The 54,678-nt window shown below is 37.8% G+C and carries 56 protein-coding genes and 3 tRNA genes; 54 read left to right on the top strand and 5 right to left on the bottom strand.

Features of this window, described 5'->3' with window-relative positions; translation table 11 throughout:
- Positions 1-164: 164 nt before the first annotated feature.
- From B3D94_RS05510 to rsmI, 11 genes are all read left to right on the top strand, one after another.
- Positions 165-605 carry an SRPBCC family protein gene (locus B3D94_RS05510; protein WP_291755547.1) on the top strand — a complete coding sequence of 147 codons (441 nt, stop codon included), beginning with the start codon at positions 165-167 and terminating at the stop codon, positions 603-605.
- Between the two features lie 186 nt (positions 606-791).
- Positions 792-2,225, top strand: coding sequence for an aminotransferase class I/II-fold pyridoxal phosphate-dependent enzyme (locus B3D94_RS05505; protein ID WP_069483073.1), 1,434 nt, complete (start codon positions 792-794; stop codon positions 2,223-2,225).
- An 18-nt stretch (positions 2,226-2,243) separates the two neighbouring features.
- Complete coding sequence (gene tmk, locus B3D94_RS05500) at positions 2,244-2,873, top strand: dTMP kinase (RefSeq protein WP_069483072.1); 630 nt, start codon at positions 2,244-2,246, stop codon at positions 2,871-2,873.
- A 146-nt stretch (positions 2,874-3,019) separates the two neighbouring features.
- The gene (locus B3D94_RS05495; RefSeq protein ID WP_004229230.1) at positions 3,020-3,349 is read left to right on the top strand and encodes a cyclic-di-AMP receptor; all 330 of its coding nucleotides are present in this window, start codon (positions 3,020-3,022) and stop codon (positions 3,347-3,349) included.
- A gap of 131 nt (positions 3,350-3,480) precedes the next feature.
- The gene (locus tag B3D94_RS05490) at positions 3,481-3,921 is read left to right on the top strand and encodes a YaaR family protein (RefSeq protein WP_008179711.1); all 441 of its coding nucleotides are present in this window, start codon (positions 3,481-3,483) and stop codon (positions 3,919-3,921) included.
- Positions 3,922-4,220: 299 nt separating this feature from the next.
- Entirely contained in the window at positions 4,221-5,225 is a 1,005-nt protein-coding gene (gene holB / locus B3D94_RS05485; protein WP_291755540.1) for a DNA polymerase III subunit delta', read from the top strand.
- Complete coding sequence (locus B3D94_RS05480; RefSeq protein ID WP_008179715.1) at positions 5,218-6,033, top strand: PSP1 domain-containing protein; 816 nt, start codon at positions 5,218-5,220, stop codon at positions 6,031-6,033. The genes holB and B3D94_RS05480 overlap by 8 nt, the downstream gene beginning before the upstream one ends.
- Positions 6,034-6,060: 27 nt before the next feature.
- Positions 6,061-6,417 carry a DNA replication initiation control protein YabA gene (yabA, locus tag B3D94_RS05475; protein ID WP_025116340.1) on the top strand — a complete coding sequence of 119 codons (357 nt, stop codon included), beginning with the start codon at positions 6,061-6,063 and terminating at the stop codon, positions 6,415-6,417.
- A 63-nt stretch (positions 6,418-6,480) separates the two neighbouring features.
- Positions 6,481-7,230: a tRNA1(Val) (adenine(37)-N6)-methyltransferase gene (locus B3D94_RS05470; protein ID WP_291755536.1), complete on the top strand. Its 750-nt coding sequence runs from the start codon at positions 6,481-6,483 to the stop codon at positions 7,228-7,230.
- Positions 7,214-7,477 (top strand): GIY-YIG nuclease family protein, encoded by a 264-nt coding sequence (locus B3D94_RS05465; protein ID WP_069483069.1) that lies wholly within the window; start codon positions 7,214-7,216, stop codon positions 7,475-7,477. The genes B3D94_RS05470 and B3D94_RS05465 overlap by 17 nt, the downstream gene beginning before the upstream one ends.
- Positions 7,474-8,349: a 16S rRNA (cytidine(1402)-2'-O)-methyltransferase gene (rsmI, locus tag B3D94_RS05460; protein ID WP_069483068.1), complete on the top strand. Its 876-nt coding sequence runs from the start codon at positions 7,474-7,476 to the stop codon at positions 8,347-8,349. The genes B3D94_RS05465 and rsmI overlap by 4 nt, the downstream gene beginning before the upstream one ends.
- 184 nt (positions 8,350-8,533) lie before the next feature.
- On the opposite strand, the gene B3D94_RS05455 is transcribed toward rsmI, so the two are convergent.
- Complete coding sequence (locus tag B3D94_RS05455; RefSeq protein ID WP_004229214.1) at positions 8,534-8,812, bottom strand: AbrB/MazE/SpoVT family DNA-binding domain-containing protein; 279 nt, start codon at positions 8,810-8,812, stop codon at positions 8,534-8,536.
- A 334-nt stretch (positions 8,813-9,146) separates the two neighbouring features.
- Between B3D94_RS05455 and metG the strand changes: the two genes are divergently transcribed.
- The 25 genes from metG to B3D94_RS05330 all read left to right on the top strand — a co-directional run bounded on the left by metG (position 9,147) and on the right by B3D94_RS05330 (position 33,258).
- Positions 9,147-11,138, top strand: a complete 1,992-nt coding sequence (gene metG, locus B3D94_RS05450; RefSeq protein WP_414673977.1) for a methionine--tRNA ligase — start codon at positions 9,147-9,149, stop codon at positions 11,136-11,138.
- 254 nt (positions 11,139-11,392) lie between these two features.
- A complete protein-coding gene (locus B3D94_RS05445; protein ID WP_069483066.1) occupies positions 11,393-12,163 on the top strand; it encodes a TatD family hydrolase in 771 nt (256 codons plus the stop codon).
- A 135-nt stretch (positions 12,164-12,298) separates the two neighbouring features.
- Positions 12,299-13,510, top strand: coding sequence for a G5 and 3D domain-containing protein (locus tag B3D94_RS05440; protein WP_069483065.1), 1,212 nt, complete (start codon positions 12,299-12,301; stop codon positions 13,508-13,510).
- 194 nt (positions 13,511-13,704) lie between these two features.
- Positions 13,705-14,271, top strand: a complete 567-nt coding sequence (gene rnmV, locus B3D94_RS05435) for a ribonuclease M5 (protein ID WP_069483064.1) — start codon at positions 13,705-13,707, stop codon at positions 14,269-14,271.
- Positions 14,264-15,145, top strand: coding sequence for a 16S rRNA (adenine(1518)-N(6)/adenine(1519)-N(6))-dimethyltransferase RsmA (gene rsmA / locus B3D94_RS05430; RefSeq protein ID WP_069483063.1), 882 nt, complete (start codon positions 14,264-14,266; stop codon positions 15,143-15,145). Before rnmV ends, rsmA begins: the two co-directional genes overlap by 8 nt.
- Positions 15,146-15,302: 157 nt before the next feature.
- A complete protein-coding gene (gene veg, locus B3D94_RS05425; RefSeq protein WP_004229199.1) occupies positions 15,303-15,563 on the top strand; it encodes a biofilm formation stimulator Veg in 261 nt (86 codons plus the stop codon).
- 115 nt (positions 15,564-15,678) lie between these two features.
- A complete protein-coding gene (locus tag B3D94_RS05420; protein ID WP_025116349.1) occupies positions 15,679-15,858 on the top strand; it encodes a small, acid-soluble spore protein, alpha/beta type in 180 nt (59 codons plus the stop codon).
- A gap of 220 nt (positions 15,859-16,078) precedes the next feature.
- Positions 16,079-16,945: a 4-(cytidine 5'-diphospho)-2-C-methyl-D-erythritol kinase gene (ispE, locus tag B3D94_RS05415; protein WP_069483062.1), complete on the top strand. Its 867-nt coding sequence runs from the start codon at positions 16,079-16,081 to the stop codon at positions 16,943-16,945.
- Between the two features lie 56 nt (positions 16,946-17,001).
- Positions 17,002-17,835: a pur operon repressor gene (gene purR, locus B3D94_RS05410; protein WP_069483061.1), complete on the top strand. Its 834-nt coding sequence runs from the start codon at positions 17,002-17,004 to the stop codon at positions 17,833-17,835.
- Complete coding sequence (locus tag B3D94_RS05405; protein ID WP_008181603.1) at positions 17,832-18,206, top strand: RidA family protein; 375 nt, start codon at positions 17,832-17,834, stop codon at positions 18,204-18,206. The genes purR and B3D94_RS05405 overlap by 4 nt, the downstream gene beginning before the upstream one ends.
- A 224-nt stretch (positions 18,207-18,430) precedes the next feature.
- On the top strand, positions 18,431-18,733 hold the full coding sequence (gene spoVG / locus B3D94_RS05400; protein WP_069483060.1) for a septation regulator SpoVG: 303 nt from the start codon (positions 18,431-18,433) through the stop codon (positions 18,731-18,733).
- 272 nt (positions 18,734-19,005) lie between these two features.
- Positions 19,006-20,376: a bifunctional UDP-N-acetylglucosamine diphosphorylase/glucosamine-1-phosphate N-acetyltransferase GlmU gene (gene glmU / locus B3D94_RS05395; RefSeq protein WP_069483059.1), complete on the top strand. Its 1,371-nt coding sequence runs from the start codon at positions 19,006-19,008 to the stop codon at positions 20,374-20,376.
- Between the two features lie 24 nt (positions 20,377-20,400).
- On the top strand, positions 20,401-21,360 hold the full coding sequence (locus tag B3D94_RS05390) for a ribose-phosphate diphosphokinase (protein WP_036122044.1): 960 nt from the start codon (positions 20,401-20,403) through the stop codon (positions 21,358-21,360).
- 265 nt (positions 21,361-21,625) lie between these two features.
- The gene (locus B3D94_RS05385; RefSeq protein WP_069483058.1) at positions 21,626-22,222 is read left to right on the top strand and encodes a 50S ribosomal protein L25/general stress protein Ctc; all 597 of its coding nucleotides are present in this window, start codon (positions 21,626-21,628) and stop codon (positions 22,220-22,222) included.
- A 155-nt stretch (positions 22,223-22,377) separates the two neighbouring features.
- Positions 22,378-22,938: an aminoacyl-tRNA hydrolase gene (pth, locus tag B3D94_RS05380; RefSeq protein ID WP_069483057.1), complete on the top strand. Its 561-nt coding sequence runs from the start codon at positions 22,378-22,380 to the stop codon at positions 22,936-22,938.
- A gap of 199 nt (positions 22,939-23,137) precedes the next feature.
- Positions 23,138-23,365 (top strand): anti-sigma-F factor Fin, encoded by a 228-nt coding sequence (locus tag B3D94_RS05375; protein WP_008180264.1) that lies wholly within the window; start codon positions 23,138-23,140, stop codon positions 23,363-23,365.
- Between the two features lie 139 nt (positions 23,366-23,504).
- The gene (mfd, locus tag B3D94_RS05370; protein WP_291755500.1) at positions 23,505-27,014 is read left to right on the top strand and encodes a transcription-repair coupling factor; all 3,510 of its coding nucleotides are present in this window, start codon (positions 23,505-23,507) and stop codon (positions 27,012-27,014) included.
- A gap of 247 nt (positions 27,015-27,261) precedes the next feature.
- Positions 27,262-27,798: a stage V sporulation protein T gene (spoVT, locus tag B3D94_RS05365; RefSeq protein WP_012291886.1), complete on the top strand. Its 537-nt coding sequence runs from the start codon at positions 27,262-27,264 to the stop codon at positions 27,796-27,798.
- Positions 27,799-27,957: 159 nt separating this feature from the next.
- Complete coding sequence (locus B3D94_RS05360) at positions 27,958-29,580, top strand: putative polysaccharide biosynthesis protein (RefSeq protein WP_069483055.1); 1,623 nt, start codon at positions 27,958-27,960, stop codon at positions 29,578-29,580.
- 9 nt (positions 29,581-29,589) lie between these two features.
- The gene (gene mazG, locus B3D94_RS05355; RefSeq protein WP_291755495.1) at positions 29,590-31,059 is read left to right on the top strand and encodes a nucleoside triphosphate pyrophosphohydrolase; all 1,470 of its coding nucleotides are present in this window, start codon (positions 29,590-29,592) and stop codon (positions 31,057-31,059) included.
- A complete protein-coding gene (locus B3D94_RS05350) occupies positions 31,056-31,346 on the top strand; it encodes an RNA-binding S4 domain-containing protein (RefSeq protein ID WP_008180273.1) in 291 nt (96 codons plus the stop codon). The genes mazG and B3D94_RS05350 overlap by 4 nt, the downstream gene beginning before the upstream one ends.
- Positions 31,347-31,485: 139 nt before the next feature.
- Positions 31,486-31,785, top strand: coding sequence for a sporulation protein YabP (yabP, locus tag B3D94_RS05345; RefSeq protein ID WP_004229167.1), 300 nt, complete (start codon positions 31,486-31,488; stop codon positions 31,783-31,785).
- Positions 31,782-32,273: a spore cortex biosynthesis protein YabQ gene (gene yabQ / locus B3D94_RS05340; RefSeq protein WP_069483053.1), complete on the top strand. Its 492-nt coding sequence runs from the start codon at positions 31,782-31,784 to the stop codon at positions 32,271-32,273. Before yabP ends, yabQ begins: the two co-directional genes overlap by 4 nt.
- Positions 32,274-32,290: 17 nt before the next feature.
- Entirely contained in the window at positions 32,291-32,695 is a 405-nt protein-coding gene (locus B3D94_RS05335) for an FtsB family cell division protein (protein ID WP_069483052.1), read from the top strand.
- A 134-nt stretch (positions 32,696-32,829) separates the two neighbouring features.
- Positions 32,830-33,258 carry a S1 domain-containing RNA-binding protein gene (locus B3D94_RS05330; RefSeq protein ID WP_036215142.1) on the top strand — a complete coding sequence of 143 codons (429 nt, stop codon included), beginning with the start codon at positions 32,830-32,832 and terminating at the stop codon, positions 33,256-33,258.
- Between the two features lie 90 nt (positions 33,259-33,348).
- Here the strand turns inward: B3D94_RS05330 and B3D94_RS05325 are convergent, their stop codons facing one another.
- From B3D94_RS05325 to B3D94_RS05310, 4 genes are all read right to left on the bottom strand, one after another.
- Complete coding sequence (locus tag B3D94_RS05325; RefSeq protein WP_069483051.1) at positions 33,349-33,600, bottom strand: hypothetical protein; 252 nt, start codon at positions 33,598-33,600, stop codon at positions 33,349-33,351.
- 144 nt (positions 33,601-33,744) lie between these two features.
- A tRNA-Glu gene (locus B3D94_RS05320) sits at positions 33,745-33,816 on the bottom strand.
- Positions 33,817-33,821: 5 nt separating this feature from the next.
- Positions 33,822-33,898, bottom strand: a tRNA-Met gene (locus tag B3D94_RS05315).
- Between the two features lie 10 nt (positions 33,899-33,908).
- Positions 33,909-33,983, bottom strand: a tRNA-Gly gene (locus tag B3D94_RS05310).
- A 446-nt stretch (positions 33,984-34,429) separates the two neighbouring features.
- On the opposite strand from B3D94_RS05310, the gene B3D94_RS05305 reads away from it, so the two are divergent.
- The 18 genes from B3D94_RS05305 (at position 34,430) to B3D94_RS05220 (ending at position 54,182) form a co-directional block, all read left to right on the top strand.
- Positions 34,430-36,814, top strand: coding sequence for a SpoIIE family protein phosphatase (locus B3D94_RS05305; RefSeq protein ID WP_291755439.1), 2,385 nt, complete (start codon positions 34,430-34,432; stop codon positions 36,812-36,814).
- A gap of 38 nt (positions 36,815-36,852) precedes the next feature.
- Entirely contained in the window at positions 36,853-38,259 is a 1,407-nt protein-coding gene (gene tilS, locus B3D94_RS05300) for a tRNA lysidine(34) synthetase TilS (protein ID WP_069483049.1), read from the top strand.
- Positions 38,260-38,326: 67 nt separating this feature from the next.
- On the top strand, positions 38,327-38,869 hold the full coding sequence (hpt, locus tag B3D94_RS05295) for a hypoxanthine phosphoribosyltransferase (RefSeq protein ID WP_069483048.1): 543 nt from the start codon (positions 38,327-38,329) through the stop codon (positions 38,867-38,869).
- A 281-nt stretch (positions 38,870-39,150) separates the two neighbouring features.
- Positions 39,151-41,181, top strand: coding sequence for an ATP-dependent zinc metalloprotease FtsH (gene ftsH / locus B3D94_RS05290; protein ID WP_069483047.1), 2,031 nt, complete (start codon positions 39,151-39,153; stop codon positions 41,179-41,181).
- 162 nt (positions 41,182-41,343) lie between these two features.
- Positions 41,344-42,177, top strand: coding sequence for an aldo/keto reductase (locus B3D94_RS05285; RefSeq protein WP_069483046.1), 834 nt, complete (start codon positions 41,344-41,346; stop codon positions 42,175-42,177).
- A gap of 179 nt (positions 42,178-42,356) precedes the next feature.
- Positions 42,357-43,124, top strand: a complete 768-nt coding sequence (locus B3D94_RS05280) for a type III pantothenate kinase (protein ID WP_069483045.1) — start codon at positions 42,357-42,359, stop codon at positions 43,122-43,124.
- 21 nt (positions 43,125-43,145) lie between these two features.
- Positions 43,146-44,027, top strand: coding sequence for an Hsp33 family molecular chaperone HslO (gene hslO / locus B3D94_RS05275; RefSeq protein WP_069483044.1), 882 nt, complete (start codon positions 43,146-43,148; stop codon positions 44,025-44,027).
- A complete protein-coding gene (locus tag B3D94_RS05270) occupies positions 44,011-44,982 on the top strand; it encodes a peptidyl-prolyl cis-trans isomerase (protein WP_069483043.1) in 972 nt (323 codons plus the stop codon). Before hslO ends, B3D94_RS05270 begins: the two co-directional genes overlap by 17 nt.
- A gap of 278 nt (positions 44,983-45,260) precedes the next feature.
- A complete protein-coding gene (gene cysK, locus B3D94_RS05265; protein WP_008180299.1) occupies positions 45,261-46,190 on the top strand; it encodes a cysteine synthase A in 930 nt (309 codons plus the stop codon).
- Positions 46,191-46,340: 150 nt separating this feature from the next.
- A complete protein-coding gene (locus tag B3D94_RS05260) occupies positions 46,341-47,750 on the top strand; it encodes an anthranilate synthase component I family protein (RefSeq protein WP_414673976.1) in 1,410 nt (469 codons plus the stop codon).
- Positions 47,747-48,328 carry an aminodeoxychorismate/anthranilate synthase component II gene (pabA, locus tag B3D94_RS05255; RefSeq protein ID WP_069483041.1) on the top strand — a complete coding sequence of 194 codons (582 nt, stop codon included), beginning with the start codon at positions 47,747-47,749 and terminating at the stop codon, positions 48,326-48,328. The genes B3D94_RS05260 and pabA overlap by 4 nt, the downstream gene beginning before the upstream one ends.
- Positions 48,329-49,168, top strand: coding sequence for an aminodeoxychorismate lyase (pabC, locus tag B3D94_RS05250; RefSeq protein WP_069483040.1), 840 nt, complete (start codon positions 48,329-48,331; stop codon positions 49,166-49,168).
- A gap of 13 nt (positions 49,169-49,181) precedes the next feature.
- Positions 49,182-50,036, top strand: coding sequence for a dihydropteroate synthase (folP, locus tag B3D94_RS05245; RefSeq protein WP_291755420.1), 855 nt, complete (start codon positions 49,182-49,184; stop codon positions 50,034-50,036).
- Positions 50,036-50,401, top strand: coding sequence for a dihydroneopterin aldolase (folB, locus tag B3D94_RS05240; protein WP_069483038.1), 366 nt, complete (start codon positions 50,036-50,038; stop codon positions 50,399-50,401). The genes folP and folB overlap by 1 nt, the downstream gene beginning before the upstream one ends.
- Complete coding sequence (folK, locus tag B3D94_RS05235; protein ID WP_291755416.1) at positions 50,401-50,913, top strand: 2-amino-4-hydroxy-6-hydroxymethyldihydropteridine diphosphokinase; 513 nt, start codon at positions 50,401-50,403, stop codon at positions 50,911-50,913. Before folB ends, folK begins: the two co-directional genes overlap by 1 nt.
- A 67-nt stretch (positions 50,914-50,980) precedes the next feature.
- Positions 50,981-52,021, top strand: coding sequence for a tRNA dihydrouridine synthase DusB (gene dusB, locus B3D94_RS05230; protein WP_291755413.1), 1,041 nt, complete (start codon positions 50,981-50,983; stop codon positions 52,019-52,021).
- A 177-nt stretch (positions 52,022-52,198) separates the two neighbouring features.
- Complete coding sequence (gene lysS / locus B3D94_RS05225) at positions 52,199-53,701, top strand: lysine--tRNA ligase (RefSeq protein ID WP_291755410.1); 1,503 nt, start codon at positions 52,199-52,201, stop codon at positions 53,699-53,701.
- Positions 53,702-53,900: 199 nt separating this feature from the next.
- Entirely contained in the window at positions 53,901-54,182 is a 282-nt protein-coding gene (locus B3D94_RS05220) for a hypothetical protein (protein ID WP_069483034.1), read from the top strand.
- Positions 54,183-54,678 lie beyond the last annotated feature (496 nt).

The raw sequence follows: 54,678 nt of genomic DNA, 5'->3' as shown, positions 1-54,678 counted from the left end.
CGCCGATGGTAGTTGGGGGCTTCCCCCTGTGAGAGTAGGACGTCGCTAGGCAATTGTAACCGCTGAGATATATTATCTCGGCGGTTTTTATTTTTGTCTGTCTTTGTAAGCATAAACAATGGTAAAATCAAATGGTAAAGATTGGGCAAAGGGGATGAAATAGAGTGGCAACAGGATTATATACTAGTGAAGCAATTTATATACAGAGAGAAAAGTTAGAGAGCTTTATTCAAAATAGAGAAAAGTGGGCTGTTTTAATACCAGGTTATTTGCATCATGAATTGCTAAATGAAAATAATATGATTTGGGTCTTTCAAGGTGACTTCGGCATCATTCAAAAGGCTGTGAAAGTCGAGCTTCAAATGAAATCTTCAGAACCGCATCAAGTCTTATTTGATTTAGTTGGCTTATCTGATCCGATAAATGGTGATGGCTCATTTGAAATTAAACAGCATCAAGATGAATCACTCCAACTTACAGGTAGCTTAACAATGAAGGCCAGTGGTTTTTTAGCAGGAATGATGAATCCCGTATTAGAAAAATTTGTTCCACAATTGGTGGAGCAACTCGTTAGAGAAATGGCTTTGACGGTAGCAAAAGAATAATAGTTTCATTTTTAAAGGGTGGAGAACCGATTATTGCAGAGGTGGCAATGGTCGGTTTTTATAATAGTAAGGCATTTTACCTGAAAAATTATAACTTTACCTGTAAATAAAGAGCACCTTGCTGAGAGATGACTTTTTTATCGCGTTATAATCTCGTATAATTAGGTGAGAATATAATGAAAATGGGTGTTTGTTTTGCAAAAGAAAAAGCCGATTATAGAGGGATTAGAAGGTTTTCGACAACAACAAAATATTTCTTTTCATGTCCCAGGCCATAAGCATGGCGAACTGTCTCACCTTCCGCAAGCATTTAAGGATGTTATGCGTTATGATGTAACTGAATTATCAGGACTGGATGATTTGCATTATCCTGAGGAAATGATCTTAGAAGCAGAGCATTTATTAGCTGATACATATGGAGCGATGAAAAGTTTCTTTTTGGTAGGTGGCTCTACCGTTGGGAATTTAGCAATGATTTATGCTACTTGTCAAAAAGGCGATACCATTATTGTTCAAAGGAATGCGCATAAATCTATTTTTCATGCCATCGAACTTGTTGGAGCCAAGCCTATTTTCGTGTCACCGATATGGGATGAACGAACATTAACCGCAACACATGTTACTTTTCAGGATTTAAAGGATGCTGTAGAAAATTATTCAGAGGCGAAAGCGGTTGTTTTAACATATCCTACTTATTATGGGGTGACCTCTAATGAAATACAGCAACAAATTGCTTATTGCCATGAAAAGGGGATCCCTGTATTGGTGGATGAAGCACATGGTGCTCACTTTGATGCATGTTCATTATTTCAACCATCAGCTTTGTCTCTTGGGGCAGATGTTGTCGTACAATCAGCGCATAAAACACTACCTGCGATGACGATGGCATCCTTTATGCATGTGAGATCGGAATTAATAGAAGCTGAAAAAATCCATCACTATTTACGTATGCTACAATCTAGTAGCCCATCTTATGTTTTATTAGCTTCACTAGATGATGCTCGTTATTATGTACAGACATATATGGAGAGTGATGGGGCATATATAATAGAAAAAAGGAATCAATGGGTTGAAGCATTACGATCGGTTGGCTCTTTGGAAGTTATTGAAGTAGATGACCCTCTCAAATTACTTTTACGTGTCAAAGGTTATAGTGGCTTTCAATTACAGAAGGCACTAGAGGCAGAGCATGTCTATGGGGAGCTAGCTGATAGGAATCAAGTTTTATTCATATTACCATTACTCAAGCAAGGACATACCTATCCATTTGCTGAAATAAGAGTCCGAATAAAGGAAGCCGTAACATTGCTATTAGAAACAGCAAAAACTGATAGCAGCCAGGCTTCTCAAGCAGCTTATAAGTTTATTCCGATAACAGAGCCTATTTATACCTTCAATGAGATTGCATCTTTAAATAAAGAATGGTTACCATATATGCGAACAATGGGACGGATATCAGCAAGTATGATTATTCCTTATCCACCTGGCATTCCATTTCTAGTGCCCGGAGAAAGAATAACAGTAGCAAAATTAAGTCAATTAGAAGAACTACTAGCAGCAGGTGCAACATTTCAAGGAAATCACCGTTTAACAGAAAAAATGATTCAGGTCATTAAATAGTTGGAGGCAATTAACAGCATGAAGAGCAATTTATTTATAACATTTGAAGGTCCAGAGGGAGCAGGGAAAACAACAGTCATTCAAAAGATCGCAGAGCGGTTAGCAGAAAAAAATATTGATGTTCTAGCAACAAGAGAACCTGGTGGAATTGAAATTGCAGAAAAAATAAGAACGATTATTTTAAATCCTGCACATACAGCAATGGATGAACGAACAGAAGCATTGTTATATGCTGCAGCAAGAAGCCAGCATTATTTTGAAAAGGTTCAACCTGCTTTAGATGCTGGGAAGTTGGTAATATGTGATCGTTTTATCGATTCATCTTTAGCCTATCAAGGTTATGCAAGAGGTATAGGTATTGATGAGGTGCTTTCCATTAATGAATTCGCTATCGGAAAGAAATTACCTGATATGACGATATTATTTGATATTGCACCAGAAGTAGGGTTAGCACGTATATATGCAACGGGAAATCGCGAAGTAAATCGTTTAGATGTTGAAAGTTTAACGTTTCATCAAAAGGTGCATGAAGGATATTTACTACTCGTTGAGCGTTATCCAGAACGTATACGTATTGTGAATGCTGACCAAGATATTGATAGTGTTGTTGAAGATGTATGGTCATTATTATTGGACGCAATACAGTAAATACATGAAGTTGTCTATAACAATGTGATATAATGATACTATCCATTATTTTATCTTCAATTAGATTATTAATAGTGGCAGTATTAAAAGTTTAGGAATAATATTGAAACCTATTTAGGTTAATTTTATAAAAGGGGTGAGTGCGAATGAAGTTAGTCGTAGCTGTAGTGCAGGATCAGGATAGCAGCCGCTTATCGAATGCTTTAACGAAAAATCAGTTTCGCGCAACTAAATTAGCGAGCACAGGAGGATTTTTACGTTCAGGAAATACGACGTTTCTTATAGGAACTGAAGACTCCCTCATACCCAAACTTTTAGATATTATTCGGGATAATTGTCGTGCTCGGGAGCAGATGGTTGCGCCCGTTTCTCCATTAGGGGGAAATGCTGATTCCTATATTCCTTATCCTGTGGAGGTTGAGGTAGGAGGAGCCACTGTCTTTGTTTTACCGATTGAACAATTCCATCATTTTTAAAAAAGAGCCTCCTCATAAACATTAGGGTTCACTGTTTGAAAGGCAGAATCATGATTAGGATTTGGCCTATTGTTATCCTAAAGCAATCATGCTGAGGAGAAATAGATAAAGATCGTGGGGGCGAAACAAGCTTGAAAATTAATCAAGATATACGCGTCGGGTTAAATACAAATCGTAAAGAGCCACTACAAAATAATAATCAAAATAACCGATTTGGGGATATGGTCGTCAAGCAAGGAACAAAGTTGCAAACTGAGCAATTGACAAGGTTGTTAGGGGATATATCTACTGCAGGTGACCGAGTTGCGAGATCGCGTAATTTACGAGAACTTGCTAGGTTTAAAATGCTAGTTAAACGATTTCTACAAGAGACAGTAGAACATGGTATGGAATTAAAGCAATCTCATACTTGGAATCGTTTTGGTGAAGGAAGACGTTTAAAAATCATTGATACGATTGATACACGTCTGGTTGAACTTGCGCAAGATCTTTTAGACGAAGAGAAAGAAGCGATTGACCTCCTTGATAAAATCGGTGAGATTAAAGGCTTACTAATTAACTTATATATGTAAAACCCGTGTCTCATTCTCCTATAGGCGCGGGCTTTTTTCGAATATTTACCTTCATTCAATAATAGTAGACCCATGATCAATTGAAAACCAATAGCGTTTAAATACTACTCATTTCACTTTGGAGTCAAGAATATCTGTTAATTAAGAACGCCGTGATTATCTTCCCGAATGTGAGGCGACGGTGGCAATTTTACGCAAAACGCAATCGCCAATAAAGAACTACTGCAATGTTTCTATCGAAAGTTAAGAGTGGGAACAGTCCCATCTTTACAATAGAAACAGGAAGGAATTTTAAATATATGGCCAAGAATGTTGAAGAGCTATTCGCGCTACAACTAGTTGTAATGAAGCAACTTCAAACGATTTTTGTCAAAAATAGATTAGCACATGCATACATTTTTGATGGTGAAAAAGGGACAGGCAAAGCAGATATTATGCATTTTTTTGTCAAACTAATGCTATGTGAGCACCCAAATGAAAATGTTCCATGTGAAACATGTCGAAATTGCAGACGTGTTGATTCAGGAAATCATCCAAATATTCATCAAATTTATCCAGAGGGTCAATTTATTAAGATTGATCAAATGCGTGAATTAATTGGTGAAATGAAAATGATGGGCGTGGAAGAGGGACGCAAAATCTATGTTCTTCATCATGCAGATCGTCTCAACACGGCCTCTGCCAACATGATACTTAAATTTTTAGAGGAGCCGGATGGTGAGGTTACTGCTATTTTATTAACAGAGCAAATGCAATCGATACTACCAACGATCCGCTCGCGTTGCCAACACATAAAATTTCAAAAAATGCCCCGTCATGTTTTATTACAGCATTTACAGGAAAATAATATTTCGCATTCGATGGCTTCAACCGTAAGTATGATGACGAACGAGCTCGAAATGGCGATATTTTTAGCAAGTGATGAGCAGTTTGCACTCGCTCGAAAAACAGTGTTAAAATTAGTAGAAGCTATTCGGCAAAATGTACATGAGGCCATGCTTATTGTGCACGAGGAGTGGCTACCACACTTTAAAGAAAAAAGCGAAATAGAGCAAGCATTGGATTTACTACTATTTGCTTACCGTGATATAGTGTCAATAAAAGCTAATCCCGAGGCAGCTTGTACTTATCCAGACATGTTACCATTATTCAAAGAAGTCGCGTTATATTCCACTTATGAGCAATTGTCTAAGCAAATGGAATCTATTTTACAGGCGCGTGCATCTTTACAGCGTAACATGAATAGGACGTTATTGATGGAGCAGTTAATGCTAAATCTGCAGGAGGGATATACATTTGTATAATGTAGTAGGAGTCCGCTTTAAAAAAGCGGGTAAAATATATTATTTTGATCCAGCATCATTTCTATTAGAAGATAGTCAATATGTTATTGTTGAGACAGCGCGTGGCGTCGAATATGGTAAAGTGGTTGTCCCTCAAAAAGTAGTAGGTGATAATGATGTCGTATTACCACTTAAACAAGTACTTCGACCAGCGGATGATCGTGATCGTATACAAGTAGAAGAAAACGCTGCTGAGTCAAAACGAGCATTTGAACTTGCAAGTACTAAAATTATAGAACATAATCTAGAAATGAAGCTTGTAGATGTTGAATATACATTTGACCGTAATAAAATCATTTTTTATTTTACAGCTGAAGGACGAGTTGACTTCAGGGATCTTGTAAAAGATTTAGCTTCGGTATTTAGAACACGTATCGAACTTCGCCAAATCGGTGTTCGTGATGAAGCAAAATTATTAGGAGGCATTGGGCCTTGTGGTCGTATGCTATGTTGCTCTACATTTTTAGGAGATTTTGAGCCAGTTTCTATAAAAATGGCTAAAGATCAAAACTTATCTTTAAATCCTTCAAAAATATCAGGACTTTGCGGACGTTTAATGTGTTGCTTAAAGTATGAGAATGATGAGTATGAAGAGGCAAAAGAAGGTATGCCAGATTTAGGTGAAGTAGCTATGACACCAGATGGCCGCGGTAAAGTTGTAGGTTTAAATGTGCTGGAAAGACTTATTCAAGTATATTTACAAGAGCAGGAGCGCACAGTTGAGTATACACTAGAAGAACTGCTAGCATGCGAAAAAAATCTTATTTAAGATAGAGAATTTAACGAGGTGGCTTGGGTGAAGGACCGTAATTTCTTAGATACCGTTATGGAGTTCGAACAACAGCTCGAAGCAATGCAGGAGCAATTTGGTGCATTGAAACAATTTGTAGCGTTAATGATGGAAGAGCATAAGGCACTTGAAACAGAAAATCATCATCTTCGCACACGTCTAGAAGAACTACTTTCAAATACACACTCCGTACAAGCTGCTGAAGTAAAGAAAGAGAGTCCGCTAGATATAGGTGAAGGCTATGATAACCTAGCTCGTCTATACCAGGAAGGTTTCCATGTTTGTCATGTTCATTTTGGAAGCTCTCGAAAAGGTGAAGATTGTCTGTTTTGTCTATCATTTTTAAATAAACAAAATGTATAATAGAAGGCTGATTCCCACCACGGTGGTATCAGTCTTTTCTTTTGTAGCATAGGAGGAATTAGCATGGAAAAATGGCTAAAAGGTGATGAACGTCTAGACTATTTATTGGCTGAGAATTTACGTATTATTCAAAGTCCATCTGTCTTTTCATTTTCATTGGATGCGGTATTGCTTTCAAAGTTTGTCAATATTCCCTATCATAAAGGAAATATTGTAGATTTATGCTCGGGAAATGGTGTAATCCCTCTCTTTTTAAGTGCACGAACGAAGGGGCAAATAACGGGAGTTGAGCTTCAGCCACGCCTGTTTGATATGGCAGAAAGAAGTATTCGCTATAATCAATTAGAAAATCAAATACAAATGATTCTTGGAGATGTAAAAGAAATACCGAAACAACTGGGCATTGAAAAATATGACGTTGTTACATGCAATCCCCCTTATTTTTTAGCACATGAAGCAAGTGATAAAAATCTTAGTGAACATCATGCCATTGCACGACATGAACTCTATTTAACATTAGAAGAGGCCATTCACTCAGCAAGTAAATTATTAAAGCAAGGTGGAAAAGCAGCATTTGTGCATCGACCAGGTCGATTATTAGATATAGTTACTGCAATGCGTGCGAATCGTTTAGAGCCAAAACGAATGCAGCTTATTTATCCGAAAGAAGGAAAAGAGGCCAATACATTATTAATAGAAGGAATAAAGGATGGGAAGCCTGATTTAAAAATATTACCACCATTATATATCTATAATGAAAATAATGAATACACAGCAGAAGTGAGAGAGATTCTTTATGGAAAAGAGCAATAGTCACTATTTTTACGTGCTAGAGTGTGCGGATCAATCACTTTACGCAGGCTATACAAATAATTTAGAAAAGCGTGTAGCTGTACATAATGCTGGTAAAGGGGCAAAATATACAAGAGCTAGAGTGCCAGTAAAGTGTATTTATAAGGAAGAATTTGAAACAAAGGAAGAGGCAATGCGCGCAGAATATGCTTTTAAGCAACTAACAAGAACTCAAAAAATAGTGCATATAAGGAGGGGTGAATCGTGAAATCACAAAAAAGTACAATACACGATCAGACAGGCTGTTTATATCTTGTAGGGACACCTATTGGAAATCTAGAGGATATTAGTGTGCGGGCGCTCCGTATTTTAAAAGAGGCGGATATTATTGCAGCAGAGGATACTAGAAATACAAAAAAATTATGTAACTATTTTGAAATTGACACACCTTTAATGAGCTACCATGAACATAATCTAGCTGTAGGTGGAGAAAAATTATTAACTTTTCTACAGGAAGGGAAGACCATCGCATTAGTGAGTGATGCAGGTTTACCTTGTATTTCTGATCCTGGTGCAGATATAGTTGAAAAAGCAATTGCTCAAAACTTTCCGGTTGTGCCTATACCAGGTCCAAATGCAGCAATAACTGCATTAATAGCTTCTGGATTAACACCCCAGCCATTTTTCTTTTATGGTTTTTTAAATCGTGGAAGAAAAGATCGTCGTCAGCAATTAGAACAATTAAAAAAACGACAAGAAACGATTTTATTATATGAAGCACCTCATCGCTTAAAGGAAACATTAAAAGATATGGAAGCTATTCTGGGAAATCGTCGTATTGTTTTAGCGCGAGAGCTGACTAAGAAATTTGAGGAATTTTTGCGTGGCACCCTAGCAGAAGCTATAGAATGGTCACAAACAGAAGAAATACGTGGTGAATTTTGTATAGTCCTTGAGGGGAATCAGGAAGTCGAAGTGGAAGATTCTGAAGAGGCTTATTGGCATACACTATCTATTATCGAACACGTGGATTATATCCTTCAACAAAACGATATAAGTTCTAAAGAAGCCATTAAAGAAGTAGCCAAGGAACGACAACTAGCGAAGAGAGATGTCTATAACGAATATCATAATCAATGACCATTAAGAGTTACCTTAGGGTAGCTCTTAATTTTTTGAATTGATAACAAATGTAAATAATAGTAACCTTACAGATAAAGGTCTGACAGGGACATTATAAGGGGTACAAAATTTGGGTATAGTAGAAAGTATACATTTATATTAAAAACACCTAAATCACTGTCTTGATTTAGGTGTGTAAGCATTATTTTTTTAAGTTTGATTGAATTTCTTTTACTAACATTTCAGCGCCTTCTGGACTTAAAATTAATTTGCCTCCAACTAGACGGAAGTTATCATCTGAAACTTCGCCAGTAACAGCACATGTCATATTAGGCATATATTTTTTTAAGATGATTTTATCATCATCCACATAGATTTCTAAAGCATCCTTTTCAGCAATACCTAGTGTACGACGTAATTCGATAGGTATAACTACACGACCTAACTCATCGACTTTACGAACAATTCCTGTTGATTTCATAATAGTTTTCCTCCTAATTTATAAAAGTTATATTGGCATTTCGTCAAATTTCGACATCTTTTCTTTGTCTGATAGTTATCATACCAAGTAATGCCATAAACGTCAATTAATTAATGCACTAATATTAAGGTTTTTTAAAAATTTTTTTGAGAAGAATGCTGTTATTTCTGTTATTTTAAAAGGTTTTTAATAAATATTTTTGATTATAGTAAAAAAGGTTCTTATTTAAGTCAGTAAATGGATTAAATATATTATTCGACAATTTTCGCGAATGGTAAACTTTCATTGAAACGAATTTCGTACTTCGTTAGAATAGAAAGTATATTGTAAAACAATGGAGGCAGTTCTTGTGAGTGAACAAAAGAAAACATTCTATATAACAACACCCATTTACTATCCAAGTGGGAAGTTTCATATTGGTACGGCATATACGACCGTTGCATCAGATGCGATAGCACGTTATAAACGTTTACGTGGTTATGATGTTCGTTTTTTAACAGGTATGGACGAGCATGGACAAAAAATTCAAGAGAAGGCAGCAGAGGCGGGCAAACATCCTCAAGATTATGTCAATGAAATTGCAGAGGCTGCGAAAAAGCTTTGGACGTTAATGGATATTTCTTACGATGATTTTATACAAACAACGCAAGAACGACATACAAAAGCTGTCGAAAAGATTTTCCAAAAGTTTTTGGATAATGGGGATATATATAAAGGTGAGTATGAAGGCTGGTATTGTACGCCTTGTGAATCATTCTTTACAGAGACTCAATTAGTTGATGGAAATTGTCCAGACTGTGGTCGCCCCGTCCACAAAGTAAAAGAGGAATCGTACTTCTTTAATATGAAGAAATACGCGGATCGTTTATTGTCTTATTATGAGAAAAACCTCGAATTTATTGAACCGGAGTCTCGAAAAAATGAAATGATCAATAACTTTATTAAACCGGGGTTAGAAGATTTATCAGTATCGAGAACATCCTTTGACTGGGGTATTAAAGTACCTGGGGATCCCAAACATGTTATCTATGTATGGGTAGATGCATTAACGAATTATATTACATCATTAGGATATCTTTCAGATGATGAAACATTGTTCAACAAATATTGGCCAGCAGATGTGCATGTTGTAGGGAAAGATATCGTTCGCTTCCATACGATTTATTGGCCAATTTTCTTAATGGCTTTAGATTTACCATTACCGAAAAAGATTTTTGCACATGGTTTTATTATGATGAAAGACGGGAAAATGTCTAAATCAAAAGGTAATGTCATTTATCCAGAAATGTTAATCGAACGTTATGGCCTTGATGCGACACGTTATTTCCTTTTACGTGAATTACCTTTCGGTTCTGATGGTGTATTCTCTCCAGAATCATTTATTGAACGAACAAACTTTGATCTTGCAAATGATTTAGGTAATTTATTAAACCGTACTATTTCTATGATTAACAAATATTACGATGGTATTATTCCTTCAGAGAATCTTCAATCGACAGAATTTGATGCAGCATTAAAAGAGCAGGCTGAGTCGGTACGTATTAAATATGAAGAAAGTATGGAAAAAATGCAGTTTAGTGTGGTATTGGCAGACTTATGGACATTAGTATCACGAACGAATAAGTATATAGATGAAACACAACCATGGGTATTAGCAAAAGAAGAAGCGGATAAACCAAAATTAGGTACAGTAATGCGAAATTTGGCAGAAAGCTTACACCAAATTGCTGTCATGTTACAACCATTTATGACAACAACACCTAAACGTATGATGGAACAGCTAGGTTTGGATGACAAATTCTTAGCATGGGATACAATTGAAACATTCGGCAATACTATTCCAGCAAACATTAAAGTGGTAGAAAAAGGGATACCTATTTTCCCTCGTTTGGAAAATGAAGTTGAAATAGCTTATATCCGTGAAGAAATGCGTGGTTCTGTAAAAACTTCACAAGAAGAAGAAGTTAAAAATGAGACAAAGAGTGATGGGAACCCAGAAATTCCTGAAATTACTATTGATGATTTCATGAAAATTGATTTGCGTGTTGCGACTGTAACTGCATGTGAAACTGTGCCAAAAGCTGATAAATTATTAAAGCTTCAAGTCGACCTAGGATACGAGCAACGTCAAGTAGTTTCAGGTATTGCGAAATTCTATTCTCCAGAAGAATTAGTTGGTCAAAAAGTGATTGTCGTAGCAAACTTAAAACCAGTTAAATTACGTGGCGAATTATCACAAGGTATGATCCTAGCTGGTGAAAAAGATGGGATTTTAAAATTAGCATCTGTAGATTCAAAACTTGAAAATGGTGCAAAAGTAAAGTAACAAACGAAGATTGGCCTGCTGAATAGATAGTATTCAGCAGGCTTTTCAAATCTGCCAGTAGAAATAGCCTTATTGTTATTTCGGAATAATTTATGTGTTATAAAAATAATGGTTTTTTAGGTATATAGAACCAACTCGAGCTTTGTCGATTAAGTGGAATGTCACAAACCCGAATCGTTTGTAACAAATTTGTAATGCTTACGAAAAATATGAAATAATAAATTTTAATAAAATCGATGTTAGGAGAATGAACGATGTTTATTGATACACATGTACATTTAAACGCAGATCAATACGAGGCAGACCTTCAAGATGTAATCAATAGAGCTTTAGAAGCTAAAGTAGAAAAAATGGTGGTTATAGGTTTTGATCGTAAAACCATTGAAAGAACTATGGAGCTGATAGAGCAATATGATTTTGTTTACGGTGTTATTGGATGGCATCCGGTAGACGCCATTGATTGCACTCAGGAAGATTTAGAGTGGATTGAGGAATTAGCAGCACATCCAAAAATAGTCGGTATTGGTGAAACTGGGTTGGACTACTATTGGGATAAATCACCAAAGGATGTTCAACAGGCACTTTTCCGCAAACAAATACAGTTAGCGCAAAAGATTGATTTACCAATTATCATTCATAATAGGGATGCAACAGGGGATGTTGTAAATATTTTACGTGAAGAAAATGCAGCATCTGTAGGGGGTGTTATGCACTGTTTTAGTGGGAGTGTAGAAACAGCACGTGAATGTATTGCTATGAATTTTATGATTAGTCTTGGGGGTCCCGTGACATTCAAAAATGCACGTTTGCCAAAAGAAGTGGCTTCGGACATCCCTCTTGAGCACTTGATGATTGAAACTGATGCTCCTTATTTAGCGCCACATCCTTATCGTGGAAAGCGCAATGAACCCGCTTTTGTGCCGTTAGTGGCGGAAGAAATTGCACGTTTGAAAGGGTTGACAATCGAGGAAATTGCACAAGCAACTACCGACAATGCGAAAAAATTTTTTGGGATTGACAGTTAATTAGCTAAGATGCCTCCAATACAGGGTTTATGGTTGGCAAAAACGAAGAAGTCAATTTTCAAAGAAATACTTTCGGGTTGACAGTGCCAAAACTAGTCCGTATAATCCAACCTTGTATTAAGGAGGCGTTTTTTCATGTCAAATAATTCCATGAAAAACTTGTTCTTAGGATCATTGAGGAGTAAGCAAACAGTGATAAGAATTATTTCACTTGTCCTGTTTGTATCTGTAATCTCTTTCGTGCTTTATCAAGGTACGAAAAAAGCCGTAAAGCTTGAAGCAAATGGAGAAACAATCGAATTATCCACACATGCCAAAACTGTAGAACAATTATTACAAGATCAAAATATAGATGTAGCAGCGCATGATAAAATATCACCCTCTCTGAACACCAAAATTGTTAATGGCTTAGCAATTCAATGGGAACAGGCAAAAGAAGTAACAATTTCAGTTGATGGAAATCAGTCAAAAGTATGGACAACTGAAACACTAGTGAAAGACATTTTGAAGGAAGCGAATATTGAAGTATCTGAACATGACTCTTTAGCACAAGGTCTAGATACTGAGCTAGGCGCAGAAAACAAAATCGATATTCAAAGAGCGTTTCAATTAACGCTTGTCGATGGCGTAAACAAAAGACAAGTATGGTCCACTTCGACTACGGTCGCTAACTTTTTAAAACAACAAGGAATTCAGTTAAATGAATTCGATCGTGTCGAAAATAACCTGGAGGACGTTCTTACTCCGGCGAGTAAAATCACAGTAGTTCGCGTAGAAAAGGTTATCGATGTAGTGGAAGACTCTTTAGATTTCGCAGTTGAAAAGAAGCAGGATGCTTCATTGCAAAAGGGGAAAGAAAAGGTAGTAGCAACGGGGCAGAAAGGTTCTGTTTCTCGTACGTATGAAGTTGTCAAAGAAAATGGGAAGGTTGTAGCAAAGAATCTACAATCTGAGGCAGTTTTACAAGAGCCGAAAAAGCAAGTAGTTGCAGTCGGAACTAAAACTGTAGTTGCAAGCGCGGCGACTGTATCGCGTGGTTCAGCAGAGCCGGCAAGCGGTAAAGAGTTCTATGTAACGGCAACAGCCTATACACCATATTGCAACGGTTGCTCAGGTACATCAGCAACTGGTATAAACTTGCGTTCAAATTCCAATTTGAAGGTGGTAGCAGTTGACCCTTCTGTTATTAAGCTTGGCTCAAAAGTTTGGGTTGAAGGGTATGGTACAGCTATTGCGGGAGATACTGGTGGCGCAATCAAGGGTAATAAGATCGATATACTTGTACAAACAGATGCCCAAGCACGTAACTGGGGACGTAAGAAAGTGCGTATTAAAGTATTAAATTAAAAAAATTGTAAAATAAATCAAAATGTTTTTCACTAAGGGCTTTCCTGTTTTGACTGGCGGGAAAGCTTCTTTTTTTATTTTTAGCGGCCAATCAATGTTATACGTATAGGTACCTGTGAGTCTTGTATTCCTGTACAAACAGTATCATGCAGTTGTAAAATGGTCAGAAGATAAGGTAGAAAAGAGGAGCCTTTTTGCAAATAAAAGAAATTATCGTGGTTGAAGGAAAAGATGATACGACAGCTATTAAGCGCGCCGTACAAGCAGATACTATAGAAACAAATGGATCTGCTATATCTGAAGAGACATTGAAACGGATTCAGCATGCACAGGAGAAACGTGGAGTTATTGTATTTACGGATCCTGATTATCCAGGACGTCGCATACGTGCCATTATTGAAGAGCGTGTTCAAGGGGTCAAGCATGCTTTTTTACCGAAAGCGAAAACAATTGCGAAGAATGGCAAGGGATTAGGAATTGAACATGCAGCAGACGTCGATATTCGGGAAGCGCTACGACTTGTCTATACCCCTAATCTGGATGTACCAAACGAAGATGATATAACACTAGAGGATTTAATGACAGCTCGTTTAATTGGACATCCGCAGGCAAAGCATCGTCGTGATCGTCTCGGTGAATTATTAAATATAGGTGCTACAAATGGTAAGCAGCTCCATAAAAGATTGAAGATGTTTCAAATTACAGAAAAACAATTTGGTGCCGCAGTTGCACAGCTAGATCAGGAGGAAAATGATGCATAAGGATATAGCAACACCAATTCGAACGCAGGAAATTTTAAGAAAATATGGATTCTCATTTAAAAAAAGTTTAGGACAGAACTTTTTAATTGATCCAAATATATTAAGAAATATAGTTAGCCATGCCAACTTAACAGAAAATAGTGGGGCAATTGAAGTTGGTCCAGGTATTGGGGCATTAACTGAACATTTAGCGAGAAGTGCTAAAAAGGTCGTTTCCTTTGAAATCGACCAACGACTATTACCTGTGTTAGAGGATACACTTAGCCCCTACAATAATGTGTCTATTGTCCATTCTGACATTCTAAAGGCTGATGTTGCTAAAGTGATTGCAGAGGAAATGCCAGGAATTGAAGATATTATGGTTGTGGCCAATTTACCGTATTACGTAACTACACCAATTTTAATGAAATTATTGAATGATCGATTGCCGATTCGTGGTTTCGTTGTCATGATGCAAAAAGAGGTGGCAGATCGTATAACGGCTAAACCAGGAACGAAGGAATATGGTTCATTGTCGATTGCGATCCAGTATTACGTAAAGGCAGAAATTGCTATGACAGTACCTAAGACGGTTTTCATGCCACAGCCTAACGTCGACTCAGCAGTCATTCGCCTTATTAAGCATGATGAGCCGCCAGTAAAGGTTATTAACGAGGATTTTCTTTTTGTCGTGACGCGTGCCTCTTTCGTACAGCGTAGAAAAACGATTTATAATAACCTACAATCTGGTTTGCCTAATGGTAAAGCACAAAAGGACTTCATACTAGAAGCTTTAGCTGTTGCTAGTATCGAACCAACCCGCCGTGGTGAAACTTTAACGATTCAAGAGTTTGGAAAATTAGCGGATGCGCTATATCCTGTATTTGCAAAGTAAAAAATTTTGTTAACATTTTTTTCTTAGATGTAAAAAAATATATGTTTTTTATAAAAAATAAGTTGACAAGATTTATGAGGTGCTGATAAAATATTATATTTTGTTGACATTTTTGGGCGATTCGCTTATACTAGTTATTAGTGAGGTGTAAGCGAAAATGCCAAAAACTTTAGCGGACATTAAAAAGTCGTTGGATTGTCATTTGGGTAAACGTTTGCAATTAAAAGCAAACGGTGGTCGCAAGAAAACGGTTGAGTGTGCAGGGATATTACGTGAGACATATCGCGCCATCTTTGTAGTTGAACTTGACCAAGAAGACAATACGTGTAAGCGCGTATCGTATAGTTACACAGATATTTTAACTGAAGCAGTAGAGATTACATTTTTAGACGAAGCAAAGGCTGCTGTCGCAAAATAGTTTCTAGTACTTATTTCTATATTTTTGAAACACTCATGTATGTTAAAAACTACATGAGTGTTTTGCGTTTTCACGGGGCATACTAATGTGGTCAGTTGTTAAAGGAGGAGTTTATATGCCTAGAAAGGGTATCATGTCACCTCGATTAAAAGAAGAGATCGCAAAAGAACTTGGATTTTATGATGTTGTGCAAAAGGAAGGCTGGGGCGGCATAAAAGCTCGAGATGCTGGTAATATGGTCAAACGTGCCATTGAAATGGCTGAAAGAGCAAGTAATGAGCAAGAGCGTAAGTAGACTATTTCAAATAAAATAGACGACTTATTAAGTTTCATTCAGCAAGGATGAAAATCCTTACTGACACAACAAATACAGCTGACGAGAGAGAACCGTTACTCCAAACAGGGTATACGGTTCTTTTTTTCCATTTTCGTAATCTCAATATGGTAAAATAAAATGAATAATCTTGTGCGAAAAAGGAATTGTTTATATGTGTTGCTATAAGGGAGGAAGAAAGATGCTTTATGTAAAGGCGCCTGCAAAAATTAATTTAACATTAGATGTACTTTATAAAAGACCTGATAATTTTCACGAAGTAGAGATGGTTATGACAACCGTCGATTTAGCTGATCGTATCAGTCTTGAATCTCGAGAAGATGGTGTGATCCAAATAATTTCAACGGATAATTTTGTACCCAACGATCATCGTAATTTTGCTTATCAGGCAGCGCGTCTCATTAAAGATACATATGGCATTAAACAAGGTGTATCCATTACTATTGAAAAAGAAATCCCTATTGCTGCCGGCCTTGCTGGTGGTAGTAGTGATGCAGCTGCTACACTTAAGGGTCTAAATGAGCTTTGGAATTTAGGGTTATCTATAGATGAATTGGCTGAACTAGGTGCTAAAATCGGTTCAGATGTATCATTTTGTGTCTATGGTGGCACGGCACTAGCCACAGGACGAGGAGAAAAAATAAAGGAAATTCCTGCCCCGCCTAACTGCTGGGTAGTATTAGCAAAACCTAAAATCGGCGTATCCACTGCTGAAGTATATGGAGGTCTTAAGGTAGAAGGGCTGGAGCATCCCAATACGAAGCAAATGATACAGGCTATTGAAACGAAGGATTATGAACTATTATGTTCTTCTTTAGGAAATGTTTTAGAAACTGTAACATTTAAGCTACATCCAGAGGTCGTGATGTTAAAGGAACAAATGAAACGCTTTGGTGCAGATGCTACATTAATGAGTGGAAGCGGTCCGACTGTTTTTGGGCTAGTGGATAGTGAAGCTCGTGTCAGTCGTATTTATAATGGTTTACGTGGGTTTTGTGAGGAAGTTTATGCAGTAAGAATACTAGGTGAGCGAAATACGCTTGCTTAGAAACGCAAATTTGTGTTAATTTTACCTATAAATATTCGTGTTTAGGAGAGGGTCGCATGAAATGGAAACGTAGTGAACGACTAGTTGATATGACGTACTATTTACTAGAGCATCCACATCAGCTGATCCCGCTAACTTATTTTTCAGAACTATATCAATCTGCGAAGTCATCCATTAGTGAGGATTTAACGATTGTAAAAGAAACTTTCGAAGAAAAAGGAATCGGGTTATTGATGACAGTGCCGGGTGCTGCAGGAGGAGTGAAATATATTCCCAAAATGTCCGAGCCAGAGGTGCGTTCAGTTATTCAGGATTTAAAGGCAGAGCTTGAGCATTCAGATCGCTTATTGCCTGGTGGTTACTTGTTTATGACAGATTTACTAGGGAACCCAGATTTAATTAACCGAGTAGGGAAGGTTTTTGCTTCTGCTTTTGCAGATCAACAGATCGATGTCATCATGACAGTAGCAACGAAGGGTATATCTATAGCACATGCCATTGCTAGACATTTAAATGTGCCAGTAGTTGTTGTGCGAAGAGATAGTAAGGTAACAGAAGGTTCTACTGTAAGTATTAATTATGTGTCTGGTTCTTCCAGAAGAATTCAGACAATGGTATTATCAAAAAGAAGCATGAAGAGTGGTCAGCGGGTCTTGATTACCGATGATTTTATGAAAGTCGGCGGTACTATGAATGGCATGAAAAATTTATTAGAAGAATTTGATTGTCAATTAGCGGGGATTGCAGTGCTTGTTGAGGCTGAACATGCGGACGAAACGTTAGTAGACGATTACTATTCACTTGTAAAGCTTCATGAAGTGAATGAAAAAGATCGAACAATTGCATTAAGTGAAGGTAACTATTTTTCTAAAAGGGGATATGACAAATGAAAGTAGTAGCAACATCAAATGCACCAGCAGCAATTGGGCCATATTCGCAAGGGATTATTGTGAACGGTATATTTTATAGTTCTGGACAAATTCCATTAACAGCTACAGGTGAATTAGTGGAAGGCGATATTACTGTACAAACAAATCAGGTATTCGCCAATGTAAAAGCAGTATTAGAAGCAGCGGGATCATCTTTAGAAAATGTTGTAAAGACTACAGTGTTTATGAAGGATATGAACGACTTTGTTGCAATGAATGAAGTCTATGCAAGCCATTTTGGGGAGCATAAGCCTGCACGTTCTGCTGTAGAGGTAGCTCGACTTCCAAAAGACGTAAAAGTAGAAATTGAAGTTATTGCTATTGTTAAATAAAGAATAAATGAATGAAGCCCACTATGAAGAGCGTTTGTTCTGTTTAGGGGGCTTTTTTTTATCGGTGACAAACAATTGTCAAAATTTCCGTAAATAAGAAAAAATATTATCCTCTAAAGTATTCAAATTTTTTAGAAAATTTGATAGACTATAAAAAGGAAAATATTCGGTAATTAAGAATATGATAATTTTATTTAGGCATCCAAGAGAGAGGTGGTGAGAAAATGGAAGTTACTGATGTGAGATTACGTCGGGTACAGACGGATGGTCGCATGCGTGCGATTGCTTCCATTACACTTGACAATGAGTTTGTTGTTCACGATATTCGTGTAATTGATGGAAATACTGGATTGTTCGTAGCAATGCCAAGTAAACGAACACCAGATGGTGAATTTAGGGATATCGCTCATCCAATTAATTCTGACACTCGTAATAAAATTCAAGAGATTATTTTAAGCGCCTATCATAACTCTAGTGAATTAGAGGAAACGGGTGAAGAAGTAGAATTAGAGGGCATTGGTGTTTAGTTAAAAGGTAATAACTAACTATTTAAGAAGTAGTTACAATTTATAGTTGATTTTATTGGTAAAAAATTTTAAGAACTCTTCAAATTTTGAAGAGTTCTTTTTATTTTGATAAAAAGAGAAAACCAACAGTTTTAGGATATACTTCATGACATTCGAGCAGAAGGTGCAGTGGATTTTGGAATTCATCTTTTTGTCAACTCTACATGCCTTGAAAATAGATGAATTATGCTATATAGTCATAAGAGAAAATGAGCGTATTGGAGGACTTACAGATGAGCAATATTTTTGCTGTCATTTTGGCTGCAGGTCAAGGTACACGTATGAAGTCCAAATTATATAAAGTGCTCCATCCAGTTTGTGGGAAACCGATGGTACAACATGTGGTGGATCATATTCAAACGTTAGATGTGAATCGCATTGTAACGGTTGTTGGACATGGTGCAGAAAAAGTGCAACAACAGCTTGGAGATAAAAGTGAGTATGTTCTTCAAGCCGAACAGTTAGGGACAGCACATGCTGTTCAACAAGCTGAGGGAATTCTAGGGAATGAAGAAGGAACAACTTTAGTTGTTTGTGGTGACACACCGCTAATTCGTCCCGAAACTATGCAGGCTCTATTTGAGCATCATCAGGCAAAGAATGCTAAAGCAACAATTTTAACTGCAATTGCGGAAAATCCAACTGGCTATGGCCGTATTTTACGTAGCGAGAACGGGCAAGTAGAGCAAATTGTTGAACAAAAGGATGCTTCAGCAGCACAGCAATTAGTAAAAGAAATAAACACGGGCACATACTGCTTTGATAACAAGTTGTTATTTGAAACTTTGAAATTAGTGAAAAATGACAACGCTCAAGGTGAATACTATTTACCGGATGTTATTGAAATTCTACAAAAGCAAGGTGATATTGTAGAAGCATATGTGACAGATGATTTTGAAGAAACGCTTGGTGTCAATGACCGTGTTGCTTTATCACAGGCAGAGACATTAATGCGTGCGAGAATTAATGAAAAGCATATGCGTAATGGTGTGACAATTATTCACCCTGAAACGACATATATTAGCGCGGAAGCTGTTATTGGAAGTGATACTGTCATTCAACCTGGTTGTATGATAGAAGGAGCCACTGTAATCGGAGAAGATTGCAATATTGGCCCAAATACTCAAATTGCAGATAGCCGAATTGGAGATCGTACAACGGTGCATTCTTCTGTTGTGCGTGAAAGCGCTATTGCGGAAGATGCAGCCGTTGGACCATTTGCTCATATTCGACCACTTTCAGACATCGGTAGCCATGTGAAAATTGGTAACTTTGTAGAAGTGAAGAAAAGCAAGCTAGGTAATGACACAAAAGTATCGCACTTAAGTTATATTGGTGACGCTGAGATTGGCAGTAACGTCAATATTGGCTGCGGTTCCATTACAGTTAACTATGATGGGAAAAATAAGTACAAAACAATTATTGAAGATGATGTATTTGTAGGATGTAATACTAACTTAGTAGCGCCAGTAAAAGTTGGAAAAGGTTCATTTATTGCAGCAGGTTCTACAATTACAAAAGAAGTACCTGAAGATGCACTTGCAATAGCTCGTGCAAGACAAGAAAACAAACCTAATTATGTAAGCAAATTAAATTTAAAATAATTATCAACTAAACAGGAGGCCATCATGCCGTATCATTATGCAAACTCACAATTAAAAATATTTTCTCTAAACTCAAATAACCCATTAGCTCAAGAAATTGCGCAAGAAATGGGTGTAGAATTAGGGAAATCTTCTGTTAAGCACTTCAGCGATGGAGAAGTTCAAATTAGCATTGAAGAAAGTATTCGTGGTTGTGATGTGTTTATCGTGCAGTCAACTTCTGCACCAGTAAATGAACATTTAATGGAGCTTTTAATTATGGTAGATGCAGTTAAACGTGCATCTGCTCGTACAGTAAACGTCGTAATGCCTTATTATGGTTATGCACGCCAAGATCGTAAAGCAAAAGCGCGCGAACCAATTACAGCTAAATTAGTGGCAAACCTACTTGAAACAGCTGGTGCAACACGAGTGATCGTATTAGATTTACATGCACCTCAAATTCAAGGTTTCTTCGATATCTTAATCGACCACTTAATGGCAGTACCATTATTATCAGATTACTTTAAATCTAAAGGTATTCCTGAAGATCAAATCGTGGTTGTTTCACCAGACCATGGTGGGGTAACACGTGCTCGTAAAATGGCGGAACGTTTAAAAGCACCAATTGCAATTATTGACAAGCGACGTCCAAAACCAAATGTTGCGGAAGTTATGAACATTGTGGGTAATGTTGATGGTAAAGTGGCAATCTTGATTGATGATATTATTGACACTGCAGGTACAATTACGATCGGTGCAGATGCATTACGTGCAGCGGGTGCAAAAGAAGTATATGCTTGCTGTTCTCACCCTGTACTATCTGGTCCAGCAATTGAGCGTATTGAAAACTCTTCAATTAAAGAATTAGTCGTGACAAATACAATTCAGCTTGCGGAAGATAAAAAATCTCCAAAAATTACAGAGCTTTCTGTAGCTAAATTAATGGCTGATGCAATTTCTCGCGTGTACGAAAACAAATCTGTAAGTACTCTCTTCGATTAATCATAAAGATATTATATAAAGGGCAAATCTATCTTTTAGATGGATTTGCCCTTTTTTCTTTAATTTAATCAAGGGAAAGAGTGTATTATGTGTGAATCTCCTAATAAAGGGGTATAATAGTAAATGTGTCTTCATAATATTTACACTACTTTAAAAAATAGAGGTAAATATTATTATAGCCTTAAACAACATAGTCACAAAAATGCTGAGTGGCTGATTTGTTGATAAGGCGTAAATAATTTTCTTGGAAGGGGAATAAAGAGGTATGAGTACAGTATTAAGTGTTACAAAGCGCGAAACTGGGCATCGTTCGACATTAACCCAACTTAGAAAAGGGGGAGCCATTCCTGCAGTTATTTACGGCTATAAGTTAGATTCAACCCCAATTTCTATTTCTGCAAAAGAATTTAAGAAATCCATTCAAAAAAATGGGCAAAACAGTGTGTTTTCATTAGATTTAGAGGGGAAAAAAGTGAATGTAGTTGTATCAGAAGTACAGCAATGTTCATTAAAAGATGAAGTTAATCATGTAGACTTTTTAGCGATTAATATGGCGGAGGAATTAGAGGCTGATGTGCCAATTAAATTAATTGGTCAGTCAGTTGGAGTGAGTGAAGGCGGTATTTTAATGCAGCCTAACTTAGAATTAAAAGTGAAGGTTAAACCAGCTGAACTACCTGATTCCATTGAAGTCGATATCTCATCACTGAAAGTAGGGGAATCTCTGACAGTGGCGGAGATTCGAAATCAAACGCCTATAGAAATTATTAGTGAAAATGATTACCTATTAGTAACCATTGTTGCCCCTGTTTCTGCTGAGCAAGAAGAAGTTACTGCTAGTGTAGAAGAAGAGCAAGTGTAAAATAAATTATTTATCAGGCTAGTAAGAAAGCTAAAAACTTTCTTACTAGCTTTTTTTGTAAGGTTAAAATGGGATTTAGCAATTGTTCAAAATGCTTTCTAGGCATGTGATATGGTAAAATAATGACTATTAGATTTGAAAGAAGAGAGGTACTTATGAAAATTATCGTTGGCTTAGGAAACCCAGGTAAACCGTATGAGCACACTAGACATAATATTGGTTTTGATGTGATTGATGCGTTAGCAGAAAAATGGGGAACACCTTTAACAAATTCTAAATTTAATGGAATGTACACAACTGTTCATCGACCTGAGGGAAAGGTTCTACTTGTTAAGCCTTTAACATATATGAATTTATCAGGGGAATGTGTAGGTCCCTTAATGGATTATTTTGATATTGATGTGGAAGATCTAATTGTTATATACGATGACTTAGATTTGGAAACTGGAAAATTACGCTTGCGCCAAAAAGGAAGTGCAGGTGGCCATAATGGCATTAAATCCTTAATTCAACATTTAGGTACGCAGGAATTTAATCGAATCCGAGTAGGCATTAGTCGTCCACCAGCTGGCATGAAGGTTGCAGACTATGTATTAGCAAAGTTTTCAAAGGAAGATCAGGTTTATATGAAAGAAGCCATTGAAAAGTCTGTAAACGCTGTAGAAGTATCTCTTTCAAAGCCGTTTCTTGATGTGATGAATCATTTTAACAAGTAAAGTCGAGAATTTAGTTAAAATTGGATACAAAAGTCTAAGTTAAGCTCATGCATATATGGATAAGTCTTGCCTTTTAGAAAAAATTAATTCGCCAATTTTTAAGTTCATATAATGCTGAAGACACGAAGATAGTGCATAATCTGATTTATAAATGTCTATACTTTAAGTAGAAAGTTGCTTAAAGGAGGATGATTTGGAGATGTCAGTTCGCTATCGATGTCGGCATTGTGAAGTAGAAATAGGGACACTACCATTTGATGCAGATGATACAATTCGAAAACTACATATTTTCGAATTGGGAGAAGCCGATGATTATGTTGAGAAAGATCAACATGGACATACGACTGTGCACTGTATTTGTGAGCAATGTGAGGATTCGCTGAGACAATATCCAGATTATCATGCACTCAATAAATGGATTCAATAATTGGAAGGATGCTTTGACACACTTCATGTGTGTTCAAGGCTTTTTCCATTTCGTAAAATGGCTAATAAAAATATATAAACTAGCACTAGAATACTAGTAATGACAAATAGAATTTTTATGCTGAAAGGAGCTTTTGACTGTGGAAGTTTTACGACAGCTTGTGTCGCGAGATAAACATATTACATCATTTTTACAGGAGATTCAGAGCGGTCAAACTGCATCACAGCTTATTACAGGTTTAACTGGAAGCGCACGTCCCGTAATGGTTGATGCGTTATTTGAATATGTAAAGAAGCCGATATACATTGTGTCTCCTAATCTACTGCAGGCACAAAGAATGGTGGATGAGCTTGCTGGACTTTTAGGTGAAGAAAATGTTCACTATTACCCAGCGGACGAATTTATTGCTGCAGATCTTTCTGTGGCTTCTCCAGAATTACGAGCGGAGCGAATCGCAACGCTTGATTGCTTAGCTAGAGGCGAGAAAGCTGTTTACGTGATCCCTGTTGCAGGTTTAAGGAAGATCATGCAGCCGAAGGAACATTGGCTACACTACTTTTTACAAACAACTGTGGGCGATGAAATTGAAGTGGATGCATGGCTACAAACATTAGTTGAAATGGGCTATGTCCGGAATTCCATGGTGACTACTCCTGGCGAATTCGCCTTACGTGGAGGCATACTTGATATTTATCCACCGTATTTAGAATCACCTATTCGGATTGAATTATTTGATACTGAAGTAGATTCTATAAGAACATTTTCGGCAGATGACCAACGTTCTATTGATAAATTACAAAAAATTCGTATACTTCCTGCTTCTGAGGTTATTCTTACAAAATCAGAAAGACAGAACTTGGCAGGCCGTTTAGAAAAAGCCTTAGCCACAAGCCTAAAGAAAGTTAAAAAGCAGGAAACAAAAGAACTCCTTTATCAGCATATTCAGTATGATATTGAATTGCTACAACAAGGAAATCTTCCTGACTATGTCAATAAATATGGGTCATTACTATACGAAAAAACGGCTTTTTTAGGTGACTATTTTGCACGAGATGGAATTGTTCTGTTTGATGAGCTTGGACGTATCCAGGAAGTTATGGACGCCTGGGAACGTGAAGAAGAGGAATGGTTTTTATCTTTAATTGAAGAAGGGAAAATGGTTCATGATGTTAAACCAGCCTTCACATTAAAGGAAATAGTGGCAATGTTGTCACAACAAAAGCTTTCCTTTTCATTATTTTCACGTACATTTTCGGGAATAACGTTTAATAAGACGACTAACTTTTCTTGCAAGCCCATGCAACAATTTCACGGACAAATGGCATTGCTACAAAGTGAGATTGAACGCTGGTTACTGGGCAAATTTACAGTACTCATCGTAGCCAGAGATAAAGAGCGTGTGAAACGTGTTCAGCAAATGCTAGAAGAGTATGATATCCATGCAGCAATAGGTGAGCCTACAGAGCCTGGAATTTATATTGTCGATGGAGCATTGTCAAGTGGTTTCGAATTACCGCTCCAACGTATGGCCATTGTAACAGAGGATGAACTATTTAAGCAGCAGGCAAAGAAAAAAGCACGTACGCAAAAAATGACGAATGCTGAACGTATTAAAAGTTATACGGAAATTAAACCTGGTGATTATGTTGTTCACGTTCACCACGGAATAGGGAAATATATTGGTGTAGAAACGTTAGAGGTAAATGGAACACATAAGGATTACTTGCATATTCGTTATCGTGCAGACGATAAATTATATGTACCTGTCGAGCAAATAGACTTAATCCAAAAGTATGTGGCATCAGAAGACCGAGAGCCGAAGCTACATAAATTAGGTGGCGCAGAGTGGAAAAAAGCTAAAGCTAAGGTATCATCAGCTGTACAGGATATTGCAGATGATCTAATTAAGCTTTATGCGAAACGAGAAGCTGAAAAAGGGCATGCTTTTACACCTGATAATGATGATCAGCGTAACTTTGAGGCAATGTTCGCCTATGAAGAAACTGAGGATCAGCTACGTTCTATTATTGAAGTAAAAAGGGATATGGAACGTGAACGTCCTATGGATCGCCTAGTTTGTGGTGACGTAGGTTATGGTAAAACAGAAGTGGCTATTCGTGCTGCATTTAAAGCTATTCAAGATGGCAAACAGGTTGCCTTTCTTGTCCCTACAACTATTTTAGCTCAGCAACATTATGAAACAATTCGTGAACGTTTCCAGGACTTTGCTATTAATGTAGGATTGCTATCACGCTTTAGGTCAAAGAAAGAGCAAACAGCTACATTAAAAGGGTTAAAAGAAGGGCAAGTCGATATAGTTATCGGGACACACAGAATCTTATCAAAGGATTTATTATTCCAGGACCTTGGTTTATTAATTGTTGATGAAGAACAACGTTTTGGAGTAACGCATAAAGAAAAAATTAAGCAGTTAAAAACAAATGTCGATGTGTTAACGTTAACAGCCACACCAATTCCGAGAACACTCCATATGTCAATGGTAGGTGTCCGAGATTTGTCTGTTATTGAAACACCACCTGCCAATCGATTCCCTGTTCAAACATATGTGATGGAACATAGTGGAGCCCTAGTACGAGAGGCTATCGAAAGAGAGATGGCACGTGGCGGACAAGTGTTTTACTTATATAACCGAGTAGAAGATATGGCTAGAAAAGTTGAGGAAATTCAAGTGCTCGTTCCGGAGGCGCGAATAGGTCATGCACATGGGAAAATGTCAGAGTCGGAATTAGAATCAGTCATATTATCCTTTTTAGAAGGAGACTATGATGTACTTGTGACAACGACTATTATTGAGACTGGTGTTGATATTCCCAATGTCAATACTTTAATTGTTCACGATGCTGATCGAATGGGCTTAGCTCAGCTCTATCAATTGCGTGGCCGCGTTGGGCGTTCTAACAGGGTAGCCTATGCCTATTTCATGTACCAGCGTGATAAAGTTTTGACAGATGTTGCCGAGCAAAGATTACAGGCTATTAAAGAATTTACGGAGCTGGGGTCAGGCTTTAAAATTGCTATGAGAGATTTATCTATTCGAGGCGCGGGGAATTTACTTGGAGCGCAACAGCACGGCTTTATTGATTCAGTTGGTTTTGATTTATATTCACAAATGCTCCAAGAGGCAATTGAAGAGCGTCAAACAGGTGTGAAAAAAGAAGAAAAACCTGAGATTGAAATTTTATTAAGTGTCGATGCGTATATTCCTGATGCCTATATCCCTGATGGATACCAAAAAATTCAAATGTATAAACGCATTAAAGCGATGGATCTGGCGGAAGAGTATGGTGAAATCATGGAGGAATTAGAAGATCGATTTGGTGATCTTCCAATTGAAACAGAGCGTCTACTTCGTGTAGCGCGAATGAAAGTATGGGGATTAGGTGCAGGAGTAGTCTCTGTAAAGGAGAAGCAGAAACTTATAACAATCATGCTGTCTGAGCAGGGGACAGCAAACGTTGATGGTAGTAAAATTATTGAAGAGTCCATGAAATTTGAACGTGCTGTTGGTTTTGGTATGGATGGCATGCAATTAAAATTAACGATTGATGAGCGGAAGTGTGGAAAACATCAACCCTTCGACATTTTGGAAGAGCTGATGCAAATTATTGATCAAGCAAAGAAGCTATAGTAAAGAGGCCGTCCTATCTTTTGAAGAAAAGATAAGACGGCCTTTTTTCTTTAAATTTTAATAAATTAATTATAGAAACTTATTCCTTGGGTACTCTAATAACGAGTTGATTGGTGTAATGCAAGTTTTTTGAAAAAAATTGATGGTTGTGAAATCCTTTTTCTTCAGTTTTTGCATAGATTTCTTAAATAAAAACCATACTATAGTTGAATAAAAAATTTTATTGTAGCGAAAGCGAGGCATTAGAATGAAGGCAACAGGAATTGTTCGTCGTATTGATGATTTAGGGCGTGTAGTTATTCCAAAAGAAATTCGTAGGACGCTACGTATTCGTGAAGGCGACCCTCTTGAAATTTATACGGACCGTGAAGGTGAAGTCATATTAAAAAAATATTCTCCGATTAACGATTTAGGAGAATTTGCAAGAGAATATGTTGAAACATTATATGAAACATTAGGAACACCAGCATTTGTTACTGACCGTGATGAAGTGATTGCCGTAGCAGGGATTGGTAAAAAAGAATATATCAATCGTCGTATTACGTCCTTTGCAGAAGGCTTCATGGAAGAGCGCTCTACAAAGATTGAAAAAATGGAGACATCCATTGAAATTGTTCCTGGACAATATGAGCAAGTAAAATCATATTGTGCAACACCTATTATGGTGAATGGTGACCCAATTGGTTGCATTATAGTATTGTCTAAAGTGCATTTTGTTGGTGAGGTAGAAGTGAAAGTAGTGGAAACGGCTGCAAACTTCTTAGCGAAACAAATGAATAGCTGATGCATGTAAAAGTTATTGCGGTGACCTTTTAGGCCGAGTAATAACTTTTTTTGCGTACATAAATATGGGTCAAAGTAGGAACTGTATTGTTGCTTGGCGCGTCAAACTTTTTAGATATGCTATACTATTGGCATTGTTAAGAAGGAAAGAGGGCAATTTATGTCTCAACGTTTTGGTATGAAAAGCTACATGAAGGGAGCAGCCTTATTGACAATTGCTGCACTTATAGTAAAAGTACTTAGTGCAATTTACCGTGTACCTTTTCAAAATCTAGTTGGTGATGAAGGCTTTTATATTTATCAACAGGTATATCCAGTCATTTCAATTTTCGTTGTTTGGACATCTAGTGGCTTTGCTGTAGCCATTTCAAAAATGCTTGCAGATAATGATTGCATAGTTGATACAATAGAACGTAATGAAAAAAGAAGCATTATAATGCGTGTCGTTTTCCGTTATTTGACGGTGCTCTCGTTGTTGTTTTTTGCAGTCTTATTTGGAGGTGCTGAAAAAATAGCCCAGCTGATGGGTGATAATCAACTGGCACCATTGATACGAACAGGCTCCCTTGTAGTATTGGTAATGCCAGCGCTTGCTATTTTGAAAGGCAGTTTTCAATCTAGAGGGATTATGGAGCCTATTGCTTATGCTCAGGTCGTTGAACAGGCGATTAGGGTAACCGTTATTTTAACAGGAACCTTTGTCATTATGACTACCACAAAATCACTATATGCTGCGGGGAAAATGGCCGTTATTGGTACAGTGATAGGGGAAATTACTGCATTTTTATTACTTGCCTATATTTTTTCTAAACGCTTTGGGCTATTCCGTGTGCATTTACGTCTACACAAGGCTAAAAGCTTGCCTATTATTAAAGAAGTTACGTGGCTTAGCTTAAGTGTAAGTATGAGTGGTCTTTTGTTACTTGGCTATCAATTAGTTGATTCCTTTACGATCTATTCGTTATTAATCGATCATGGTATGGACTCTACAGTTGCTAAAGAAACCAAGGGGATTTATGATCGTGGACAGCCGCTAGTACAACTAGGAGTTGTTATCGCATCCTCGTTATCCCTTGCAATTGTTCCACTTGTTGCTCATTTATCGAAAAAACAAGAAGGGCGAAGTGCCATTCCATTTATCCAATTAACGTACAAAGCTTCTATTTTGTTTGGTTGGGCTGCTTCGCTAGGATTAATGCTTGTTATGCCCTATTTAAATGAAATGCTTTTTAAAACCAATGTATTATCCGAAGTATTAATTGTGTATGTATTCCAAATCGTGCCTTTGTCGATTATTCTTACATTTACAGCCATTTTACAAGGCTATGGAAAATTAAAGAAACCAGCCCTATTCTTAATGATAGGGTTTGTGCTAAAAATAATATTAAATGTTCGTTTGATAGGCTGGCTTGGTGTATTAGGAGCAGCTATTGCAAATGATATAGGATTACTATTAACAGCATTCTTGCTTATTGTTTATTTAAAAACAATGACTGGTATTCAATTAGCACCCATCGAATTTTATAAAAAAGTGGGGCTCGCATCAATCAGTATGGCAGTGGTCGTATTGGTATGGTTACAGATGGTGTCGGCTTTTTTAGGCCATTTAGTGTCATCACGTTCAGTAGCGGTGATCGCAGGTTTTACAGCTGTCGGCTTGGGGGCGTTTGTTATGCTTACAATGATTGCGAAGAAACGAGTGTTAGTAGAAAAAGAGTGGTATTTATTACCGTTTGGGCGTAGAATGGCCGTTTACCAACTATGGCTAAATTCAAAGAAGTAGGTGGAAATAGTGAATACTTTAACTATTATTGGTCTAGGTGCAGGGGATTTTAATCAGCTGCAAATGGGCGTTTATAAAAAATTGAAAGCTGCTAAAAAATTATTTGTTCGTACAGTCGATCATCCGGTATTAGAGGAATTAGCGGCAGAAGGTATAACGTTCGAAAGCTTTGACAAAGTATATGAAAAACACGACGCATTTCAGCCAGTATATGCAGAAATTGCAGAATCACTTATAGCAGCTACAGCTATAGAGGATATTATGTACGCGGTACCAGGTCATCCATTAGTTGCAGAACAAACAGTGCAATTACTTATAAAAGCAGCGGATGAGGGAACTTTCAATCTTGTCATAGAAGGTGGACAAAGCTTCTTGGATCCCATATTTGGTGCATTGAAAATTGATCCGATTGAAGGTTTTCAATTGCTGGATGGCACTAGCTTTTCCATGCATGACATCAATATGCGTCAGCATATCTTAATCGCTCAAGTGTATGATACATTTAGTGCTTCAGAAGTGAAGCTAACATTGATGGAGAAATATGAGGACGAGTACCCAGTGACCGTAGTTACGGCTGCGGGATCTTTACAAGAAAAAATTGTTACTGTGCCACTCTATGAACTCGATCAAAGTGTGGAGGTTAATAATTTAACAACAGTCTATGTGCCACCTGTAAGTTCACAGGAAAAGGCTTTAAGAGATTGGACAACATTCCGTACAATAATTGCAACGTTAAGAGGCCCTAATGGCTGTCCATGGGATCAAAAGCAAACTCACGAGTCCTTGAAAAAATATTTACTCGAAGAAGCTCATGAATATTTAGCTGCTGTAGATGCTGAAGATGATTTTGCAATGATTGAGGAACTTGGAGATGTGCTTTTACAGGTTTTCTTACATGCACAAATAGGAGAAGATCAAGGATACTTTACGCTTGAAGATGTTTTAGCTTCTATTAGTGAGAAGATGATTCGTCGTCATCCACATGTCTTTGGAGATGTCGAAGTGGAAGATGCTGATGGTGTTGTAGCCAATTGGGAGGCTATAAAGGCTGAAGAAAAGGGTATTACTGATAAACCATTATTAGACGGGGAATATAGAGCATCCTCTGCGCTACAGACAGCCTTTAACTATCAAAATAGAGCTGCCAAAGTAGGTTTTGACTGGCCAGATGTAGACGGAGCATGGGATAAGTTTGAGGAGGAGTGGCAGGAATTTCGCCATGAGGTGACGAATGGCTCTAGTATATCCAGACTTGATGAATTGGGAGACGTATTATTTACATTAGTGAACTTAGCGCGTTTCTATAAATTATCTCCAGAAGAGGCAATCCTGCATGCCAATGAAAAATTTGCTAGACGATTTGGCTATGTGGAAGTTCAAGTAAAGGCAAGCGGAAAATCATTTACCGACTTTACTTTAGATCAATTAGATAAGTTCTGGAATGAAGCGAAGCAACTGGAAAGGGAGAAAGAACTATGAGATTAGATAAATTTTTAAAAGTTTCACGTTTAATAAAACGTCGTACTTTAGCTAAAGAGGTGGCAGATCAGGGTCGTATCACTATCAATGAGAAGGTAGCGAAAGCTAGCAGCTCAGTAAAAGCAGGGGATGAACTGGCCATCCGATTTGGTCAAAAAATAGTAACAGCACGTGTAGAAGAAATACGTGAAACAGTGAAAAAAGAAGATGCAGCCAAAATGTTTACCATTTTGAAAGAAGAAAGACTTGAAAAAATTGAGCCTGAATTTATAGATGATGAAGAATAAATTTCTTTTTTAGCCTCCTAATGATGTTCCTGCTTCCATTTATGGATGAAAGTAATATACAACTTAAATAAAGTTGTCATGCTTTGACGGTTGTCCGCATAAAGTGAACAGAAGCTAGGACGACTAAAGGAGGAAAAAAATGACGCTACATCAAGAAAGTAATCGTTACACAATTCCATCTGGAGAGCATATTTTAACGATTCGTAATCGTAAAAGAATGGACATGACTTCTGTAAAATCAATTGAACGCTTTGATCAGGAAGAGTTTTTCATTAAGACGTCCCAAGGGCATTTGTTAATCCGTGGAGAGGAACTGCATATCGTTCATTTAGATGTTGACAAAGGATTATTGACACTTGAAGGAACTGTGAAAACTTTACAGTACGACGAGGAGGAAAGTGGCTTCTCGAAGGGTTTCCTTCATAAATTATTTGGATGATTGTTAGTGAACAATTCTTTCAATTAATTGTCATGGTTTTGAGCGGTATAGCAGTTGGTTTCATTATTGATAGCGTAAGGCTTATTGTTTTCTCAACTCCAAAAAGGTCAAGCCTTCGAAAGTGGATGATGATTTTTGAATTACTGACATGGATTCTACTTGGAGGGCTGACATATTATTTATTATTTTGGCTAAAAGACGGCGCATGGCGGGCATACGACCCGCTAGCGCAAATAGCCGGAATTTTTTTGTATCAATCATTTTTTCAAACTATTTTACGTTTCATAGCTAGAGTTTTGGTGAATATTACATGGAGACCCTTCTGGTTCATCGTACGCTTCATCGTCTCTGTTATTCGACATATTTTGCAATTTTTATTAAATATAGTGATGATTGTTATAAGACCTTTTGTCAAAATTTATTCGTATTTGTCCTACACTTTTTTAAAAAAATTACGATATTTGAAGTATAATAAAAAGCAACAATAATTTTCGGAGGTGCGGACATGACAAGACGTCATTCATCAAATGATGAACAACAGAACTTTACAAAGCTTGATAATGACTATGTCCGTAACACGGATAAAGCTATAAATCGCAAGCAGCAGGCACGGAAACGTAAATTGCGTCGTATCGTCTTTTTTGCGATTGTACCAGTCATTATTATCGCCCTTCTCTTAAATGTGCTATCCAACCAAAATGAAACATTAGCGATCAAAGAGAAATCAAAGGAAGAAGCGAAACAGCATCTCTCTGAATTGAAAGAGGAACAGGATACTTTAAATCTAAAAATCAAACAATTACAGGATGATGAGTATATCGCAAAACTATTAAGAAAAGAGTATTACTTGTCTGAAAAAGGTGAGATTATTTTTATAATTCCAGATAAGGAAGATAAAAAAGACGACTGAAAAGCTATGTATTGTTGACACACTTTTTTAGTTATATATAATGAAAAGAGAAGCTTATTGCAGTAAAAAGTTTAATTAAATTGATTACATGGCTCAAAAGAGTCGCTTAATTTTTAAGGAGGAGCATTTTTTTTATGTCAATTGAAGTAGGCAGCAAGGTACAAGGTAAAGTAACAGGAATCACAAATTTTGGAGCATTCGTTGAGCTGCCAGATGGCAAAACAGGCTTAGTTCACATTAGTGAAGTAGCTGACAATTATGTAAAAGATATCAATGAGCATCTAAAAGTTGGAGATGAAGTTGAAGTAAAAGTGATGAATGTTGAAGCGGACGGAAAGATTGGTCTTTCAATCCGTAAAGCAAAGCCTCAAGCTGAGAGACCAGAGCGTCCAGCACGTCCACGTCGCGATAATCGCTCTAACGATCGTAACGACCGCCACCAGCCAAAAGAAAATTTTGAGCAAAAAATGGCACGCTTCTTAAAAGATAGTGATGAACGTCTAGCAACACTTAAACGTGCTACAGAGTCAAAACGCGGAGGTCGCGGAGCTAGAAGAGGGTAGTTTGCTGACTGTTTTAATCGTAGAAAAAGTGTATGATATAGAGCTGGGATTAGCTTTAATAAAAAGCTAATCCCTTTTTTGTGGACTGACCTATAAAGTTGAGGAAGGTCCTCTTTTCTTTTTGATAGGTGTGACTACTTTTTCATCAGCAGGAGCAATGGGTGCTTTTTCTGCTGGATGAATAACCATTTTAACAAGTAAAAGGACTCCATATACGCTCACAGCAAGTCCGCCAAGTAGCAACATTATTTGAACAACAAACGGTAAATTAATAAGTATTGAAATAAGAATAATCATTGAGCCACTTCCACAAATTAAAGCAGCTTTAGTTAATGCGCTCAAGGAAAAAAAACCTCCTAAAAATACAATCTAATATGTAGTATGCCATATTTTATATGTAGCCACATAGTTAAACCTCGTACATATCATAATTGTAGCGTAAAAAATAGGCGTCTCAGAATATCATTCTGAGACGCCTATTTGAGATGACCCCTACGGGATTCGAACCCGTGTTACCGCCGTGAAAGGGCGGTGTCTTAACCACTTGACCAAGGGGCCTACTATGGTGGCGGCCGAGGGGATCGAACCCCCGACCTTACGGGTATGAACCGTACGCTCTAGCCAGCTGAGCTAGGCCGCCAATTTTTTAATGGAGCGGAAGACGAGGTTCGAACTCGCGACCCCCACCTTGGCAAGGTGGTGTTCTACCACTGAACTACTTCCGCATGTCGTTTAAGCAACAAGTTAAATAATACAAGCCATTGGCGCTAGTGTCAAGAAGATTAATAAAAAATATCAAAAAATATATTTTACAATAAAATTCATTAAACAAGATGAGACAGAGTCAGCTATATAAAGATATTTTAGCGGATTTTTTGTTCTTAAGTAGAATTGTATCGCTGTAATGATTGAAAAGAGAGGGGATAGTAGATAGCATGCCTATTCAAGAAGATCTCATGTTAAAAGTTAGACGATACCGATTATATTGTCAGGGACAGATTACTTCATATAGGACCATATTGACAGACAATTGTATAGAAATAATTGCCAATTCACGTATTTATGTATACGTATTCGTCGAAATGTTTATATTTTTTAATGCCAACGTCAGACAATCTTTCCATGCATAATTCTTTATAATAGCCAAAAGTGCGGGAAAGGGGATAATTAAATGACAAGTATTGAATGGTATAATACAGCAAATGTAGACGACCGAAAGTTAGGGATGAAAAAGAAGCAAATCTTCATAGGCTCCCTATTTTTTTTAACATCCTTTTTTTTGGCTCAATCCGTTGTATTTGAAGCAGCAGTACCGTTCTCAGTTCCTTTTTGGGCAATTATTCGAACAAAGTATAGGGAATATGCAAAATTCGTTTTATTTGGAAGTTTGGCAGGCTGTTTTTTCCTGGGCTTTGGACAAGTTATTATTTTAGCATTACAAATCATCATGTATGAATGTATTATGCGTTTCCGTTACTGGCGATTTCCTCAAAGTATTGCCGTCTCTTTAGCTGTATTATTGGTGCAAATTATGTGGCAAGGGGCGATGTATCAGGGCTTACCACCAGTGCTTGTACAATTTTATGTAGGCTGTGAAGCGGCACTAGCTCTAATTATGACCCTATTTATGCAAGTGCTTTTCGTCAACTCGTATGAATGGTTTACGAGTCATTGGACTTACGAGAAGCTTGGGTCAGGGTTAGTAGTGTTTGCTGCTATGCTTACAGGGATGCAAGCAGTTGTGTTTAGCTATTTTTCGCTCCCTATATTTTTATTGCAGCTTTTTATTTGTTTTGGGGCATTAGTTGGAAGTGTACCGTTAGCAACGGTAATTGGAGCGGTTTTAGGAACGCTCATTGGTGTTGCTAAGCTTTCCTTTACCGGTATGCTATCTGTTGCCACTTTAACAGGACTGTGTGCAGGTATGGGGGCTAAAGGTGGTAGATTTGGGGTTGCAATCGGGAGTATCTTACCTAGTGTGTTTTTTTTATTTTATGATGCAACATTGCCATTAGATAGCGTGTATTTTACTTCCATTGTCATTGGAAGCATTCTTTTCCTAACCATCCCTAGAAAATATTCAGATAAGGTGAGGGACAAGCTCTTCCCACAACGGGAAGAAATTTTACTCGCAAGACAAAATTGGTTAACTGAACATGTCACATACAAATTAGAACATTTTCAGCATTTCGTGCAATTTATGAAGGAGCTGGTATTTGATCGTTTTATGACCGCGCCAGTTGAAGAAGCGAAGGAAGTATCCCCGATGAATACATGTTTAAGCTGTTTCCGTTATGATCATTGCTGGGGAGCCCAAAATAATGGGATGGACAAGCTGATGACAGATTGGTTTCATATGAAGGGGGTAGGCAAGGAATCAGCCATTCATCGTGTAGAAGAACAAATTCGGTATAAATGTGTGAAATCGACAAAGATTTTTGAAGAGTTGGATACGGAATTATACAGAGAACGTATTAACGGGCAGTACTTTCATGGTAAAAAAATGATTGCACTACAGCTCCGCGATATGAGTAATCATTTAAACCAATTAATTGCTGAGATGAAGGAGGATACGATTTCTTTTGTAAGTGTTGAAAAGGATATCATTGAACGCTTAAAGGATGCTCATATCGAATGCTTTCAGCTAGATGTACTTAACAATAAACCAGGGGCTAGAAAGATAGTGTGTGCTTTAGCGCCAGCGCGTGTCGACTGGGAGAAAGATACAACATTAGCTGAACGGATGATTTTGCCGATTCTTTACGAAATTTTTAATGAGCCATTTGAAATTGAAAAAGTAGTGGCTTGTGAAATTCCGTTTCGTCATATTCAAATATGCTTTAGATCAGCTATTAGCTTTGAAGTAGAGTATGATATATATAGCATGTCTAAAGATGCGACATTGTATTCCGGGGATTCTCATGCACTTTTCCAATTGCATCCGGGACTTTTTGCTATTTTATTATCTGATGGTATGGGGCAAAGTAAAGAAGCGCAACATGAAAGTAGAAAATTAATACATTTAATGCGAGAGTGTCTCAATTACAATATGAATCCTGAAACTGCAATGCATACATTGCATTATGTTATGTCATTAAAACAACAGGATGATATGTATGCAACCCTTGATTTTGCACTAGTGGATTTACAGCATGGTGATTTATGGTCATGGAAGGCTGGGGGAATGTCGACCTATATTTTGCGTGGGAAGGAAATCATAAAGGTAGAAAGTAATGCAGCACCTGTAGGTTTCTTATCGATTTCTGCGGTTGAGGCTGAAAAAAGAAAGCTGAAAGCAGGGGATGTCATTTTAATGCATTCAGATGGACTGTTTTCTAGTGTTGCCGATTGGGATGAGCAAGAGGAGACCTTTTTAGCTTATGCACAGCAGGTAGCCAGTACAAATAATACTATTCAAGAAAAGTTAACAACGATTATGCAGTCATTCCAAGATTATTTTGAAATAGAAGATGATTGTACTGTACTCATGTTAGAGGTGACACATGTTGTACCGACATGGGCTGTATTTAGACCAGCTCAATATTCTGTGAGCTAATCATTTTTTTGTATTATCGAAAAGGGGAGGAGAAGCGTTTGTCATTTGAATTAAAGGTTAAGACATTTATTGAAAAAGAGCAATTATTACAGCAAGACGACCATCTTCTCATCGCCGTTTCGGGAGGAGTAGATTCTATGGCTTTACTCCATTATTTTGTTCAAACACAAGAGCACTGGAACATTCGTGTGGAAGCAGTACATGTCGACCATATGCTTAGGGGAGAAGCTTCTGCTGAAGATAGAGCATTTGTACAAAAGTATTGTGATGAAAATGACGTTTATTTACATGCCACAGCAATCTCCATACCAACAATACTGGCACAGGAGAATGGAAATACCCAGCTAATATGCCGTAGGGAAAGGTATCGATATTTTAAAGAGGTTTTGTACAAAACGAATGCGAATAAGCTTGTAACTGCACATCATGCGGATGACCAACTGGAGTCAGTATTAATGGCCCTGACAAAAAATGCTACGATGAATAGCATGCAAGGCATACGCCCTCAGCGACATTTTGAAGGAAAATCATTAATTCGTCCGTTTTTAACGGTTACAAAGACTGAAATAGGGGAATATTTACTTAGAGAAGGTTTAAATTATCGAGAGGATGTCAGTAACTCGAAAGATACTTATGTACGAAATCGCTTTAGACATCATGTCGTGCCTTTACTGAAGTTAGAAAATCCGAGAGTGACCGAACAAGTGACCCATTTTACATCGCAATTGCAAGAAGACAATACCTTTTTAATGTCATTAGCCGAAGATGTATTTTCCAAAACCATTAAAAGAAGTAATGAAAATACATATAGCATGGAAATTGAGGCTTTTCAATTGGTACCACTTGCTTTACAAAGGAGGCTCATTTTAATACTATTAAACTATCTTTACAAAGATTCAAATACGATACAAAGTTATGCTTTATTGACTTCAATTTTAAAGCTTTGTGATACGACAGCAGGGTATGCTGAAATTCACTTGCCCGAAAATTTCCTTGCAGTTCGCCGTTACGGAAAATTAATAATTCAGAAGAATAGTTCAACAGAGGATCACGTTTCTTCTGAAAAAATAATTATTTCGGCTGCTAATGGATGGACAACACTGACGCATGGTGAACGCTTATGCGTAGTCAAGTTGCACGATTTATCGTCCGAATTGATGACGGATACTGCACAACTTTTTTATTTTAACGCTAGCAAACTCCACCTTCCGCTCTCTATTCGAGCACGCAAGGATGGAGACAGAATGCTGTTAAAAGGAATGGATCAGCCAAAACGCTTATCTCGCCTTTTTATAGATGAAAAGATTCCTTTAAATGAGCGGAATAGCTGGCCGTTACTGATTTCTCAGTCTGATGAGGTGGTAGCGGTAATTGGTGTGCGTATGGGAATGTTTTTTTCAACCACTCCGCAACCAGACGATGATACAGTGCTCATCGTAGACTAAGGTCTTTGTAAAATATTTCACCGTAATTGGTTGAAGATTTGTTGATACATCACGAGGAGGAATCGATATGTTACAAAATGACATCGAAAAAGTAATGATTACAGAAGAACAATTGCAAGAAAGAATTGCAAATCTAGGTGCACAATTAACAGAGGAATATAAAGATGCATTCCCATTAGCTGTTGGTGTACTTAAAGGAGCAATGCCATTTATGACAGACCTCATGAAACGTTTCGATTCTTTCATTGAGCTAGATTTTATGGATGTTTCTAGTTATGGCAATGCTACCGTGTCATCTGGGGAAGTAAAGATTTTAAAGGATTTAAATACGAGCGTTGAAGGGCGTGACGTATTGATTATCGAGGACATCATCGATAGTGGTTTAACGTTAAGCTATTTAGTAGATTTATTTAAATATCGTAAAGCCAAATCCATTAAAATCGTTACATTACTTGATAAACCATCAGGTCGAAAAGTGAACCTATCGGCAGATTATGTTGGTTTTGAAGTTCCAGACGGCTTTGTGGTTGGATATGGTTTAGATTACGCTGAAAAATATCGTAACCTACCTTATATTGGTATCTTGAAGCCTGAAGTGTATTCATTTTAAGATACAAAACCACCAGCTTTAAAAATTATGGCCTCCAGCGCAGTCATGTGTTTTTCATTATGGTTAACATAATTCGAAATCTTGACACAATGTTCAGCTATTTCGAGTCCATGGAACAGGTACAATTACGCTGGGATGTATTAAGATGGCCTAAAAACTGTTTTGATAATAGCAAAAAATGAACGAAACATTTTTTAAGTAGGGCTTTTCGTTGTATGATGAAATCATGATATGTTAAGATTTTACTTATAATTTTTCTGTTTGTAATGAGGAGGCTGGAGATGAATCGAATATTTCGATATACCATATTCTATCTACTGATTTTCCTAGTGATTATCGGTATTTTTGGTACTTTCAACGGTGGCAATTCACCAACGAAAGAGTTAACTTATCATGAGTTCCAACAAGCTCTAGATAAGAAAGAAATAACAAGTGCTACAATTCAACCTGATAAATCAGTTTATGTCGTGGAAGGTACATTAAAAGGTTATGAAAAGGGTCAAAGCTTTACAGTGAATATCCCTCGCGATAACCAATCATTAATGGATCGCATCGATGAGGCTGCTAAGGAAAAAAATAGTAATATTAAATATTTAGCAGCGCCAGAAACGAGTGGATGGATTCAATTCTTTACAGGGATCATTCCTTTCATTATCATCATTTTCTTGTTCTTCTTCCTAATGAGCCAATCTCAAGGTGGCGGTAATAAAGTGATGAGCTTTGGTAAGAGTAAAGCTAAGCTTTATGATGACCAAAAGAAAAAGGTTCGTTTTACAGATGTAGCAGGTGCTGATGAAGAGAAGGCGGAGCTTGTAGAAGTTGTAGACTTCTTAAAAGACCATCGTAAATTCACAGAGATTGGTGCACGTATTCCAAAAGGTATCTTACTTGTAGGTCCTCCAGGTACAGGTAAAACATTACTTGCACGTGCGGTGGCAGGCGAAGCAGGCGTTCCTTTCTTCTCAATTTCAGGTTCTGACTTCGTAGAAATGTTTGTCGGTGTCGGTGCATCACGTGTTCGAGATCTATTCGAAAATGCGAAGAAAAACGCACCATGCATTATCTTTATAGATGAGATTGATGCAGTTGGTCGTCAACGTGGCGCTGGTCTAGGCGGGGGTCATGACGAGCGTGAACAAACACTGAACCAGTTGTTAGTTGAAATGGATGGTTTCGGGGCAAACGAGGGTATTATTATTATCGCTGCAACAAACAGACCAGATATTTTAGATAAAGCGTTATTACGTCCAGGTCGTTTTGACCGTCAAATTACAGTAGGACATCCTGATGTAAAAGGACGTGAGGCGATTCTTAAGGTACATGCACGTAACAAGCCTTTAGCAGATACAGTTGATTTAGCAGCAGTTGCACAACGTACGCCAGGTTTCTCAGGTGCAGATTTAGAAAACTTACTAAACGAAGCCGCACTTGTAGCAGCTCGTAAAAGTAAACGTACCATCAATATGGCAGATATCGATGAAGCATCTGACCGTGTAATCGCTGGTCCAGCTAAAGCGAGCCGAGTATATTCAGCCAAAGAGAAAAAACTTGTATCCTTCCATGAGGCTGGTCACGTAGTTGTTGGTCTAGAGCTTGATGAAGCGGATACAGTTCACAAAGTAACAATTGTCCCACGCGGTCAAGCGGGTGGATATGCTATTATGTTACCGAAGGAAGAACGTTTCTTTACAACAAGACAAGAGCTTTTAGACCGCATTGCAGGACTGCTTGGTGGTCGCGTAGCTGAAGAAATCGTTCTTGGTGAAGTCTCTACGGGGGCACATAACGACTTCCAAAAGGTTACAAGTATCGCTCGAGCTATGGTTACTGAATATGGAATGAGTGAAAATCTTGGTGCAATGCAATTCGGTTCAAGTCAGGGTGGAAATGTATTCCTTGGCCGCGACTTTAATTCTGACCAAAATTACTCTGATTCAATAGCTTATGAAATTGATAAAGAAATGCAAAAAATTATTGATACGCAATATGAGCGTACAAAACGTATCCTAACAGAGAAACGTGAGTTACTTGATTTAATTGCTAGCACTTTAATGGAGAAAGAAACATTAAATGCACAGGAAATCGAGCATTTACGTGATCATGGTGTTTTACCAGCACCAGAGGCTGTCGAAAAAATTGAGGGGAATAACACTCCGAAAGTGGAAACGAAGCCAACGTTAGATACGATTGGTGAGCCAGTTGTTGAAAAAGAGCTTTTAAGTAAAGAGTCAAACCCAACAACATTAGACCTTGCAAAAGAAGGCAAGGAATCAAATGATACACCTAAGGGTATCGATGAAAAACGTGAATAATTTGGAAAGACTGTTTACTGTAAAATGAGTAAACAGTCTTTTTCTTTGCCTTTTATTATGAAAAAGCATTAGGATATTAGTGGAAGACAGCTACATATGACTCTGCACAAATGGTGGAGACAAGATGTATTTGTAAAGACAAATGGATAGGAGTGTTTTCGCATGGGAACTGTAACGTTAAATAATGGACTTAAAATGCCTTTGGTTGGTTACGGTGTATTTCGTGTTCCAGAAGGAGAGGATCTAGCTGAAGCCGTAAAAACGGCTATTGCGAAAGGTTATCGAAGCATCGATACGGCACAAGTATATCGTAATGAAGAAAGTGTTGGACGAGGGATACGAGCAGCCATAGAAGAAGGTTTGGTTACGCGTGAAGAACTATTTATAACATCTAAAGTTTGGAACGATGGACTTTCCTATGAAGAAACACTTGCCGCTTATGATAGCAGTTTAGAGAAAATAGGATTAGACTATTTGGATCTATATTTAGTACATTGGCCAGGCATTGACACAAATTATTTAGATGTCTATAAGGCACTGGAAAAGATTTATCAAGATGGCCGAGTGCGTTCAATTGGTGTTAGTAACTTTCATGTACATCATTTAGAAAAACTTTTGAAAGAAACTACGGTTATTCCTGTTATTAATCAAATCGAATTCCATCCACATTTAACGCAAGAGGAAGTACGTGCTTATTGTACAGACAAGGACATCCAAGTAGAGGCTTGGTCTCCTTTAATGAACGGCGCCTTATTGGAGGAAGCATTGATTCAAGATTTAGCATCTAAGTATGGCAAAACGCCTGCTCAAATCGTATTACGCTACGATGTACAGCACAACGTTGTAACTATCCCAAAAACGATGACAGCCACTCGTATGGTTGAAAATCTTGATGTTTTTGACTTTACATTAACAGATGGTGAAATGAATCAACTGGATGCTTTAAATGACGGTCTACGCTGTGGTCCAGATCCGGAAAAATTTAATTTCAAATAATTTTTTTAAGGAGCGTCCTAGTTTAGGATGCTCTTTTTTTTAGAAGGTTGGAATACTATTTCCTAGTATAAAAAGTATGGTATCATTTTCTAAAGTGTTTTAACTTCTAGTTTGATGGATAATGTAAGTTGTAACAGTAGGTTGACGAAAGTTACAATAATGATATGGGGGTGTCAACCATGATTTTAGTTTTAGATGCAGGGAATTCTAATATAGTGTTAGGTGTTTATGATGACAACGAACAATTAGCCTTCCATTGGCGTATGGTGACAGACCTTTATAAAACAGAAGATGAATATGCTATGCAAGTTCTTTCATTTTTTAATCATGCAGGCATTTCATTTGAACAAATTACGGGCATTATTATATCCTCAGTTGTGCCACCAATTATGTATTCTTTAGAGGCAATGTGTCAAAAGTATTTTCAAAAAAAACCTCTAATAGTGGGTCCAGGTGTCAAAACGGGCTTGAATATTAAATACGAAAATCCTCGAGAGGTTGGTTCTGACCGTATTGTTAATGCTATAGCGGCTTTAGACTTATATAAATCACCTTGTATTATTGTTGATTTTGGTACAGCAACAACTTATTGTTATTTAAATGAAAAAGGCGACTACATGGGTGGTGCGATTGCGCCAGGTATAACCATTTCGACAGAGGCGCTTTATACTCAGGCTGCTAGATTGCCGCGTATTGAAATATTAAGACCTACACATATTGTAGGAAAAACAACAGTTTCCGCCATGCAGGCCGGAATTTTTTATGGCTTCGTAGGACAAGTTGAAGGCATTGTTAATCGGATGAAGGGACAAAGTAAAGAGGAGCCATTAGTAATTGCTACAGGTGGATTAGCAAATCTAATTGCAGGGGAAACGCAAATTATTGATGTTGTGGATCCGTTTTTAACGTTAAAGGGTTTATATAAACTGTATAAACGTAACCAATAAGAAATGAGGGACATTTCATTTATGAAGGATTATTTAGTTAGAGGTTTAGGATTTAATGGACAGGTTCGTGTATTTGCAGCCCGTACAACAGCCACAGTTGGAGAAGCACAACGTCGTCACGATACATGGCCAGTTGTATCAGCTGCTCTAGGGCGCTCCATGACAGCGGCTGTAATGATGGGTGCTATGTTAAAAGGTGAAGAGAAGATTACAATCAAGATTGAGGGTAATGGTCCGATTGGTCCAATGGTAATCGATAGTAATGCACATGGTGAAGTACGTGGATTTGTCACGAATCCTCATGTTCATTTCGACTTAAACGAACAAGGTAAGTTGGATGTGCGAGCAGGAGTTGGAACAGAAGGAGCTCTAACAATCGTTAAGGATCTTGGATTGCGAGATATGTTTTCGGGCCAAACACCCATTGTTTCAGGTGAAATTGCTGAAGATTTTACTTATTATTTCGCTACATCTGAGCAAGTACCTTCATCGGTTGGTTTAGGTGTATTAGTTAATCCTGACAACACAATTCTTGCTGCAGGAGGATTTATTCTGCAATTAATGCCAGGCTGTGATGAAGAAACAATCAATGAAATCGAACAGCATCTTGCTACAATAGAGCCAGTTTCAAAAATGATTGAAAAAGGTTTTACACCTGAGCAAATATTAGAAGCTGTATTAGGAAATGGACATCTACAAATTTTAGATTCCATGCCAGTTGAATTTAAATGTCAATGTTCAAAAGAGCGGTTTGGTGCAGCAATTTTAGGTCTAGGAATAGCTGAAATTAAAGAAATGATTGAAGAGGACGGCAGTGCAGATGCACAATGTCATTTCTGCTTAGAGACTTATCATTTTTCAAAAGAAGAGTTAGAAGGGTTTATTGATGAGCTCAAATCGTAATAGACGACCATCTGCTACTACAACACCAAACCACCCCCCTTTATTACAGCGCCGTTTAAAAACAAAACCAGCACTGGCTGTCATTGCGGTATTGTTATTAGGTAATATTTTATGGTTCATTGCATGGGCCATCCCAAATAAAAGTCAGGAAATTGGTAGCGATGAACAAGTCGCTGCCATTGACGGGGATGTTATCACGCGACAAGAGTGGATGATTGCTATGGAAGAGCGATATGGTAAAGAAACACTACAAAATTTAGTCAATGAATCTGTAATGGAAAAGGCAGCAAAGACATATAAAATTAAAGTTACTGATCAAGAAATTGATCTCGAATTAGCCTTAATGCGTTCTGCTCAAGATAAATTTGATACAGCGATGCAAAATCTCTCAGCGGAGCAACTACGCCAAAAAATTCGTTCACAACTTATTTTAGATAAGGTACTCACAAAAGATGTGGTGATAAGTGAAGAGAGTATTGAAAAGTACTATGAGGAAAATCAGGGACTATACAATACAAAAACAAGCTATCGTACTAATTTTATTGAGGTTGATGCCAAGAAAGCTGCTGATGAGGCGCTGGGTGAATTAAAAAATGGCTCTGATTTTTCAGTGCTAGCCCGTGAGATTTCCTTAGATAGTGCTTCGGCGAGTTTAGGGGGAGATGTTGGTTTCCTGACGGAAAATCAGGAAAACATGGATCCTGCCATTATTAATGCTGTAAAGTCTACAAAGGCAAATGAGGTAAGTAAAGCTTTTAAGTTAGATAATGGTCATTATGGCATTGTTCAGGTGCAAGAGGTTTTAGAGGGACAATCCTTTACATATGACGATGTGAAAGAACATATCGAGCGTGAATTGGCTTTAGAGCAGTTGCCACAATCTGTTACACCTGAAGCGTTTTGGTCTGAATTTAATGCTACATGGTATTATGGAGAATCTAAAAAAGAAAAATAATAAATGAAAGAATCTGCAAGTTCTTTGCGGGTAGCATGAGTCTAAAAAAACTTGCAGACATATGATGTCATCAGAATTGACCTACCCGACAAATGGTGCAGATTCTTTTTATCTTTGTGCGATGTTTAATTGACTAGTAAATGCGCTATCCATTTTTGACAGTAGATAAATATTCTGAAAATACAAGTTTTATTTATTGACAATCGAATGGAAAAATTGATAAAATACAAAATAAGTAAAACCTATAAAATTAGTAGGGATTGGGAGTGGATTATTAGATGAGTAGATTAGCGAACTCGATAGCTGAATTAGTTGGTAAAACACCAATCGTTAAATTAAATCATGCAACAAGTGAAAATGAAGGTACTGTTTATGTAAAACTAGAATATTTTAATCCAGGAAGCTCAGTGAAAGACCGTTTAGCGTTAGCCATGATTGAAGCGGCAGAAAAAGATGGAACGTTACAACCAGGTGGTACGATTATTGAGCCGACATCTGGTAATACAGGTATTGGTCTTGCGATGATTGCTGCTGCTAAAGGCTATAAAGCAATCTTAGTTATGCCAGAAACAATGAGTTTAGAGCGACGAAACTTACTTCGTGCGTATGGTGCGGAGCTTGTATTGACTCCTGGACCAGCGGGTATGAAAGGTGCTATTGCTAAAGCAGAAGAATTATCTGCAGAGCATGGCTATTTCCTACCACAACAATTCACGAACCCAGCGAATGCTGTTATTCACCGTCTAACTACAGGTCCTGAAATTGTTGAAGCATTTGATGGCTTAACACTAGATGCATTTGTAGCTGGAGTTGGTACTGGTGGTACTATTACAGGTGCAGGTGCCGTATTGAAAGAGAAGTATCCAAATGTTGAAATTATCGCTGTAGAGCCAAAAGATTCACCTGTTCTTTCTGGTGGTCAACCTGGCCCACATAAAATTCAAGGGATTGGAGCAGGGTTTGTGCCGACAGTTTTAGATACAGAAATTTATTCGTCTGTATTCCCTGTTGAAAACGAGGTAGCTTTTGAAGTAGCTCGTAAAGTAGCGCGTGAAGAAGGTATTTTATGTGGTATTTCGTCAGGCGCTGCGATTTATGCTGCAATTGAAGCTGCAAAACGTTTAGGTAAGGGTTCAAATGTCCTTGCTATTGTGCCTTCGAATGGCGAACGTTACCTATCAACACCTCTCTATCAATTTGAAGACTAATATAAGTTAATAGAAAAAGGACTCCTTCATGATAAGGGGTCTTTTTTAGTGCGCTTAGAATTTCATAGAGCCTTATAAAAATATTCGCATCTATGTAATATTCAAGTTAAGATGGAATCACATCAAATGATTTAAAAGGGGAAAGCTAATTTGAAGACAATTTTGACGAAAACAGTAGAGATGGATGCAGATTCATTTTTTTATAGCTATAAAAAGCAAACTGAGACACAAGATTCGCATGTCTTTCTAGAAAGTGGACGTGGTGGTCATTTTACAATAGCTGCTTGGAATCCATTAGCAACTGTACAATCAGTAGAGGACGGACTTTTAGTAAATTGGAGAAATGGCATAAGCCAAGTTTTACCAGGTGAATCTCTTGCGTTATTGGAAGAGCTCGTGGGGGAATATCAGGTTTCCTATAATGCGGAACTTCCAGTTTTTCAGGGGGGGGCCATTGGATTTGTGACATATGATTATGCGCGTAATATTGAAGTGCTTCCCAATACAGCTAAGGATGATCTACAAGTACCAGATATTTATTTTTATTTGTTTGATAGCTGGGCAGTACATGATGTGAAAAACAATACTGTCACGTTAATGAAGCTAGAAGATTGTGTTGTTGACTTAGAAGAGTGGGCTACTAATTGGCAAGTAGCAGCCCAGGATGGACTAGCTACGCGTAAATTTGAAAAGACCAATGCTATAGAAGTAGTCAATGACGAGAGTGAATTGCTTGTGTCATTCGCAGGGACTGACTTTGAGGCGGCGGTGCAGAAAATTCAAACCTATATCGCACAAGGTGATGTGTTTCAGGTGAATTTATCAGTTCGTCAATCTAAAAACTTACATGCGACAGCGATGGATGTATATGAGGCATTAAGAGCCTTTAATCCGTCACCTTACATGGCTTATATGGAAGCCCCTGATTTTGCGGTTGTTTCTGGATCACCTGAGCTTTTAGTTAAACGCCAAGGACAAGAGTTATCGACAAGACCAATTGCGGGAACTCGTCCAAGAGGAAATTCTGAAGAGGAAGATTTAGCATTAGCTCAAGAATTAATTGACAATGATAAAGAACGCGCAGAGCATGTGATGTTAGTAGATTTAGAGCGTAATGATTTAGGGCGTGTATCAACCTATGGAACAGTAGAAGTGGATGAATTTATGGTCATTGAACGCTATTCGCATGTTATGCACATTGTATCGAATGTTCGGGGAGAAATAGCTGAAGACAAGTCAAATGCTGATGTTATCCGTGCAATGTTCCCAGGCGGTACTATTACTGGTGCACCAAAGATACGCACAATGGAAATTATTGAAGAATTAGAGCCTGTAAGACGTGGCTTATACACGGGTTCTATCGGCTGGCTCGGCTATACCGGGGACATGGAGTTTAATATTGTGATTCGGACAGCATTTATAAAAGATGGGGTCGCGCATATTCAGGCAGGAGCAGGTATTGTCATTGATTCTGTTCCAGAAAGAGAATATCAGGAATCTTTAAATAAGGCGAAGGCCATGTGGCAGGCAAAGGCAATGGCGGAGGAGCGAGCAAAATGATTTTAATGATTGATAACTATGATTCATTTATTTATAACATCGTACAATACTTGGGTGAATTTGGTCACGAGGTAATAGTAAAACGAAATGATGTATTAACAATAGAGGACATAGAGCAACTTGCACCTGATATGATAGTTATTTCACCGGGGCCGTGTAGTCCAAATGAGGCGGGTGAAAGTCTGAATATTATCCGATATTTCGCGGGAAATATTCCAATTTTAGGTGTTTGTCTTGGACATCAGGCTATTGCGCAAGTGTTCGGTGGTCAGGTAATACGGGCTGAGCGCCTTATGCATGGGAAGACATCCCCTGTATTACATGCTGAAGTTGGTTTACATAAAGCTATGCCAAACCCATTTCAAGCTACTCGCTATCATTCTCTCATTGTAGAAAAAGAGACGCTACCGACGTGTCTAGAAGTAACCGCTTGGACAGAAGAGGGAGAAATTATGGGGCTTCGTCACAAGGATTATCCAATAGAGGGTGTACAATATCACCCAGAATCTATTATGACTGAGCAAGGTAAACAACTCCTTCGTCAATATATAGAAATGTACGTAGAAGGAGTTAAATAGATGCAGTGTTGGATGAATGGAAGCTATATGGTAGCCGAGGATTTGCGAATTTCCCCTTTTGACCATGGTTTTTTATATGGTTTGGGCTTCTTTGAAACGTTCCGAACATATGAAGGGCAGATATTTGAATGGGATGCACATATGGAAAGATTACAGCAGGCTTTATCCCAATATCGCATTCATTTAACCTATCCTGAAAGTGTATTATTTGAGGTTGTGCAACAATTAAATCAGCAAGCTGGTGGTCAGGATGGTTATTTCCGTCTTAATGTTTCAGCAGGTGAACATAATATTGGTTTGCAGCCAACAGAATACACTCAACCCAATGTCATTATCTTTCGTAAAGAATTACTGGATACACCTCGTGGAACTGAAAAGACAGCTCAGTGGCTTACTACACCACGTAATTCACCTGAACGAGGGGTGCGTGTCAAATCACATCATTATGGCAACAATGTGCTTGGTCGTTTCGAGCTGCCGTCATTGGCACAGCAGGAAGGTTTCTTTTTAACGGAAGCGGGCTATGTTGCAGAAGGTGTGACCTCAAATGTTTTTTGGGTAAAAAATGATATACTATATACGCCTTCTTTGGAAACAGGCATACTACCTGGTATTGTTCGAGCTTGGGTTATAAAGAAAGCTGATGCTCTTGGTCTTGAAGTAAGAGAAGGCTTTTATACGAAGGAAGATTTACGACAAAGTACGGAATGCTTTATTACCAATTCTGTGCAGGAGCTTGTACCGATTATTCATATAGAGAACCAGCAATTATTGGGTAATAAAGGACCTGTATATACGCGTTTACATGATGCATTTGCTCAAGAAGTGGAGCAACGATAAAGGGAGCGTTTGTATGCTAGATAAATATATGAAGCCATTAACGATTAATGGTATTACATTAGACTTTACAAAAGAAACGTTTGTAATGGGTATTTTAAACGTTACACCAGACTCCTTTTCTGATGGAGGAAAGTTCAACAGTGTCGAAGCTGCGGTAGCTCAAGCGAAAAAAATGGTGGCCGATGGAGCTAAAATAATCGACGTTGGCGGAGAATCTACACGTCCTGGTTACGAGCGTATTTCAGATGAAGATGAAATCGCACGTATTGTACCTGTTATTCAAGCTTTATTGAAAGAAGTAGATGCCATTATATCGGTTGATACGTATAAAGCAAATGTAGCACGAGCTGCCATTGAGGCGGGGGCGCATGTGATAAATGATATTTGGGGAGCAAAAGCTGAACCGGAAATTGCACAGGTTGCAGCTGATTTACATGTTCCAATAATTTTAATGCACAATCGTGTAAATATGGAGTATGGTGTTGATTTTTGGTCAACGGCGAAGGCAGATTTAGATGAAAGTATTGCTATCGCACATCAAGCAGGGGTTCCTGATCGTCATATTATCCTAGATCCTGGTATTGGCTTTGCTAAAAACACTGAGCATAATATAGCCATGATGCAACACTTAAAGGATTTAGTGGAACTGGGCTATCCTGTCCTTTTAGCAACATCACGTAAATCCATGATCGGCAATGTCTTGAAGCTACCAGTTGATGAACGTCTTGAAGGTACGGGAGCAACGGTAGTTTATGGAATTGAAAAGGGTTGTCATATGATACGCGTTCATGATGTAAAGGAAATGGCACGTGCAGCGCATATGGCTGATGTGCTAGTAGGGAAACGACTGTATAAGGAGAAGGCATAATGGATTATATTCATTTAAAGGATATGCAGTTTTATGGTTACCATGGGGTATTAGCGGCAGAAACAACTCTTGGTCAACGTTTTCGAGCAAATGTTTCGTTGGCTGTAGATATGACAAAGGCTGGAGAAACGGATGACCTCACTTATACAGTAAATTATGCAGAGGTCTATGCTTTGTGTCGTGATATTGTAGAAGGAGAACCTTTTAAACTTATTGAGGCACTTGCTGTGAAAATAGCAAACGTGATTTTAACAACATACCCTGAAAAAATAAAGGGCGTTCGTGTAGAGCTGATCAAGCCAGACCCACCAATTCATGGCTATTACAAAGAAGTATCTGTTGAAGTAACGAGAGGTGATTTTTAATGAAAGATGTCTATTTATCAATAGGTACAAATATGGGTGAGAGATATGAAAACCTTCAACAAGCTGTTGCTCTCTTAAGAGAGAAGGAGAACATTGAGGTTGTTCGTGTTTCGTCTGTTTATGAAACGGCAGCAGTAGGCTATACAGATCAGGCAGATTTTTTGAATATGGCTGTTCATCTCAAAACCGATGTATCATCTACTGAAATGCTGAAGATTTGCCAATCGATTGAACAAGAATTAGGGCGTGTGCGAGAATTTCGTTGGGGTCCACGAATCATCGACCTTGACATTTTACTTTACAATCACGAAAATATTGAAACAGAGAACCTACTTGTTCCTCATCCAAGAATGTATGAGCGAGCTTTCGTCTTAGTGCCACTGGTAGAGATTACTCCAGCACCTTTCGGCGATCAGCTACAACAAGCACATCATTTATTTCAACAGATGGACTGTGAGAGTGAAGGTATAAGCTTGTGGCAGCCGACTAACGAACCTCTTATAGTGAGTTAGGTTGGCGCTTAATATAATTTTAAATTAAGGATAAATAGGTACATGCCTATATAGGAGGAAGACAACGTTGAGTCAAACAACAGAGAAGCCCTTTCAAATTGGCGATATTGTCATGGACAACCGTGTTGTATTAGCTCCAATGGCAGGGATTTGTAATTCTGCTTTCCGATTAACCGTTAAGGAGTTCGGAGCAGGGCTTGTATATGCTGAAATGATTAGTGATAAGGGCATTGTTCAAAAAAATGAAAAAACATTAGGTATGCTTTATATTAATGAACGTGAAAATCCTTTGTCATTACAAATTTTTGGTGGAGATAAAGAAACATTAGTAGAGGCAGCTAAGTATGTAGATCAAAATACAACCGCTGATATTATTGATATCAATATGGGGTGCCCTGTTAATAAAATCATTAAATGTGAAGCGGGAGCTCGCTTGCTTTTAGATCCTAATAAAGTGTATGAAATGGTAGCCGCTGTGGTGGATGCAGTGAAAAAGCCAATTAGCGTAAAAATGCGAATTGGTTGGGATGATGAGCATATCTTCGCTATTGAAAATGCCCAGGCTGTTGAACGTGCTGGTGCATCAGCGGTAGCAGTTCATGGTCGTACACGTGTACAAATGTACGAAGGGAAGGCGAATTGGGATATCATTCGTCAGGTAAAGGAGAACGTGAAAATCCCTGTTCTTGGTAACGGTGATGTTGAAACGCCGCAGGACGCTAAACGTATGCTAGAAACTACGGGTGTAGATGCAGTGATGATTGGTCGTGCCGCTTTGGGTAACCCATGGATGATTTATCGTACAGTTCAATACCTAGAAACTGGTGAATTAAAGGAAGAACCGAGTGTACGTGAAAAAATGGACGTCTGTCTACTTCACTTTGAACGTCTGCTCCAATTAAAAGGAGAAGGTATAGCAGTTCGTGAAATGCGTAAGCATGCATCGTGGTATTTGAAGGGAATTAGAGGAAATGGTAAAGCACGTAACGCTATTAACCAAACAGAAACGGCAGCAGAGCTGCGCGTGTTATTAAATGGCCTTGTTCAAGAGTATGAAGAATCCGATCCCAATCTCCTGGTCCCTGAAACAAAAGAATTAATTATTTAAGATAAAGATACTGTGAGCGTCTCAAGTTTTGCCAGAGACGCTTTTTTTTGCAGGCTTTAATTTTTAGAATTATTAATTATCTTATCTTGTATTGAAAATAAACTGAAACAGATGATTACAGCATTAAAATTGTGTACAATAGAAATATTATGGACGTAAACGCTATTTATTTAAGGAGTGAAACAAGTGTCAAACATAGAAGAATTAAATGACCAGCTTTTGGTGAGACGCCAAAAAATGACGACTATATTAGAGAACGGACAAGATCCATTTGGTAGCCGTTTTGAGCGTACGCATTTGTCAACAGAAGTAAAGGAACAATTTGCAGATCAAACAAAAGAGCAACTAGAAGAAAATCTGCAAGAGGTTACTATTGCGGGTCGTATAATGACGAAGCGCGGTAAAGGAAAAGCTGGCTTTGCACATATTCAAGATTTGGGTGGCCAAATTCAAATCTACGTTCGTCAAGACCATGTAGGTGAAGAAGCGTATGAATTATTTAAACAAGCTGATTTGGGAGATATCGTAGGTATCCGAGGAAATGTATTCCGCACACAGGTTGGCGAGCTTTCAGTAAAGGCAGAGGAATTCACATTCCTTACAAAAGCGCTACGTCCTATGCCAGAGAAATTCCATGGTTTACAGGATGTTGAGCAACGATATCGTCAACGCTACTTAGATCTTATGACGAATGAAGAAAGCAAATTAACATTTATAGCACGTTCTAAAATTATTCGTGCTATCCGCAACTATCTTGATAACTCTGGATATTTAGAAGTAGAAACACCAATGCTTCATACAATTGCTGGTGGTGCGGCTGCTCGTCCATTTATTACTCATCATAATGCACTTGATATGGAATTATATATGCGAATCGCAATCGAATTGCATTTAAAACGCTTAATTGTGGGTGGTTTAGAAAAGGTTTATGAGATTGGGCGTGTATTCCGAAACGAAGGGATATCTACACGACATAACCCTGAATTTACAATGATTGAGCTCTATGAAGCGTACGCTGACTATCAAGATATCATGTCTCTAACGGAAAACCTTATAGCTCACGTTGCTCAAGAAGTTCTTGGAACGACTACAGTTCAATATGGAGAAGATGAAATTAATCTTGCAGTGGGCTGGAAACGAATTCACATGGTTGATGCCGTAAAAGAAGCAACAGGTGTAGACTTCTGGCAGCCGATGACAAAAGAGCAAGCTCAGGCTCTTGCTAAAGAACATGGAGTAGAAGTGAAAGATGTTCATGAAGTAGGTCATATTATCAATGAATTCTTTGAGCAAAAAATAGAAGAGACACTTGTACAACCTACATTTGTATATGGACACCCAGTGGAAATCTCGCCTCTTGCAAAGAAAAATCCAGAGGACGAGCGTTTCACAGATCGCTTTGAGCTATTTATTGTTCGTCGTGAGCATGCAAATGCCTTCACAGAATTAAATGACCCAATCGATCAACGTCAGCGCTTTGAAGCACAATTAGCAGAGAAAGCAGCTGGTAATGATGAAGCGCATGAAATGGACAATGATTTCATTGAAGCTTTGGAATATGGTATGCCTCCAACTGGTGGGCTAGGTATCGGTATTGACCGATTAATCATGCTATTAACAAACTCACCTTCCATTCGTGATGTATTATTATTCCCGACAATGCGTCATATTACAAAATAGTCGTAGCATCTTTTCTAGCAGTAAGATAAGAATAGAATGAATGAAGAGGAGAATTTGCTGGATAAGGCAATTCTCCTCTTTTTTGTATTAAAAAAATTAAGTTGTTTAAACGTGGATTATATTTAGGTTATACTTTTATAGTTCTATGTTTTATAAATGACAGTAGATAAAAAAGAAGTACTTTTATTGGGGGCATATAATGAATTACAAAATTATTAACAAACAAGTATTTGAACAGGCTCAATTACGTTCTGTATCGGATGTTCCATTTACAGAAGAAGAACTTGAACATGGAATGAAATTAGTAGTTGCCAAAAAAGACGAGAATCTTACTTTACATTTAGTAGAGATTGACGGACATAAGAAGTTCGATGTTCGCTGGGATGATTCTTCTGAAATTTTCAGTGGCTGGTATTCCGCGTGGGATAATTTCCTGTGGTGCTTAAATATAGTTGATCCACAAGATGATGGCTTAAAGTAGTAGCACGAAGCTTGAATGACAAACGATGAGGTTTTTTAGTTGAGTAAGCAGGAGAAAATGAAGCAGATGCTTTAACTCCTGCTTATATGTTTTAGTTTTTGAGTTTTAAAAGAAAGCAATGTGTAGTAAAACAAATCATTTAAGTTAGAACAGAGAATGATATAAAATCTATCTTCTCATAAGTGTATAAAATAGCTTACTAATGCATGTTTTTTCAATAGTATCGTTTTCTGTGAAAAAAACACTTGCGAAGTACCTACGAACATGATAAATTATTACTTGTCGTTAAAACGACGTAAGAACAACACCATCATAAAGATTCAATAAACAAAAAAAGTTGTTGACACTGAAATGTGGTTGTGATAAGATTTAAAAGTTGTCTCTTGTAAACGAAAAAACTTTTTTGAAAAAGTTGTTGACAATGATAGCTGAGTATATTATAATTTAAGAGTTGCTATAAAAAACACGGCAACTAAATGAACCTTGAAAACTGAAC

Source organism: Lysinibacillus sp. UBA5990 (genome assembly GCF_002429815.1).
Classification (GTDB): domain Bacteria; phylum Bacillota; class Bacilli; order Bacillales_A; family Planococcaceae; genus Lysinibacillus; species Lysinibacillus fusiformis.
This window is presented reverse-complemented; position numbering and strand designations above follow the sequence as displayed.

Bases quoted from the DNA above. Each gene is read 5' to 3' on its own strand.
- tmk (WP_069483072.1), top strand. From the start codon at position 2,244: ATGAAGAGCAATTTATTTATAACATTTGAAGGTCCAGAGGGAGCAGGG.
- B3D94_RS05495 (WP_004229230.1), top strand. From the start codon at position 3,020: ATGAAGTTAGTCGTAGCTGTAGTGCAGGATCAGGATAGCAGCCGCTTA.
- holB (WP_291755540.1), top strand. From the start codon at position 4,221: ATGGCCAAGAATGTTGAAGAGCTATTCGCGCTACAACTAGTTGTAATG.
- B3D94_RS05470 (WP_291755536.1), top strand. From the start codon at position 6,481: ATGGAAAAATGGCTAAAAGGTGATGAACGTCTAGACTATTTATTGGCT.
- B3D94_RS05465 (WP_069483069.1), top strand. From the start codon at position 7,214: ATGGAAAAGAGCAATAGTCACTATTTTTACGTGCTAGAGTGTGCGGAT.
- B3D94_RS05455 (WP_004229214.1), bottom strand. From the start codon at position 8,812: ATGAAATCAACAGGAATTGTTCGTAAAGTCGATGAGTTAGGTCGTGTA.
- metG (WP_414673977.1), top strand. From the start codon at position 9,147: ATGGAGGCAGTTCTTGTGAGTGAACAAAAGAAAACATTCTATATAACA.
- B3D94_RS05445 (WP_069483066.1), top strand. From the start codon at position 11,393: ATGTTTATTGATACACATGTACATTTAAACGCAGATCAATACGAGGCA.
- B3D94_RS05440 (WP_069483065.1), top strand. From the start codon at position 12,299: ATGTCAAATAATTCCATGAAAAACTTGTTCTTAGGATCATTGAGGAGT.
- rsmA (WP_069483063.1), top strand. From the start codon at position 14,264: ATGCATAAGGATATAGCAACACCAATTCGAACGCAGGAAATTTTAAGA.
- veg (WP_004229199.1), top strand. From the start codon at position 15,303: ATGCCAAAAACTTTAGCGGACATTAAAAAGTCGTTGGATTGTCATTTG.
- B3D94_RS05420 (WP_025116349.1), top strand. From the start codon at position 15,679: ATGCCTAGAAAGGGTATCATGTCACCTCGATTAAAAGAAGAGATCGCA.
- ispE (WP_069483062.1), top strand. From the start codon at position 16,079: ATGCTTTATGTAAAGGCGCCTGCAAAAATTAATTTAACATTAGATGTA.
- purR (WP_069483061.1), top strand. From the start codon at position 17,002: ATGAAATGGAAACGTAGTGAACGACTAGTTGATATGACGTACTATTTA.
- B3D94_RS05405 (WP_008181603.1), top strand. From the start codon at position 17,832: ATGAAAGTAGTAGCAACATCAAATGCACCAGCAGCAATTGGGCCATAT.
- spoVG (WP_069483060.1), top strand. From the start codon at position 18,431: ATGGAAGTTACTGATGTGAGATTACGTCGGGTACAGACGGATGGTCGC.
- glmU (WP_069483059.1), top strand. From the start codon at position 19,006: ATGAGCAATATTTTTGCTGTCATTTTGGCTGCAGGTCAAGGTACACGT.
- B3D94_RS05390 (WP_036122044.1), top strand. From the start codon at position 20,401: ATGCCGTATCATTATGCAAACTCACAATTAAAAATATTTTCTCTAAAC.
- B3D94_RS05385 (WP_069483058.1), top strand. From the start codon at position 21,626: ATGAGTACAGTATTAAGTGTTACAAAGCGCGAAACTGGGCATCGTTCG.
- pth (WP_069483057.1), top strand. From the start codon at position 22,378: ATGAAAATTATCGTTGGCTTAGGAAACCCAGGTAAACCGTATGAGCAC.
- B3D94_RS05375 (WP_008180264.1), top strand. From the start codon at position 23,138: ATGTCAGTTCGCTATCGATGTCGGCATTGTGAAGTAGAAATAGGGACA.
- spoVT (WP_012291886.1), top strand. From the start codon at position 27,262: ATGAAGGCAACAGGAATTGTTCGTCGTATTGATGATTTAGGGCGTGTA.
- B3D94_RS05360 (WP_069483055.1), top strand. From the start codon at position 27,958: ATGTCTCAACGTTTTGGTATGAAAAGCTACATGAAGGGAGCAGCCTTA.
- B3D94_RS05350 (WP_008180273.1), top strand. From the start codon at position 31,056: ATGAGATTAGATAAATTTTTAAAAGTTTCACGTTTAATAAAACGTCGT.
- yabP (WP_004229167.1), top strand. From the start codon at position 31,486: ATGACGCTACATCAAGAAAGTAATCGTTACACAATTCCATCTGGAGAG.
- yabQ (WP_069483053.1), top strand. From the start codon at position 31,782: ATGATTGTTAGTGAACAATTCTTTCAATTAATTGTCATGGTTTTGAGC.
- B3D94_RS05335 (WP_069483052.1), top strand. From the start codon at position 32,291: ATGACAAGACGTCATTCATCAAATGATGAACAACAGAACTTTACAAAG.
- B3D94_RS05330 (WP_036215142.1), top strand. From the start codon at position 32,830: ATGTCAATTGAAGTAGGCAGCAAGGTACAAGGTAAAGTAACAGGAATC.
- B3D94_RS05305 (WP_291755439.1), top strand. From the start codon at position 34,430: ATGACAAGTATTGAATGGTATAATACAGCAAATGTAGACGACCGAAAG.
- hpt (WP_069483048.1), top strand. From the start codon at position 38,327: ATGTTACAAAATGACATCGAAAAAGTAATGATTACAGAAGAACAATTG.
- ftsH (WP_069483047.1), top strand. From the start codon at position 39,151: ATGAATCGAATATTTCGATATACCATATTCTATCTACTGATTTTCCTA.
- B3D94_RS05285 (WP_069483046.1), top strand. From the start codon at position 41,344: ATGGGAACTGTAACGTTAAATAATGGACTTAAAATGCCTTTGGTTGGT.
- B3D94_RS05280 (WP_069483045.1), top strand. From the start codon at position 42,357: ATGATTTTAGTTTTAGATGCAGGGAATTCTAATATAGTGTTAGGTGTT.
- hslO (WP_069483044.1), top strand. From the start codon at position 43,146: ATGAAGGATTATTTAGTTAGAGGTTTAGGATTTAATGGACAGGTTCGT.
- B3D94_RS05270 (WP_069483043.1), top strand. From the start codon at position 44,011: ATGAGCTCAAATCGTAATAGACGACCATCTGCTACTACAACACCAAAC.
- cysK (WP_008180299.1), top strand. From the start codon at position 45,261: ATGAGTAGATTAGCGAACTCGATAGCTGAATTAGTTGGTAAAACACCA.
- pabA (WP_069483041.1), top strand. From the start codon at position 47,747: ATGATTTTAATGATTGATAACTATGATTCATTTATTTATAACATCGTA.
- pabC (WP_069483040.1), top strand. From the start codon at position 48,329: ATGCAGTGTTGGATGAATGGAAGCTATATGGTAGCCGAGGATTTGCGA.
- folP (WP_291755420.1), top strand. From the start codon at position 49,182: ATGCTAGATAAATATATGAAGCCATTAACGATTAATGGTATTACATTA.
- folB (WP_069483038.1), top strand. From the start codon at position 50,036: ATGGATTATATTCATTTAAAGGATATGCAGTTTTATGGTTACCATGGG.
- folK (WP_291755416.1), top strand. From the start codon at position 50,401: ATGAAAGATGTCTATTTATCAATAGGTACAAATATGGGTGAGAGATAT.
- B3D94_RS05220 (WP_069483034.1), top strand. From the start codon at position 53,901: ATGAATTACAAAATTATTAACAAACAAGTATTTGAACAGGCTCAATTA.